Origin of the sequence: Salinadaptatus halalkaliphilus, from assembly GCF_006543045.1 — an archaeon.
Lineage (GTDB): Archaea > Halobacteriota > Halobacteria > Halobacteriales > Natrialbaceae > Salinadaptatus > Salinadaptatus halalkaliphilus.
In genome coordinates this window covers 1-54653 of the sequence record NZ_RBZW01000018.1, presented here as the reverse complement: position 1 = coordinate 54653, position 54653 = coordinate 1, and the positions used below count along the sequence as shown (strand labels likewise).

At 61.5% G+C, this 54653-nt stretch carries 54 protein-coding genes, 2 tRNA genes and 3 pseudogenes; 28 read left to right on the top strand and 31 right to left on the bottom strand.

The features are described 5' to 3' along the window. Positions 1-178: 178 nt before the first annotated feature. A complete protein-coding gene (locus D8Y22_RS06800; RefSeq protein ID WP_141463960.1) occupies positions 179-868 on the top strand; it encodes a YqjF family protein in 690 nt (229 codons plus the stop codon). Positions 869-1291: 423 nt separating this feature from the next. On the opposite strand, the gene D8Y22_RS06795 is transcribed toward D8Y22_RS06800, so the two are convergent. Beyond that, positions 1292-2683 carry an NAD(P)/FAD-dependent oxidoreductase gene (locus D8Y22_RS06795; protein ID WP_141463959.1) on the bottom strand — a complete coding sequence of 464 codons (1392 nt, stop codon included), beginning with the start codon at positions 2681-2683 and terminating at the stop codon, positions 1292-1294. 188 nt (positions 2684-2871) lie between these two features. Here D8Y22_RS06795 and D8Y22_RS06790 point away from each other — a divergent pair, with 188 nt between their 5' ends. Continuing rightward, positions 2872-3867, top strand: coding sequence for a D-2-hydroxyacid dehydrogenase (locus D8Y22_RS06790; RefSeq protein ID WP_141463958.1), 996 nt, complete (start codon positions 2872-2874; stop codon positions 3865-3867). A 259-nt stretch (positions 3868-4126) separates the two neighbouring features. Continuing rightward, positions 4127-4555 (top strand): universal stress protein, encoded by a 429-nt coding sequence (locus D8Y22_RS06785; RefSeq protein WP_141463957.1) that lies wholly within the window; start codon positions 4127-4129, stop codon positions 4553-4555. Here D8Y22_RS06785 and D8Y22_RS06780 read toward each other — a convergent pair whose 3' ends face one another. Both D8Y22_RS06780 and asd read right to left on the bottom strand, forming a co-directional pair. Beyond that, positions 4556-4738 carry a hypothetical protein gene (locus tag D8Y22_RS06780; protein ID WP_141463956.1) on the bottom strand — a complete coding sequence of 61 codons (183 nt, stop codon included), beginning with the start codon at positions 4736-4738 and terminating at the stop codon, positions 4556-4558. 102 nt (positions 4739-4840) lie between these two features. Next, complete coding sequence (asd, locus tag D8Y22_RS06775) at positions 4841-5875, bottom strand: aspartate-semialdehyde dehydrogenase (protein WP_141463955.1); 1035 nt, start codon at positions 5873-5875, stop codon at positions 4841-4843. 191 nt (positions 5876-6066) lie between these two features. Between asd and D8Y22_RS06770 the strand changes: the two genes are divergently transcribed. Next, on the top strand, positions 6067-6324 hold the full coding sequence (locus D8Y22_RS06770) for a DHHC zinc finger domain-containing protein (RefSeq protein ID WP_141463954.1): 258 nt from the start codon (positions 6067-6069) through the stop codon (positions 6322-6324). Positions 6325-6437: 113 nt separating this feature from the next. On the opposite strand, the gene D8Y22_RS06765 is transcribed toward D8Y22_RS06770, so the two are convergent. Continuing rightward, a complete protein-coding gene (locus tag D8Y22_RS06765; protein WP_006184283.1) occupies positions 6438-6629 on the bottom strand; it encodes a 30S ribosomal protein S17e in 192 nt (63 codons plus the stop codon). A gap of 204 nt (positions 6630-6833) precedes the next feature. Here D8Y22_RS06765 and D8Y22_RS06760 point away from each other — a divergent pair, with 204 nt between their 5' ends. Beyond that, positions 6834-7847, top strand: a complete 1014-nt coding sequence (locus D8Y22_RS06760; protein ID WP_141463953.1) for a hypothetical protein — start codon at positions 6834-6836, stop codon at positions 7845-7847. A gap of 113 nt (positions 7848-7960) precedes the next feature. On the opposite strand, the gene D8Y22_RS06755 is transcribed toward D8Y22_RS06760, so the two are convergent. Next, entirely contained in the window at positions 7961-8566 is a 606-nt protein-coding gene (locus D8Y22_RS06755) for a DUF447 domain-containing protein (RefSeq protein WP_141463952.1), read from the bottom strand. After that, positions 8563-9414 (bottom strand): triphosphoribosyl-dephospho-CoA synthase, encoded by an 852-nt coding sequence (locus tag D8Y22_RS06750; protein ID WP_141463951.1) that lies wholly within the window; start codon positions 9412-9414, stop codon positions 8563-8565. The genes D8Y22_RS06755 and D8Y22_RS06750 overlap by 4 nt, the downstream gene beginning before the upstream one ends. A gap of 176 nt (positions 9415-9590) precedes the next feature. On the opposite strand from D8Y22_RS06750, the gene D8Y22_RS06745 reads away from it, so the two are divergent. Together D8Y22_RS06745 and D8Y22_RS06740 are read left to right on the top strand one after the other, a co-directional pair. Continuing rightward, the gene (locus tag D8Y22_RS06745; RefSeq protein ID WP_141463950.1) at positions 9591-10514 is read left to right on the top strand and encodes an HhH-GPD family protein; all 924 of its coding nucleotides are present in this window, start codon (positions 9591-9593) and stop codon (positions 10512-10514) included. A gap of 70 nt (positions 10515-10584) precedes the next feature. Further along, positions 10585-11172, top strand: a complete 588-nt coding sequence (locus D8Y22_RS06740) for an NADPH-dependent FMN reductase (RefSeq protein WP_141463949.1) — start codon at positions 10585-10587, stop codon at positions 11170-11172. A 3-nt stretch (positions 11173-11175) separates the two neighbouring features. Here D8Y22_RS06740 and D8Y22_RS06735 read toward each other — a convergent pair whose 3' ends face one another. Beyond that, positions 11176-11829, bottom strand: a complete 654-nt coding sequence (locus D8Y22_RS06735; RefSeq protein ID WP_141463948.1) for a hypothetical protein — start codon at positions 11827-11829, stop codon at positions 11176-11178. A gap of 234 nt (positions 11830-12063) precedes the next feature. Here D8Y22_RS06735 and D8Y22_RS06730 point away from each other — a divergent pair, with 234 nt between their 5' ends. The 3 genes from D8Y22_RS06730 to D8Y22_RS06720 all read left to right on the top strand — a co-directional run bounded on the left by D8Y22_RS06730 (position 12064) and on the right by D8Y22_RS06720 (position 15602). Further along, positions 12064-12612: a hypothetical protein gene (locus D8Y22_RS06730; RefSeq protein ID WP_141463947.1), complete on the top strand. Its 549-nt coding sequence runs from the start codon at positions 12064-12066 to the stop codon at positions 12610-12612. A gap of 173 nt (positions 12613-12785) precedes the next feature. Next, the gene (locus D8Y22_RS06725; protein ID WP_141463946.1) at positions 12786-13841 is read left to right on the top strand and encodes a DNA-methyltransferase; all 1056 of its coding nucleotides are present in this window, start codon (positions 12786-12788) and stop codon (positions 13839-13841) included. A gap of 93 nt (positions 13842-13934) precedes the next feature. Next, a complete protein-coding gene (locus D8Y22_RS06720; protein ID WP_141463945.1) occupies positions 13935-15602 on the top strand; it encodes a gamma-glutamyltransferase family protein in 1668 nt (555 codons plus the stop codon). 12 nt (positions 15603-15614) lie between these two features. Here the strand turns inward: D8Y22_RS06720 and D8Y22_RS06715 are convergent, their stop codons facing one another. The 3 genes from D8Y22_RS06715 to D8Y22_RS22280 all read right to left on the bottom strand — a co-directional run bounded on the left by D8Y22_RS06715 (position 15615) and on the right by D8Y22_RS22280 (position 17392). Continuing rightward, the gene (locus D8Y22_RS06715) at positions 15615-16004 is read right to left on the bottom strand and encodes a hypothetical protein (RefSeq protein WP_246084369.1); all 390 of its coding nucleotides are present in this window, start codon (positions 16002-16004) and stop codon (positions 15615-15617) included. Between the two features lie 76 nt (positions 16005-16080). After that, positions 16081-17049 carry a transcription initiation factor IIB gene (locus tag D8Y22_RS06710; protein WP_141463943.1) on the bottom strand — a complete coding sequence of 323 codons (969 nt, stop codon included), beginning with the start codon at positions 17047-17049 and terminating at the stop codon, positions 16081-16083. A 191-nt stretch (positions 17050-17240) separates the two neighbouring features. Then, positions 17241-17392: transfer RNA gene (locus D8Y22_RS22280), tRNA-Met, on the bottom strand. Positions 17393-17495: 103 nt separating this feature from the next. Here D8Y22_RS22280 and D8Y22_RS06705 point away from each other — a divergent pair. Continuing rightward, the gene (locus tag D8Y22_RS06705) at positions 17496-18641 is read left to right on the top strand and encodes a DUF7115 domain-containing protein (protein ID WP_141463942.1); all 1146 of its coding nucleotides are present in this window, start codon (positions 17496-17498) and stop codon (positions 18639-18641) included. 24 nt (positions 18642-18665) lie between these two features. On the opposite strand, the gene D8Y22_RS06700 is transcribed toward D8Y22_RS06705, so the two are convergent. Continuing rightward, a complete protein-coding gene (locus tag D8Y22_RS06700; protein ID WP_141463941.1) occupies positions 18666-19049 on the bottom strand; it encodes a DUF5830 family protein in 384 nt (127 codons plus the stop codon). A 97-nt stretch (positions 19050-19146) separates the two neighbouring features. Between D8Y22_RS06700 and D8Y22_RS06695 the strand changes: the two genes are divergently transcribed. Beyond that, positions 19147-19869: a TVP38/TMEM64 family protein gene (locus tag D8Y22_RS06695; RefSeq protein ID WP_141463940.1), complete on the top strand. Its 723-nt coding sequence runs from the start codon at positions 19147-19149 to the stop codon at positions 19867-19869. A gap of 12 nt (positions 19870-19881) precedes the next feature. Here D8Y22_RS06695 and D8Y22_RS06690 read toward each other — a convergent pair whose 3' ends face one another. The 3 genes and pseudogenes from D8Y22_RS06690 to D8Y22_RS06685 form a co-directional block, all read right to left on the bottom strand. After that, positions 19882-20082: an HVO_2523 family zinc finger protein gene (locus D8Y22_RS06690; RefSeq protein WP_141463939.1), complete on the bottom strand. Its 201-nt coding sequence runs from the start codon at positions 20080-20082 to the stop codon at positions 19882-19884. Between the two features lie 94 nt (positions 20083-20176). Beyond that, positions 20177-20692, bottom strand: a pseudogene (locus D8Y22_RS23485) (TSCPD domain-containing protein); the annotation flags it as partial. Between the two features lie 131 nt (positions 20693-20823). After that, positions 20824-25996 (bottom strand): annotated as a pseudogene (locus tag D8Y22_RS06685) (adenosylcobalamin-dependent ribonucleoside-diphosphate reductase); the annotation flags it as partial. Between the two features lie 418 nt (positions 25997-26414). On the opposite strand from D8Y22_RS06685, the gene D8Y22_RS22275 reads away from it, so the two are divergent. Then, a complete protein-coding gene (locus D8Y22_RS22275; RefSeq protein WP_174811791.1) occupies positions 26415-26588 on the top strand; it encodes a hypothetical protein in 174 nt (57 codons plus the stop codon). A gap of 2 nt (positions 26589-26590) precedes the next feature. Here the strand turns inward: D8Y22_RS22275 and trpG are convergent, their stop codons facing one another. Genes trpG through trpD form a run of 4 tightly spaced genes read right to left on the bottom strand, consistent with a single transcriptional unit; the run spans position 26591 to position 30610 of the window. Beyond that, a complete protein-coding gene (trpG, locus tag D8Y22_RS06680; RefSeq protein WP_141463937.1) occupies positions 26591-27232 on the bottom strand; it encodes an anthranilate synthase component II in 642 nt (213 codons plus the stop codon). Next, a complete protein-coding gene (gene trpE / locus D8Y22_RS06675) occupies positions 27229-28929 on the bottom strand; it encodes an anthranilate synthase component I (RefSeq protein WP_141463936.1) in 1701 nt (566 codons plus the stop codon). Before trpE ends, trpG begins: the two co-directional genes overlap by 4 nt. Before the next feature lie 5 nt (positions 28930-28934). After that, positions 28935-29597: a phosphoribosylanthranilate isomerase gene (locus tag D8Y22_RS06670; RefSeq protein ID WP_141463935.1), complete on the bottom strand. Its 663-nt coding sequence runs from the start codon at positions 29595-29597 to the stop codon at positions 28935-28937. Continuing rightward, a complete protein-coding gene (trpD, locus tag D8Y22_RS06665; protein WP_141463934.1) occupies positions 29594-30610 on the bottom strand; it encodes an anthranilate phosphoribosyltransferase in 1017 nt (338 codons plus the stop codon). The genes D8Y22_RS06670 and trpD overlap by 4 nt, the downstream gene beginning before the upstream one ends. Positions 30611-30791: 181 nt before the next feature. Between trpD and D8Y22_RS06660 the strand changes: the two genes are divergently transcribed. Further along, positions 30792-30866: transfer RNA gene (locus D8Y22_RS06660), tRNA-Val, on the top strand. Between the two features lie 149 nt (positions 30867-31015). On the opposite strand, the gene D8Y22_RS06655 is transcribed toward D8Y22_RS06660, so the two are convergent. The 4 genes from D8Y22_RS06655 to D8Y22_RS06640 all read right to left on the bottom strand — a co-directional run bounded on the left by D8Y22_RS06655 (position 31016) and on the right by D8Y22_RS06640 (position 34763). Continuing rightward, on the bottom strand, positions 31016-31954 hold the full coding sequence (locus tag D8Y22_RS06655) for an NAD(P)-dependent oxidoreductase (protein WP_141463933.1): 939 nt from the start codon (positions 31952-31954) through the stop codon (positions 31016-31018). 161 nt (positions 31955-32115) lie between these two features. Then, positions 32116-33582 carry an aldehyde dehydrogenase family protein gene (locus D8Y22_RS06650; RefSeq protein WP_141463932.1) on the bottom strand — a complete coding sequence of 489 codons (1467 nt, stop codon included), beginning with the start codon at positions 33580-33582 and terminating at the stop codon, positions 32116-32118. Between the two features lie 48 nt (positions 33583-33630). Continuing rightward, positions 33631-34587 carry a 3-hydroxyacyl-CoA dehydrogenase family protein gene (locus D8Y22_RS06645; RefSeq protein ID WP_141463931.1) on the bottom strand — a complete coding sequence of 319 codons (957 nt, stop codon included), beginning with the start codon at positions 34585-34587 and terminating at the stop codon, positions 33631-33633. Continuing rightward, complete coding sequence (locus tag D8Y22_RS06640) at positions 34584-34763, bottom strand: hypothetical protein (RefSeq protein WP_141463930.1); 180 nt, start codon at positions 34761-34763, stop codon at positions 34584-34586. The genes D8Y22_RS06645 and D8Y22_RS06640 overlap by 4 nt, the downstream gene beginning before the upstream one ends. A gap of 127 nt (positions 34764-34890) precedes the next feature. Between D8Y22_RS06640 and D8Y22_RS06635 the strand changes: the two genes are divergently transcribed. From D8Y22_RS06635 to D8Y22_RS06610, 6 genes are all read left to right on the top strand, one after another. After that, positions 34891-35661: an HpcH/HpaI aldolase family protein gene (locus D8Y22_RS06635; protein WP_217350864.1), complete on the top strand. Its 771-nt coding sequence runs from the start codon at positions 34891-34893 to the stop codon at positions 35659-35661. A 231-nt stretch (positions 35662-35892) separates the two neighbouring features. After that, positions 35893-36666 carry a cysteine dioxygenase family protein gene (locus D8Y22_RS06630; RefSeq protein WP_141463928.1) on the top strand — a complete coding sequence of 258 codons (774 nt, stop codon included), beginning with the start codon at positions 35893-35895 and terminating at the stop codon, positions 36664-36666. Further along, positions 36620-37558: a CoA transferase subunit A gene (locus D8Y22_RS06625; protein WP_174811790.1), complete on the top strand. Its 939-nt coding sequence runs from the start codon at positions 36620-36622 to the stop codon at positions 37556-37558. Before D8Y22_RS06630 ends, D8Y22_RS06625 begins: the two co-directional genes overlap by 47 nt. Next, the gene (locus D8Y22_RS06620; protein ID WP_141463926.1) at positions 37555-38319 is read left to right on the top strand and encodes a CoA-transferase; all 765 of its coding nucleotides are present in this window, start codon (positions 37555-37557) and stop codon (positions 38317-38319) included. The genes D8Y22_RS06625 and D8Y22_RS06620 overlap by 4 nt, the downstream gene beginning before the upstream one ends. 230 nt (positions 38320-38549) lie before the next feature. Then, the gene (locus D8Y22_RS06615) at positions 38550-39449 is read left to right on the top strand and encodes a polysaccharide deacetylase family protein (protein ID WP_141463925.1); all 900 of its coding nucleotides are present in this window, start codon (positions 38550-38552) and stop codon (positions 39447-39449) included. A 239-nt stretch (positions 39450-39688) separates the two neighbouring features. Next, on the top strand, positions 39689-40285 hold the full coding sequence (locus tag D8Y22_RS06610; RefSeq protein ID WP_141463924.1) for a hypothetical protein: 597 nt from the start codon (positions 39689-39691) through the stop codon (positions 40283-40285). A gap of 114 nt (positions 40286-40399) precedes the next feature. Here D8Y22_RS06610 and D8Y22_RS06605 read toward each other — a convergent pair whose 3' ends face one another. Then, positions 40400-40810, bottom strand: coding sequence for a hypothetical protein (locus tag D8Y22_RS06605; RefSeq protein ID WP_141463923.1), 411 nt, complete (start codon positions 40808-40810; stop codon positions 40400-40402). Positions 40811-40927: 117 nt separating this feature from the next. On the opposite strand from D8Y22_RS06605, the gene dnaJ reads away from it, so the two are divergent. From dnaJ to D8Y22_RS22270, 5 genes are all read left to right on the top strand, one after another. Next, on the top strand, positions 40928-42097 hold the full coding sequence (gene dnaJ, locus D8Y22_RS06600; protein ID WP_141463922.1) for a molecular chaperone DnaJ: 1170 nt from the start codon (positions 40928-40930) through the stop codon (positions 42095-42097). 114 nt (positions 42098-42211) lie between these two features. Then, positions 42212-42970, top strand: a complete 759-nt coding sequence (locus D8Y22_RS06595; RefSeq protein ID WP_141463921.1) for an acyl-CoA synthetase family protein — start codon at positions 42212-42214, stop codon at positions 42968-42970. A gap of 104 nt (positions 42971-43074) precedes the next feature. After that, complete coding sequence (locus D8Y22_RS06590) at positions 43075-43644, top strand: NAD(P)/FAD-dependent oxidoreductase (RefSeq protein ID WP_141463920.1); 570 nt, start codon at positions 43075-43077, stop codon at positions 43642-43644. A gap of 357 nt (positions 43645-44001) precedes the next feature. Further along, positions 44002-45474, top strand: coding sequence for an amidophosphoribosyltransferase (gene purF, locus D8Y22_RS06585; protein WP_141463961.1), 1473 nt, complete (start codon positions 44002-44004; stop codon positions 45472-45474). 72 nt (positions 45475-45546) lie between these two features. Then, entirely contained in the window at positions 45547-45690 is a 144-nt protein-coding gene (locus D8Y22_RS22270; RefSeq protein ID WP_174811789.1) for a hypothetical protein, read from the top strand. 68 nt (positions 45691-45758) lie between these two features. Here the strand turns inward: D8Y22_RS22270 and D8Y22_RS06580 are convergent, their stop codons facing one another. Continuing rightward, on the bottom strand, positions 45759-46145 hold the full coding sequence (locus tag D8Y22_RS06580; RefSeq protein ID WP_141463919.1) for a DUF1707 domain-containing protein: 387 nt from the start codon (positions 46143-46145) through the stop codon (positions 45759-45761). A 199-nt stretch (positions 46146-46344) separates the two neighbouring features. On the opposite strand from D8Y22_RS06580, the pseudogene D8Y22_RS06575 reads away from it, so the two are divergent. After that, positions 46345-46596, top strand: a pseudogene (locus tag D8Y22_RS06575) (hypothetical protein); the annotation flags it as partial. Between the two features lie 31 nt (positions 46597-46627). Here the strand turns inward: D8Y22_RS06575 and D8Y22_RS06570 are convergent. The 7 genes from D8Y22_RS06570 to D8Y22_RS06540 form a co-directional block, all read right to left on the bottom strand. Beyond that, complete coding sequence (locus D8Y22_RS06570; RefSeq protein ID WP_141463918.1) at positions 46628-47083, bottom strand: hypothetical protein; 456 nt, start codon at positions 47081-47083, stop codon at positions 46628-46630. Positions 47084-47433: 350 nt separating this feature from the next. Further along, complete coding sequence (locus tag D8Y22_RS06565; RefSeq protein ID WP_141463917.1) at positions 47434-47862, bottom strand: hypothetical protein; 429 nt, start codon at positions 47860-47862, stop codon at positions 47434-47436. Between the two features lie 10 nt (positions 47863-47872). Then, positions 47873-48508 (bottom strand): hypothetical protein, encoded by a 636-nt coding sequence (locus D8Y22_RS06560; RefSeq protein WP_141463916.1) that lies wholly within the window; start codon positions 48506-48508, stop codon positions 47873-47875. 978 nt (positions 48509-49486) lie between these two features. Continuing rightward, complete coding sequence (locus D8Y22_RS06555) at positions 49487-50074, bottom strand: hypothetical protein (RefSeq protein WP_141463915.1); 588 nt, start codon at positions 50072-50074, stop codon at positions 49487-49489. A 71-nt stretch (positions 50075-50145) separates the two neighbouring features. Beyond that, positions 50146-51666, bottom strand: a complete 1521-nt coding sequence (locus D8Y22_RS06550) for a phage terminase large subunit family protein (RefSeq protein WP_141463914.1) — start codon at positions 51664-51666, stop codon at positions 50146-50148. Then, positions 51663-51941 (bottom strand): hypothetical protein, encoded by a 279-nt coding sequence (locus tag D8Y22_RS06545; protein ID WP_141463913.1) that lies wholly within the window; start codon positions 51939-51941, stop codon positions 51663-51665. Before D8Y22_RS06545 ends, D8Y22_RS06550 begins: the two co-directional genes overlap by 4 nt. A gap of 331 nt (positions 51942-52272) precedes the next feature. Then, on the bottom strand, positions 52273-52896 hold the full coding sequence (locus tag D8Y22_RS06540; protein WP_141463912.1) for a hypothetical protein: 624 nt from the start codon (positions 52894-52896) through the stop codon (positions 52273-52275). A gap of 90 nt (positions 52897-52986) precedes the next feature. Between D8Y22_RS06540 and D8Y22_RS23320 the strand changes: the two genes are divergently transcribed. Next, positions 52987-53124 (top strand): AbrB/MazE/SpoVT family DNA-binding domain-containing protein, encoded by a 138-nt coding sequence (locus D8Y22_RS23320; RefSeq protein ID WP_141463911.1) that lies wholly within the window; start codon positions 52987-52989, stop codon positions 53122-53124. A gap of 325 nt (positions 53125-53449) precedes the next feature. Then, entirely contained in the window at positions 53450-54580 is a 1131-nt protein-coding gene (locus D8Y22_RS06530) for a phage NrS-1 polymerase family protein (RefSeq protein ID WP_141463910.1), read from the top strand. The last annotated feature ends 73 nt before the right edge of the window (positions 54581-54653 follow it).

The window sequence follows — 54653 nt, the reverse complement described above, 5'->3', positions numbered from 1 at the left end:
ACTGGAGTGGGAGACCCTCTGGGAAACCTGGTTCGCCGCCATCCACTCATACTTCATTTCTAAGCCTCACAGCATCCGCTGTGGGGCTTTTTTCATACTGACTGGTATGGGAGGTGTCCTCACACACGGGTGCAGAACGGACGGAAAACTATTGGTAGACAAACACCTACCCATTCGTATGGTCGCCCCGTTGGAGATGGGCTGGCGACAGCTGTTGTTCGAGAACTGGCCAGTCGATCCAGCCGTGATGGATACACACCTTCCCGCCGATCTCGAGCCTGATGTCTACGACGGGTCGGCGTGGCTCTCGATCGTTCCGTTCACGAACGTCGCGGTTCGACCGAAGGGAGTTCCCGAATTACTCGGAGTTCGGTTACCCGAACTCAACATCAGAACGTACGTCACTCACGACGGCGTTCCCAGCGTCTATTTTTTCAGTCTCGACGCACAGGGGCTCTCGAGTGTCCTCGGTGCTCGTCTGTTTCACCATCTCCCATACTACTATGCGCGTATCACGTTGGAGTGGGTAGACGGTCGGGTACAGTTCAGCAGCCGCCGTTGCCATCCCGGAGCACGACCGGCCCACTACGAGGGACGGTACTGGCCGACAGGTGAGCCGTTCTCGGCACCCGACGATCCTTTCGGGACGTTTCTCGTCGAGCGCTATCGGTTCTATACGCAGGCCCAGAACGGATCGATTCGATACACGGATGTCGACCACGACCCCTGGACGCTGTACCCAGCTACTGCCGAGATTACGACGAACACGGTCGTTTCGGCACACGGCTTCGCGAAGCCAGACGCCGAACCGGTGTACTACTACAGTCCGGGCCTCGACGTGGTCGCCTCACGGAGTAAGCGTCTGTAACGGCCAAACCAATCAACGACCCGAGAGACGAGTTCAGTTCGGACTCGAGAGGCCAGTAGCGTATCGACCGTCCGTCGAACTATTCGTTCACCCGAAATGTCACCCGGAACACTAACGTCCAGCCTCATCCCGTGGCGGCATGCCGCGTCGGCTGGCTAACCCTCGTGCCGGGTGGGGAACGCTCGGTGGTTCCCGGAACCTGTTGCGTGCCCGGGTTCGCCGTACTGTCATCGCACCCGAATGGGTACACTCGGACGGGGACTAAAGGCACGCAGTGGTACTAGTCACGTGGCAGGTTTAACTCTTGCAGTCGGGTTGTCTGGGTGTAGGATCGTGGTCGAACGCGGCTCAGGAGCAATGACGTGGGTGTCACCCGAGTCGGGTGGTGTAGAAGCAGAACTGTTGCGGTCTGGGGCACAACCGTCAGTAGAGGTAATCGTCTTCGGCCAGTTGGACATACTTGCCGTCGCGATACATATATTTTCGTTTTTTGTAGGCTGCAAGGATCTTCATGGCGTCGAGGCCGGCGGAGTAGCGATTTGAGATCAAGGCGTTCTCGGTGCTATCACCTTGCATGTCCGCGACGACATCGAAGGCCCAGTCCCAGTCGTCGGGTTTGTACTCTTCGACGATATCCGCAAACGAGATGTTGCGGAGGATCTCGTCACCGATCGCACGCTTCCAGATCTCGTTGTAGTTCTCGAGGGAGTCCGTCGCGGCGAGTCGGCCGGCGATCTTTCCGCTACGGACGGCGACGTGGTAGCCGCCTTCGTGAAACGCGGAGGTGGTACCCATCGCGCCGCCGGCGACGGCGATGTTGGCGCCGACGGGCGAGTCGATCGGTCGCGTCGAAGAGATCGGATAGGTTTCGGTCCCCTTCGATTTGCCCCGGCCCTCGACGATGGGGATGTCCTCCTCGATGTCGTACTCGTCGCCGTACTCGAGTTCGAGCAGGCGGGAGATATACTCGGAGCCGGACGGCAGTTGGTCGTCCGCGGGCTCGAGCAACTTGTAGGAGCCGGGGGTGTCGACATCTGCGAGTTCCATGCCGATCGGCATCGTCAGCCCGACGCGGGCGACTGTGCCGTCGTTGGGGAAGACCCACGGGTAGGCAGTTTCACCGGGCATGTACCCCCACCAGAACTTGAGTCGGTCTTCGAACTCGGCGAACAGTTCGTCGGGAAACTCGCGGTACTCCTGGTAGGCGATGTGGTTTGCGTTCGGCGGCGAGAGGTAGTCCGAAACGCTTCGGCCAGGCGGCGTGAATTGGTCGAGGGCATCGAGCGTAACCCGTCGCTGTGGGCCGTCGGCGAGGACGACGTACTGGGCCTCGAGTTGCTCGCCGCTCGAGAGCGTCAGCGTGTGTGTCGGTCCGTTGGGACTCGAGGCACGAAGGTCGGTCTCGAGGTCGGTGACGCTGGTGCCGACCCGCAGATCCGCGCCGGCGTCGGTGGCGCGTTCGTGGAGCCAGTCGTCCATACGTGCGCGGTGGAACGTATAGCCGAAGTGGGGGTAGCTAGCGTCCATTCCGGTCGTCGTCAACTCCACGGCGGTGTTCGGACCGATGAATTCAGTGCCGGCGAGTTCCCGGTGGATGATGTCGTCGGGAATCTCGCGGTAGTCGAAGTCCATGATGTCGATCCAGTAATCGAGCATTCCGGCGGCGTCGGTCGAGTCGGGGCCGATATCCTCGCGGTCCTCGCGAGGGACTCCCTGCTCGAAGAGGACCGTCTCGGCGCCGTGGGCGCTGGCCCGCTCGGCTGCGGAGGCGCCCGCGGGGCCACCACCGACGATCGCGACGTCAACGCGTTCCATGTTCCAGTTGGAGTCAATGGCCCGTATTAAACTACGTGCATTTCCAATCTACGCAGACGGTCACGATACGGGTACTGTTGGACGGTAACCGACGCAACGCGATCGACGAAACCGTTAGAAAGGACCCGTAAACCGACGGCCTCACCGCGGAACGAACGTTTTTCCACTGGCACGAACGAATGCTGTACATGACAGACGACCCTGGTGGGCCGAGTGATTCGGAACAGACCAACGTGCTCGTACTCCGGAGCGATACCCACGGCATACCGATCGAACAGTACGTCCAGGCACTTCGAAAGCGCCTGCCCGAGCGGACGGTCGAGCTTGCGTCGACGCCGGCTGCCGAACACGAGGCGATCCAAGCGGCGCCGTTCGTAACCGGCATGGCCCTCGAGGAATCGTTACTCGAGGCTGCCGATGCGCTCGACGTGTTCGCGTGTGGATTCGCCGGCACGGATCACCTTCCGCTGGCGGTGCTCGCAGAGCGGAATGTACGGGTGACGAACGCGTCCGGTGTTCACGGACCGAACATCGCCGAGCACGTCCTCGGGGCAATCTTGCGATTTACCCGGCTGTTTCACGTCGGTGATCGGCGACAGCGACGCCGCGAGTGGCGCCATTATCAGACCCACGAACTCCAGGGATCGACCGTCACCGTGGTCGGGCTCGGGGCGATCGGTCAGGCGGTGACCGAGCGCCTCGAGCCCTTCGGTGTGGAGACGATCGGCATCCGATACACGCCCGAAAAGGGCGGGCCGACCGACGAGGTGATCGGTTTCGAGGCGGCAGCCGTCCAGGAGGCGTTCGCTCGAACCGACTATCTGGTACTGGCGTGTCCGCTGACGGAGACGACGCGTGGTCTCGTCGACCGGGAGGCGTTGACGACGCTCGATCCGAACGCGGTGGTGGTCAACGTGGCCCGCGGGCCCGTCGTCGAGACGGACGCGCTCGTCGATGCGCTCCGACGACAGGATATCCGCGGGGCCTCGCTCGACGTGACCGATCCCGAGCCCCTCCCCGAAGACCATCCGCTGTGGGGATTCGACAACGTCCAGATCACACCCCACAACTCCGGACACACGCCCGAGTATTACGAGCGCCTCGCCGACATCGTCGCGGAGAACGTTCGCCGATACGACGAGGACGGACCGGGTGCGACACTCGAGAACCAGGTCGTACCCTGATACGGTTTGCTGTAACGATCTCTCGGTGAAACGAAGTTCGTTTCGGGTGTCGAAAGCGACCGACAGCGTTGCGTGCGAGCCGCGTCGCTACAGGGCGGTCGGTTGGCAAAGCCGTCGCTTGACTGTACCTTTTTCACCGTTGCAGCCAAACGGTGGATATGGAACGACGAGTTACACGTCGACATCGCGAGTCGACACGGGAGGGAGTTGGACCGCTCGAGCGAGTGCTCCAGTCTATGCCGGCCCGTGAGGTGGATCGATGACGCTGACGCTCGAGGGGACAGTGCTCGTCCCGGTTGCGGATCCCGACGACAGCGAGCGGACGGCCGGTGCACTCGAGCCGTATCTCGACGACTCGAGTACGGTCGTGATCGTCAACGTCATCGAGAAGGCCGGTGGCGGAATCGACAAAGCGCCGATGGCACAGCGCGAGGACTACGCCGAGAAGATGTACGAACGGGCAACCGAGGCCCTGTCGGACTCCCTTGCAACCGTCGAGACGGCGACGATCTATGGTACCGATGTCGTCGATCGGATCTTTTCGGAGGCCGAGAATCGAAACGCCGATGTCGTCGCGTTCACGCCGCGTAAGGGGAATCGACTCGCCGAGTTGCTCACCGGCGACATCGCCCGAAAGATGGTGAAGAAAGCCTCGATTCCGGTCGTCGCGCTCCCACAGCAGTCCTGACTACCGTTCTTCCGTCGTCGCTTCCTCGCGAAGTTGGCGTTCGAGATACCGGACGATCGCCTGGCGATACTGATCGGCGAGCACGTCGGCGGCGTCGTATCGGGTGGACGAATCGCCGGTGGTATCGCCGGCTGTGGCGTCGGGAGCGGTCAGCGATTCCGGATCGGAGATGACCGGGAGCATACCCGCCGTTAGAATCGATCAGGTTTGTACCCGATGCCAACACACGATGGGGTCGATCGAGAAATCGGCTAGTATTCGGTTGTTGGCCGTCGAATACGACCGTTACAGGTATCCGTTCTCGAGGAGGAGTTCGCCATTGAGAACGCTCGCGCCAGCGGCACCGCGGATCGTGTTGTGCGCGAGGCAGTTGTACTGGAGTCCAAACGGCGACTGCTGGAGTCCGCCTGCGGCGATAGCCATGCCGTCGCCGAGCGTTCGGTCCATCCGCGGCTGTGGCCGATCCGGCTGGTCGAAGACGTGAATCAGCGGATCGGGGGACGAACGCAGGTCGAGCGAGTCGTAGTCTTCCATCGCCGCCATCGCCGCTTCGGGCGTCACCTCGTCTGCAGTTTCGACCCAGACGTTCTCGAGGTGGCCGTCGATGGTCGGGATGCGGTTACACGAGGCCGAGACATCCACGCTGTTGTGTGATAGTTCGGCACCGTCGAACTCGCCGAGGAGCTTTCGGGATTCGGTCTCGAGTTTGTCCTCCTCGCTGCCGATGTAGGGGATGGCGTTGTCGATGATCTCCATCGAGGAGACGCCGTCGTAGCCGGCACCGGAGACGGCCTGCAGCGTCGCGACGTGGACCTTTTCGAGGCCGTACTCCGCGAGGGCTGCCAGCGTGGGGACGAAGGTAATCGTCGAGCAGTTAGGATTCTTGACCATCGCGCCGTCCCAGCCGCGCTCGTCGCGTTGGACCTCTATCAGATCGAGGTGGTCGGCGTTGACTTCCGGAATCACCAGCGGGATATCGTCGTCCATGCGGCCGTTCGAGGAGTTCGACGAGACGACGTAGCCGTCCTCACAGAAGCCGGGTTCGACCTCGGCCCCGACGCTCGAGGGGAGCGACGAGAAGATGAGGTCGACATCGTCCGGCACCTCGTCGGGATCAGTCGCGGTGACGGTCATATCGGCGACATCGTCGGGGATCGGACTGTCGACGCGCCATTTAGCGGCCTGTCGATAGTCTTTGCCCGCACTCGCTTCGCTCGCTGTCAGTGCAGCGATCTCGAACGCCGGGTGGGGCTCGAGAAGCTGAATGAGTCGTTGTCCGACGGCACCAGTTGCGCCGAGAATGCCTGCTCGTACTGCCATTTTCCGCCACTCGGAGGTGTGTCCGCAAAACGGTTTGGGTTTTCCTCGACGGACCGCGAGTCAGCGAGTCGGTCTGCACCAGTATAGAAGAGATTAAGAAAACGGAGTCTAACCTAGCTACCAATGCATTACGATCGAGAGGCAGTGCGGACATCACGACGACCGGCTACCGACCGACAGGGGTGGGATCGATGACGACGTCGGCTACCAGTTCCGACGGGCTCGGCCTGTTCGACTCGACGTTCAGTATCGTCTCGACGATCGGAGCAGTGCTGTTGGTCGTCATCGGTGTCGTCTCCCTCTGGACGGGCTACCAGGGGTCGACGCTGCCAGTTATCGGAACGGAGTTGACGATCATCACGGGCATCGTCGGCTTCATGTTCGCGGTGTTTTTCGCGATCGGGGCGTTCATCATGGCAGCGTTCATGGAACCCGGTTTCGATCGGTAAGCCAATCGGTTCGGCCCACTGGCGACGCTGTATGGACGATCGACTCACGAGTGACGATCAACTCCGGTACGGAGACGTACGCAGTGTGCGGTTCTCGAGAACGCGACGAACGATTACGCAGGAACTTCGGCGCCTTTCTTCCGGGTCACGTAGCCAGCGATTCGGTTGCGAACGCCTTTCGATTCGACGTTCGTGAGCTTCGTGACGCTTTCTTTGTTCTGTTCGAAGTCGGTCGTGAATGCCTCCGGGTACCGTTCCAGGAGGAGGTTCCCGGTCTTTTTGACGTAGGCCGGTTTGATTGCCATACCGGAACGTTCGTCTAGAGGCTCTTAATCCCTTTCTTGTTGGCGCTGTTCGTGATGCGTCTCTATCTCGAGCGCTCGAGCGATCGTCTCGGGCCTGGGTGTGCGTTCTCGATAGCGTGTCGCGAGTGCCTTTGATCAGCCCGGAGAGTATAATTCGACAGACAAACTAATATTTTAAGTATTAGAAACAGAGCATATATGCGCATGGTGCTACATTTCAGAGAGGCGACGAGTGTCTACAGACAGACGTTGCCGTACGTCCTCTTACAGCTCGCGATCGGGGTGGTGTTTGGCATACTCGGCGTGATTTACCTGAGTCTCGTCGGCTGGCTCGGGTATCGGTTCTTCGTCGGTGGGGGCGGGTGGAGCCTCCTCATCGTCGGCGGTGTCATGCTGGTCGGGCTCGTCTCGTTTGCGCTCGTCTGGCGACTGATCCAAAAGCACTTCCTGTATATGATCAAAACCGGCCACGTCGCCGTTATCGCACATATCGTCGAGGAGGGTGAGGTGCCGGACAATCAGATCAGCTACGGGATGAGACAGGTCAAGGAGTACTTCGTCGAGGCGACTGCGCTGTGGACGGTCAGTATGGTCGTCGATGCCGTTCTCAAACAGTTCAATCGGGCTGTCGCCCGAATTCAGGACATGATTCCGTTGCCGATCCCACCCCAACTACAGACGCTAATCGCGGTCGCCCAGAAGTCGATCGGGCTCGCGGTTCGGTATCTCGACAACGCGATCATCGCCTACATGTTCGTCGATCGCAACGACAACCGCTGGCGATCCGCCCGGGACGGACTGGTTCTGTACGGCAAGACCTGGAAGACGGTGCTTGGCTCGACGCTGCTCATCGTCATCGGGATGTACGTCCTGTCGTTCGTCCTCTTGGCGCTGCTGGCGCCGCTTGCCGTCGCGCTCGATTTCCTCCCGACGTCGCTCGAGCTCGTCTCGTGGCTACTCGTGGGCGGGATGGTCGCTATCGTCCACACCGGCGTCGTCAAACCCTGGGTCAAGACGGTCGTCGTCACGACGTTCCTGATCGAACAGCGCGACGAGGAACCCGATAGCGAGACGATGGAGTGGATCGCGGACCGGTCCGATCGGTTCGGTGAGGTCCTCGAGAAGGCCGACGCCGACGAATCGCTCGTCGACGAACCGTCCGAACCCGAGACCCCCGACACGCCGACCGATCCCGGCAGCGATCCGGCCGACGACTGATGCGGACTGGTGTCGCTCTGTGGCGGCGAGGCTACCGACGGTTGGGGTTCCACCGCCACTGGTCCACAGGCGTCCGTCTACGCAGCCGGTATCGATCGAATCGAACTCCGCAATTACCACGAAGCGTGGGTCCGAACGCGCTCTAAGGCCTCCCGTTCACGCGAGCTACCGGCACGATCGACGATCGATGCACACCACTCGAGGCGCGCTCGAAGCTTGGAGTCGTCGTAGCCACCGACCCCGAGGCGCGAGGCTGCGACGGTCGCTTCGATGACGGCCCCGAAGCCGCGATCGATCGTCGGGACCGTCGTTCGTTCGACGGCGGCCTCGACGGGCTCGAGCGTCCACTGTTCCCACTCGGTGCCGTCGTCGGTGCCGCTGTCTATGGGTTCGACGACAACGCGTGCCCAGGCGGCTGCCGCCTCGAGGACGGGGTCGTCGCGTTCGACGATCGAGAGGGCGGCGTCGGCGAAGACGACTGGATCGTCGACGAACTGGACGTAGCCGCCACCCTGTCGGTGGAAGTTACGTTTGGTTCGAGTGGCCCCCCACGTCGTCGCCGTCACCGGCTCGTCGGCGAACAGGCCGAGGACGGCGACGTTCCAGCGGTCGTTCGGACCGCGGGTCGTGACGACGGTTTCGGTCACACCCGACAACGAGACGGGCCACTCGTCGTCATCGGCTTCTCGGTCGCCCGTCGGCGCGGCGTCGTCGCTCATAGCTCGAGTGTCTCGTGCTCGAGGGCGATGAAGAGTCCGGCGGCGACGATATCTGCCGTCGTTCCCGGGTTGACGCCGCGCTCGACGAGCTCGTCGGCGAAGCGTTCGACGGCGTCGGGATCGGTCCCGAGAGCGTTACTGTCGTGCAGTTCGGCGGCGCGGTCGGTGACCTCGCGAGCGACGGTCTCGCCGTGGCGGTTCGCGACGAGGGTGTCGGGACGCTCGGCGAGCACGGAGAGAAAGACCGACGCGGCGCGATCGGTAGCGGGACCGTCCGCGTTCGCGAGGCGGTGGGCTGCCAGAAACGAGCGGTCGAAGCCGGTGACCCACTCGCGGGCGACGTCGTCGCCGGGAACGCTGTGGTCCATCACGTCGTAGAGGGTCAACCCGCGTTCGAAGAGCGCGGGGACGGCGTCGCTGCCGCGGCGAACGTCGAGGTCGTCCATCGATGCCGGCGGATCGTCGACGAAGACGTCGACGTGATCGAACGCGCGATAGAACCCGGCCGCGTCGGCGACGGTCGTCTCTTCGACGACGGACTCGGCGACGGCTGGCGAGAGCTCCGACCGAGAAGCGCGGACGAGTGGAACGAGCAAGAGCAGCGCGCCGAACTGCGTGTTGTCGCCGCGTTGGGTCGCCATCCCGTCGATCGCTCGCTCGAACGCCGAACCGACCGCGGCGCCGTCTGCGGCCATCTCGAGACCGGACTGTGCGCCGACGGCACCCGCGAGGAAGTGCTCGAAGTGCAGGTCTGGCAGATCCCGCGTTCGGTCGACGTTGCCCGGTTTGGGCGTGCCCGCGACCTCGAGCAGCAGTGCCAGGCGGGCGTTCTGGGCTGGCGTGTACATACGTGAACAGTCGAGCGCCTGCGGCTTGATACGGTCGGTTCCGAGCCACTATTCGCTCGATCGCAATACGGGGGTTCGATCGAGTGGTAACTTGGTCGAACCGACCGTTTGCACACCGGGGCCGTCTTCGAAGCTGGACCATCACGCCTAACCGTTCGCTCTCCTAACCCCCGCCGATGAGTGTCGAGGATGGGGACTGGACGCGCCCCGACGATCTCGAGGGCGTTCGCGAGGCGTTGATCGAGTGGTACGAGGCCGACCATCGCGACTACCCCTGGCGACGAACCGAGGATCCTTACGAGATCCTCGTCAGCGAAGTGATGAGCCAGCAGACCCAACTCGATCGCGTCGTGGAGGCCTGGCAGGACTTTCTCGATCGGTGGCCGACGACCGGAGCCCTCGCCGCGGCCGACCGCGCGGACGTCGTGGGCTTTTGGACCGACCACAGTCTGGGGTACAACAACCGGGCGAAGTACCTCCACGAGGCCGCCCGGCAGGTCGAAGACGAGTACGACGGCGAGTTTCCCGAGACGCCCGACGAACTCGAGGCGCTGATGGGGGTTGGTCCCTACACCGCGAACGCGGTCGCGAGCTTCGCGTTCAACGAGGGCAACGCGGTCGTCGACACGAACGTCAAACGGGTCTGCTATCGCGCGTTCGACGTTCCGGACGACGATTCGACGTTCGAGGCGGCGGCAAACGAACTCATGCCCGCGGGACGTTCCCGCGTCTGGAACAACGCGATCATGGAACTGGGTGGTGTCGCCTGTGAGCAAACGCCAAACTGCGAGGCGGCCGGCTGTCCCTGGCGCGAGTGGTGTAGCGCCTACCAGAGCGGCGACTTTACCGCCCCTGACGTGCCAACCCAGCCGAGCTTCGAGGGGAGCCGCCGACAGTTCCGGGGCCGTGTGATCGCCACCTTGCAGGCGTACGACGAACTCGAGATCGATACGCTCGGTCACCGCATTCGGGTCGATTACGCCCCGGACGGCGAGACCGGTCGCGAGTGGCTCGAGGGGTTACTCGCCGACCTCGAAGACGACGAACTCGTCGAGGTCGAACGGCGAGCGAACGAGACGGTCGCACGCTTGCACCGCTAAGGCGCCGTCTCTCACTCGGACGGCGTCGCCTTCTGCCAGGGTATTTGACGGTCGACCGCTTACTATCGCTATGGCTGACGTTCACGTCGTTGCGCTTTGTGGGAGTCTTCGGGATAGCAGTACGACGCGAGTCGCGCTCGAACGTGTCCTCGCGGCCGCAGAAACGGTCGGCGCTAGTACGGAACTGGTCGATCTCCGGGCATACGAGTTGCCGATGTTCGACGCGGACCGGGATCGGTCGGCGGCCGGCGACGCCGAGGAACTGGCCGCACGGATGCGCGAGGCCGATACGGTCGTGCTCGGATCGCCGATGTATCACGGCTCGTACTCCTCGCCGTTGAAGACCGCCCTCGATTACTGCGGGTTCGACGAATTCGAGGAGACGACCGTCGGACTGCTCGCCGTCTCGGGTGGCTCGTTCCCGGTGCCGGCACTCGAGCACATGCGATCGGTGTGTCGGGCGTTGAACGCGTGGGTGATTCCTCACCAGGTCGCGATTCCGAACGCTCACTCGGCCGTCGAGGACGGGACACTGGCCGACCCGGATCTCGAGAAGCGAGCCGTAACACTCGGCCGTCGAGCCGTCCAGTACGCGACGATCGAGCCAGATCCGGATTCCTTCGAGAGCGATCAGAACGTCGGCGCCGAAGGCAAGTAGCGATCACCGATCGAGAAACCGCTGGAGTCGCCGTTGATGGGCCAAAAACGCACAGCAGCCAAACAGCAGCAGGCCGATCTGGATGGCCTCGATTCGGATGACGACCGTGGTGATCTCGAGCGATAGCGGTGGGGAAACGATCGCCCAGTCGACGAGCCACGTCGCGGCGAGCAAGGCCGATGCGCCGAGACCGAGCAGCGCTGCCGGTACCAGTAGTGATAACACCGGATGTGCGGTGAACAGTCCTGGCCGAAGGTGGAATGCACGTCGCTCGAGGGCCAGTTGACCGGTCAAGAGGCCGACGAGAACGAGGGTCGCGATCACGATGCCGCGGATACCGCCGATCACCTCGGCGAGAAAGAGCCAGACGATCCAGCCGCCCGTCAACGCGAGTGCGGCGCCGAGACGCCGTGGCTGGATGAGATCGCTCACGTCGCTGATCGTCACGCCGAACACGCCGGTTCGAAGGACTGCTCCACAGAAGAGAATGCCGAGTCCAACGAGTGCCGTCGACGTCGTGCGAGCGTCGACCATGAGCCAGAACCAGAGCCCGACTGCGAGCGTCTCGATCGCTGCGGCCGTCAACGCCGCCGTCACGCCCACGAGGCGACGCCGCGTCGTTCGGCCTAACATGCCGGGCTGGCGAATAACGCTCATACCCTGGCTTTGGAGACAGGTGGTTTCGTTATGCAACCCTTTCTCCACCGTGAATGCACGCCGATACTGACTTTATACTTCGTTAACACGACGTTTATCCGGTTGCAGACTGCTCTCGAGGGGGGCCAGTGCGGCGATCCGACGGCGGAAAGTGTTGCCTACTCGGGGCCCAGCAGCTGGTGGCAGTCGGAACGGTGAACAGAACTATATACGGCGCTGCCATCGTGGCGGATTATGCCCGAAACGGACCAACAGGACAAGACGCTGTCCGAACTCGTCGTCAAGGAAGCGGTGGAGAGAGGACTCGAGTCGCCGATGCGTGACTCGATCCTCGAGGCGGTCGACGAAGCCGAGGGATCGTCGAAGCGGCGACAACTGCCACTTGCTGGGGCGGTGTTTGGACTCGGTGCGGCGCTTGGATTTCTGGCGGGCCAACAGTCCAGCGACGCCGAGACGCCGTCGCTCGAGGACGTCGAGGAGCCCGACATCATCGAGGACATCAACGAGAAAGCGACCGAACAGGCGGCGGAGACGGATCTGATCGACGAGCAACCCGACGACGACCAGTCGGGGAGTCGGCTTCCCCGTCTGGTGCTCGCGCTCGGGGTGATCGCTGGCGCCGCCCTCGTCGGTCGTCGATTGCTCGGCGGCGAAGACGAGGAGTGGGAGCCGATCGAGGAGTTCGAGCCGGCGACCGAATCCGACGTTGGCGACGAATCGACCGACGACGAGCCGGACGAAGCTGAGGTTGAGACCGCCGACGAAGACGAAACCGAAGAGTAATCGCACGTCGCATTTTCTTGGAAGGCATTCATACGGACTGGTGTCGTTCTTTACCGGTGATCACTGAATCCGTTCGAGCGATCACCGGGAAAACGCGACACCAATCCGTATCAGTGCCGAGTAGTCATCGCTGACGAAGAAGCTAAGGGGGCAACGCCGACAGTGTGCATGCAATGGAGACGACCCACCGCGTCGTCGTCGATGACGCTCGCGAGCTCGGGGCTATCGACGACGACGCCGTCGACTTGGTCGTTACGTCGCCGCCGTATCCGATGATCGAGATGTGGGACGACCTCTTCACCGAACTCGATCCGGCTATCGGCGACGCACTCGAGGCGGGTGACGGTGCGGCCGCCTTCGAAGCGATGCACGCCCAACTCGATCGCGTCTGGGACGAACTCGAGCGCGTGCTCGTCGACGGCGGAATCGTCTGTCTCAACGTCGGGGATGCGACCCGATCGGTCGACGGCAGTTTTCGCGTGTACCCAAACCATGCACGCGTGACGGAATCGTTCGAATCCCGGGGCTTCGATCCCCTCCCGGATGTCCTCTGGCGAAAGCCGACCAACAGCGCCGCCAAGTTCATGGGCAGCGGGACGTTGCCGCCGAACGCCTACGTCACGCTCGAGCACGAGTACATCCTCGTTTTTCGGAAGGGGTCGGATCGGCGGTCGTTCGAACCGCGCGCGGATCGTCGGTACGAGGCGGCGTACTTCTGGGAGGAGCGCAACACCTGGTTTTCGGACGTCTGGACCGATGTCAAGGGCGAACTACAGGAGCTGGCGTACGACGACACCGACGACCTCCGAGAGCGATCGGCTGCCTACCCGCTCGAGATTCCCTACCGGCTCATCTGTATGTACTCGGTCTACGGCGATACGGTGCTGGATCCATTCTGGGGGACGGGAACAACGTCGCTGGCGGCGATGTGTGCCGGACGGGACTCCGTCGGCTACGAACTCGAAGAAGCGTTTCTCGAGGTGTTCGACGAGCGCGTCGCAGCGGTCCCGGCGCTCTCGCGATCGATCGGCGACGCTCGGCTCGAGCGCCACCGCGAGTTCGTCGCCCAACGCCGCGAGGACGGCGAGACACTCGGATACGAGGCGACTCACTACGAGACGCCCGTCATGACGAAGATGGAACGGGAGATTCGCCTGCGCGAGGTCAGTTCCGTCACGGAGTCTGCGGACGGCTACCGCCTCGAGCACGAACCGCTCGCGGGCGAGTAGTAGCCGTCGACTCGAACACTCGTCGGTTTGGCCAACGCGAAACGTGGTATCGCTACACAAACCTTTTACAGTACCCTCGTGCGTACGGACGGTATGACTGACCACGTCGACCTCGACCGGTTCGACTCGCGGCGCTCGACCGTCTACGGCAACCGCGGGATGGTTGCGACGAGCCAACCGCTTGCGGCACAGGCGGGCATTTCGATCCTGCAGGACGGCGGCAACGCCTTCGACGCGGCCGTCGCGACGGCTGCCGCGCTCAACGTCGTTGAACCGACATCGACGGGACTCGGCGGTGACGTCTTCGCACTCTATCGCACCGCCGACGGGACCGTTGGTGCAATGCGCTCGTGTGGTCCCGCCCCGCAGGAAGCGACCATCGAATCCGTTACCCGCGCCCTCGAGCAAGCGGACGATCCGGGTCAGTACTACCCGGACTCCCGTGGCTACGCCGTCGACAGCGACGCGAGCGCGGACGAACTCGGGATGCCGTTTCTCGGCCCACACGCGGTGACCGTTCCCGGGACAGCTCGAGGCTGGGAGGCAACGGTCCAGAAACTGGGTCGCAAATCGCTCGCCGACGTGCTCGAGCCCGCGATCACCTACGCGACCGAGGGGTATCCCGTCTCGCCGGTCATCGCCCATCACTGGCAGGCCGCCGAGGCGTTGTTCACGGACGAGCACGCACGCGAGGCGTACCTCGTCGACGGCGAGAGTCCGTCGCCGGAACAGACGGTTCGGTTGCCGCGCCTCGGTGCGTCGTTGCGAACGGTCGCCGAGGAGGGTGCTGACGCCGTCTACGAGGGCAACATCGCCGACACGATCGTCGAGGAGATCCGGTCGGCGGGCGGATTCATGACCCGCGAGGATCTCGCCGCGTTCGAGCCCGAATTCGTCGATCCCGTCCAGACGACGTACAACGGCGCCGAGGTCTACGAACTTCCGCCGAACAACCAGGGACTGATCGCCCTCGAGGCGCTGAACATCGCCGAGGAAATCGGTGCCGGCGACTACGCCTACGATTCTCCGGATCGAATTCACGCATTCGCCGAGGCGACGAAACTCGCGTTCGTCGACGGCCACCGCTACGTTACGGACCCGACGTACGAATCGATCCCGCCGCTCTCGTCGAAGTCCTACGCCCGCGAGCGCGCACAGGCGATCGGCGACGAGCCGATACGCGATCCAGCCGTCGGCGTTCCGAACGCCAACGCTGAGGATGCCGATACCGTCCTGTTGACCGTCGGCGACGAAGCCGGCAATCTCGTCTCCTACATCAACTCCCGATTCGCCGGCTTCGGCAGCGGGCTGGTCGCCGGCGACACCGGCATCGCCCTCCAGAACCGCGGGGCGTCGTTCTCGCTGGACCCGGCTCATCCCAACAGCCTCGAGGGTGGAAAGCGACCGTTCCACACGCTCGTTCCGGCGATCGCGAAACTCGACGCCGACGATTGGCTCGCCTTCGGCGTGATGGGTGGGTATATGCAACCCCAGGGACACGTCCAGGTCCTTTCGAACATCGTCGACTACGAGATGGGGCTCCAGGAATCACTTGACGCGCCACGGTGGCGATATCGCGAAGACGGCACGCTCGGCGTCGAAGAACGACTCCCTTCGACGGCGAAACTCGCGCGCCGGGGCCACGACGTTCGGGTCCTCCCGCCGGTCACGTTCGGCGGTGCACAGGTCGTTCGGCATCGCGGTGAGACCCTTTCCGGCGCAACGGAACCTCGGAAAGACGGCGTCGCCATCGGGTACTGATACTCGTCTAACTCACCCGTCGTCGGTATCGGTATCCGTGTCACCGCTATCGGTGTCCGTATCGCTGTTGTCGGTATCCGTACCGTCGTCTGTGTCCGTGTCAGAATCGTCATCACCAGCATCGTCGACGATCCCCTCGCTATCTGAGTGAGTCTCTGCAGCGTCGCTGTCCGCTCGCTTGCCGTTCTCGAGGGCTTGTTCGTCAGCCAAGACGTACAGTACGATGGGTGGGACGAGATACGAGCCGATAGCGACCGCGGCGAAGATCGGATCGACGAAAACGAGGAGGCCGAATATCGCCAGTGCTGCCGCCGAGGCGGTATGTGCTGGGGTATGCGTATACGCTCGATAGTACGACCACAGGCCCCGTACCCATCGCGTTGCTGCGGGTCGTTCCGACACATCGATGGGATACGTTCTCGAGTGAGAAGGCATTTGGCGTGGCTGAGAACACCGTAGTCGAACCGTCAGCACCGCCTTATCGGTCGCCACGTTCGCCGTACACGTCCAGTAGCTCCTGATACCGGTTCCGAACGGTGAACTCGCTTACGCCAGTCCGTTCGTCGACCGTCTCCTGGGTGACGTGTTCGTTGGTAAGCCGCGCTGCAGCGTAGATCGCCGACGCCGCGAGCCCTGCCGGGCTCTTTCCGATGTGAATTTCGTCGTCTTTCGCCGCCTCGAGGATGTCCTGTGCGAGGTGTGTCGCTTCGTCGCTTACCTCCAGGGCGGACGCGAACGGCCGTAAGTGCTGCATCGGATCGGTCGGTGCAATCTCGAGTTCGAGCTCTCTCGAGAGGTACCGATACGCGCGCTGGATGGCTGCGTTGTCGATGCGGCTCACGGACTCGACGGTCGCCGGCGTTCGCGGCGTTCCGTGTTGCCGGGCTGCGATGTAGAGACTCGCCGTCGTCATCGCTTCGATCGATCGGCCGGGTAAGAGCCCTTCATCGACGGCCTGTCGGTAGATCACGGCAGCGGTTTCCCGACACGGCTCGGACAGTCCAAGCGCCGATGCCATCCGCTCGAGTTCGCCAAGCGCTTGCTTGAGATTCCGCTCGCGAGAGTCCGTCGCGGTGAACCGCTGGTTCCAGGTTCGAAGCCGCCGGAGCTGTCGGCGCTTCTGACTCGAGAGTTCGTTGCCGTAGGCGTCGGTCTCTTGCCAGCCGATCGTCGTACTGAGACCCTTGTCGTGGTGTCGACTCGTCACCGGTGCGCCGACTCGCCGACGGTCATCCCCCTCGAACGACCGCCATTCGGGTCCGCGATCGAGTTCGTCCGCGTCGGCGACGAGCCCACAGTCAGTACACACGCGCTCGCCGTGTTGGTCATCGTCGCGAATGCGACCCGCGCACTCCGGACACACAGACCGATTCCCGATCGGTTCCGTCTCGTGTTCGCGCTCCTGTACCGGCTCCTTGCCGGCCGTATCGATGATTGTTCTGGACATACACGTTCGACCCACCATTGAATTCCACGCCGGCTATGTGGTTCTCTCTCATAGATAGCTCGAGCGGACATATAGCGGGTTGGCGGATTCCCAGGCCGTGGGAATGGTATCCGCCCCCGACTCGAATCGAACGCCGCTGGTGACGTGATGACGCTCTCGTTACTCACTGCGTTCGTGACTTCTTCAAAAAGTGCCCGGGGAGGGCTCCGAACCCTCGATCTCCGCATGTCCCAGGTTCGAGGCTCGGCAGTCCTCAGTGGGACAGGCGGGCTTCCAAGGCGAAACCGCACCGAATCTCTGAACCCTATGAGTGCGGCGCTATGTCCAGCTAAGCCACCCGGGCTCACTCGTTGGTAGTAGCGTCCGTTTCTTTAACCTTCCCATTCGTTGCGGGCGTGCAACGGGGACCCACGGATTTATGACATGGTCGTACGAACTACCGCGATATGAGCGTTCCCGGTATCGTCCAATCTACTCTCGAGGACGAGGAGATCGCGGCGCAAGTCTCTCTCGGTGGGGAAGACGAACTTTTCATTACGCCGTCTCGAACTCTCGTCTATCGAGCGGAAGGACTCCTGAGCGACGAATCGATCGAGGACTTTCCCCACGAGGCAGACCGACTCACCCTCTCGGAAGGTCGACGAAAAACCAAATTCTCCCTCGAGTACCCCCTGGAAGGCACCCACGAGTTTACTATCCCGGCGAGCAAGACCGATGCCGCCTTGCATCCGGTGCTTGCAGGCGTCTTGAACGGCAACGGTATCACCGATCCCGGCGAGACGGTCGTCCAAACCTACCGATTTAGTGAACTGACGCTGATCATCACGAGTGACCGACTCGTCAAACACATCGGCAGTGCCGTCTGGGACGAAGACTACGAGGAGTACCACTTCAGCGACGTCACCAACCTCTCGTTCGAAGACGGTAGCGTCGCCACGCAGATCGTCCTCGAAGTCGATGGTCGGCCCCAGCGGATCAAAGCCCCGAACGAAGAGGCAAACGACCTGCGCGAACGACTCAAACGCGCGCTCTTCGAGTATCACGACGTCGACTCGCTGTCGGCACTCAACGATCTGGTCGGTGTCGAATCCGACGCTGCCGAGGCCGACAGCGCATCGATGGACTTCGGCGACGGCGTCGATCCTCTCGATGCCGATCCACCGGAACCTGACGACGTAGATATCGATGATTCGACCGACGAATTCGCTGAGACGACCGCGGGCACTACCGTTGCAGGCGGCGACTCGGCGTCCCCATCGGTCGACTCAAACGGTCAATCGCGGAACGAACAGCCGGCTCAGACACAATCCCAGACACAGCGCCAGACCGGCACACAGCTCGAGACAGACACACACCAACACGAGGAGCGATCGGCGGCAACCGTCGAAACCGCAGACCTCTTCGATGACGATACCGACACGGCCGGCCAACAGACGGACACCGGTTCCGCAGCGACCACCGACGCCGTCGATCCAGCGCTTCTCGAGCGTATCGAGGACCTCGAGGCAGCCGTCGACCACCAGTCCGAACTCATCGAACGCCAACAACAGACCATCGAGCAGTTGATCGCCGAACTGCGACAGGGACGATAGCTCGAATCATCGACCCGACCGCCCTCACTCTCGTCCGGTTACCTTTCGAATGCACGAGGAGCCAAACGGGCCGAGTTCCCCGCCCTCGAGATCGATAAAGTAGCCCGTCGAGAGTCCGGAGCCACAGCGCCGACAGCGAAACTCACCTTCTTTTGTAATCACGTCACGGTCGAAGTTGACGTACTGGCGGCTTTTCGGCCGGATGATGCCATCGTCGCGTTCGATGACCCCTCGTAATTCGGCCTTGTCGAGGATCGTCCGGGTTACCGTCGGATCGCTCGTCACCGTCTCGATGCGATCGACGACATCGGCCAGCGGGAGTGACTCGTGCTCGAGGCGCTCGAGTAACGCCAGCCCGAGTTGGACGCGATCGTCGACAGCGTCGTTGGCTCTCTCCCCGGATCCCATCGGTCTGTGGTCTTCGTTCGGACGGAATAAACGTTGTGCCGCCGGATTGCTGTCCGGAGACACAAGAGATTCAATCCCTGAGTGAAAACTCCGGTCGATGTCGTCGGTGTCGACTCGAGCGATTATTGGCCTCCTCGTCGTCAGTGCGGTCCTCGCAGCCGGGATGCTCGTGTCACCGTCGACGGCGTTCGGGTTTCTGGAGTCGCTCACCGGCGACCCGTATCTGTTCGCCGTGACGATCGCTGGGCTCTACCTCGTTCGGCCGCTGTTCGCTTGGCCGACGACGCCACTTGCGGTCGTCGTCGGCTACGGTTACGGCGTTACGGTCGGCGTGCCAGTCGCGCTCGTCGGCCTCGTCGTGACGGTCGTCCCCGTATTCTTGGTCGCCCGTCGCGTCGTCGCCCGCGAACCGGCCTCCCGTCCGGTCTCTCAGCAGGCCGACGGGCTAGTGGGCGACCTTTTCGAGCGCGCGAGCGACGTGGCTGGCCGCTACTACAATACGGCCGGTCCGATTCGGGGTGTCGCCGTCTCCCGACTCGTCCCAATCCCCTCGGACGTTTCGACGTGTGCTGCCGCAGCGAGCGAGGTCAGACTTCGCCAGTTCGTCCTTGGGACGGTCCTGGGCGAACTCCCCTGGACGATCGCTGCGGTCGTCGTCGGCGCATCGGCGGCGACGCTCGCGGCCGATGGGCTCGGCGAACTCGGTCTCGTGGTGACGGTGGCGTGCTTGCTCGCGGCAGCGATCCTACTCGCTGGTCCAATCTACCGACTCGTTCGAAACCGATCGACTCGAGACACGTCACAACCGCTGGAGTACTAACGTTCTCACCGGTCACAAGAAGGGGTCGCTGCAGTCGATGATGACGCCGTGTTGTGGGCAGACGTACTTGCAGTGGCGTTCGAACATCGGTGCCTCGCAGTGAGGGCAGGTCGGCTCGGTCGAATCGGTATTTCGCCCGCCGTCTATTTCGGTCGTCCGATCGTCGGCGCTCGAGGGCGTCGATCCGGACCGACGATCATCGGCTGGGGCCATACTGGCAGTTCGGACCGGTGCCGCTAAGATCTACTGGTCGACTCGAGTCCGACGATCGATCGCGAAAAAGGACAGTTACTGACGGGTCGCTAGCTCAGCATTCGCTCCAGCCACAGGACTCGCACGTTTTGCAGCCTTCGGAGAAGTACAGCGAGAGCGAGCCACACTCGGGACATTCGGGGGATTCACCGGCATCGATGAGATCCTGTGTCGTGTCGTCGGTATCGCTTGCGGCCGCGGTCGCGCCGCCGTCGGTCTGGCGGTCGACGACACCTGCATCGGCTGATTCCTCGAGGGTCTTTTGCTCGGGGTACGGTTTGTCGATCTCGTTGTCGAGGTAGCGCCGCATCGCGGTGCCGATAGCGTCGGGAATCGACTGGATCTGTTCGCCTTTGTCCCAGGCCACCTTGGGGCTTCGAGTCCCACAGAGTTCGTCGACGATCTCTTCCGGATCGACGCCCGAGCGAAGCGAGGTCGAGATGACCTTCGCGAGCGCTTCGGTGAAGGAGTTCGTGAACCCGCCGGAGTGGCCGATGTTCGCGAACAGTTCGAACGGCTGACCGGTCTCGGGATCCTCGTTGATCGTCACGTAGATCTTCCCGTAGCCGGTGTCGATGCGCTGGCTGACGCCCTGGAGCGCGTCGGGCCGTTCGCGTTTCTCGGTGAAGTCGACGTGGACGGGTTCCGGTTCGGACGCTTCGTCGGGGTCGTCGGCGAGTGCGCCGACATCCGTCTCGAGGATGTCCTGAACGTCCTCGTTCTCGAGGAAGGTCTCGAGACCACCGAAAATATCGTCGATCTGTTCGACGAGCGCCGCCGCGGCCTCGGTCTCGTCGGCGAAGTCGGCGTTGTCGGCGCGGGTCGTCAGCACCTGCTTCGAGCGGGTGCCGTCGCGGTAGTAGGTGACACCCTTGCCGCCGTGCTCGTAGATGTACTCGAAGACGTCTTTGGCGTCCTCGAGCGTGGAATCGTTCGGTGCGTTGACGGTCTTCGAGATGGCGGAGTCGACGCCGGCCTGACAGGCGACCTGCACGCCGGCGTGTGCTTTCGCCGAGAGGTCACCGGTCGTGACGAACAGTTCGCCGATGGCGTCTGGCACCGTCGAGAGTCCTTCGACGCCGTTGAACTGGTTGGTCGCCATCTGTTCTTGGGCCTCCTCTTTGACGGCGTCGACGTCGATGTCGTTGTCCTCGAGCACCCGGAGGAAGTAGTCGTCGAACTCGACGAGCATTTCGTCGCCCTGGACGTCGTCGGAGACGTTCTTGTAGTAGGCGACGTTGTAGATCGGCTCACAGCCACCCGTGGTGTTGCCGACCATCGAAGTGGTGTTGTGTGTCACGAACCCGTTCGCGATGTAGGTGTTGTTCGACGGGACGCTGATATCTTTCGTGTAGGCCTTTGCCTCGGTAACCGAATCGACGGTTGCCACGTAGAAATTGGTCAACCGACGGTGGTCAAGTCGAACGGTCTCGCCCGTCTCGGCTTCGACATCCCTGACGAGTTTCCGGGAGACCGAACCGTTGATAGGCGACTGGTTGACCCGCTTCTTGACGGACTTGCTGACCGAATCGTACCCGTCGACAGTGCGGAGTGCCTCCACGACAGCCGGTGGATAGACATCGTTGCGATACGACTGGGCAGTGAGTTCGACGTCTAGGGACTTGGTGAGGAACCCGATTTCGTCTACGAAGCGCTCGTCCTGGTATTTGTTCGCACCGCGGAGGGCGTGTCGCGTTCGCTCACCGAAGTGATCGTCGCCCAGTTCGTCTGCGTCGTACGCCTCCCGTACGAAGACGCAGCCGAGCGAGAGCAACAACGTTTGTACCTGCTCGGCAAGTGTTTCGGAGACGGTGGACAGCTCCACCTTGCGAGGAGCAGTTCCATCGGCTTCGAACAAGCCCCTGAGGAATGCTCTGGGGACCTTCTCGTCGCTGCTGAGAACTTCTTCGGGGACGAAGGCGCTGGCGGCGCCTTCCCCCTCGTTTCCATCCGCTTTCTCCCAGCCGTTGTCCTCGAAGTATCGTGGGAGATGACGCCCACCGAAACAGAGAACGCGACGCGTGTCACGGTCCTCGACAGTCGGCGACACGCCAAACAGCGATTCGCCGAGCTCGCGGAGGTACGCGTCGAGTTCCTCGGCGTCCGATTCGACGACCAGCTTGACTCCGACCTCGTCGTGGACGTATCCATCGCCCATAAAGTACCCCAGGAACGCCGCGAGCTCCGGAGTCATTTCTGCGGGTAGCTGGAGGTCCTCGTCGGTGTTGTGATAGTAGTTCTCCCGTTCGCTCGTGTCGAGGTCGGCACGGGATCCGCCATCGAAGGTGTTGCGCTGAAGGACGATGTGGTCGCCAGGTTCGAAGTCGTCGGCCTCCTTCCACGCGTACTCGCCGTTCTCGTCGATCGTTCGGAACCGGTGGTTCGGCGTCGAAGCGACGCTGAATCCACCTTCCGTTTCGATCCGTCGCACGTCGGCGAAGCCGTTGTCGTACACAGCTGTCGCAGTCTTCGTTCCGCCGTCGGTGGAAACACCGGCTTCGATCTCGCCCCACTGCTCGAACTCCGCACCGGTGTTGTCCAGATCCTTGATCGGCCGAAGACCCTCGTCGGTCGAGACGAGTGAGTCTTCGTCGACACAACCGGTCGGCGCGATAGTCGTCACGTTGTGGTTACGGATGTGGAAGCCCTCGGCCCAGTCGTCGGCGTCGAGGCCGGTCTGTTTCTCGAACCACTCGCGGTACTCGGTCGGGTTCGCGTACTTGGAGTTGTCCCACTCGTCGAAGCTCCCGCGTTCCTCGGCGAGTTCGTGGGATGTCCACTTCGCGGTGTGGTTGATGTGGGTCATGAGCTGGCGTGCGACCTCGTTGGAGGCCTCGCTGCCGTACTCCATCCCCAGCTGGATGTACAGCTGGGCGAGTCCCATGATGCCTAGCCCGATCTTGCGCATCTCCCGGACCTTCTGCTCGATCTTCTCGACCGGGAAGTCCGACATGGTGACGACGTTCTCCAAAAATCGCGTCCCCATCTCGATGCGGCGATCGAACTCCTCGAAGTCGACTGCCTCCTCGAGGAAGGCGTCGACGGCGTTCTCGAGGTCGTCGTAGTCGTCGCCGTGCTCGTCGTACCAGACGCGCCAGTCTGGAGCCTCGAGATCCGCGAGCGTCGAGAGGTTGATGTGACCGAGGTTACAGGCCTCGTACTCCTCCAACGGCTGTTCTCCGCATGGATTTGTCGCTAATATTCTATGTTCAGGATGTTTATCTATATCGAACGAGTGCTGTTTGTTGACCCGCTCGAGGTAGATCACGCCGGGTTCGCCGTTCTCGTGAGCCCCCTCGACGATGTCGTCCCAGATTTCTTCTGCGGGAATTGACAATTCTTCGCCGACCTCGACGTGGTCGCCGAGACCGAACATCTCGTAGAGCTCTTTGGTCTCTTCGGTCGCGACGTGTGGCTCTTCCGTGCGCGGGTTGGTGAAGGTAAACTCCTCGCCGTTCTGGAGGGCCTCCATGAAGTCGTCGGTGATGCCGACGGAGATGTTGAAGTTCGAGAGGTGGCCCTCGACGGCGTTGCGGAGGTGTTTGGGGACGCGGCCCTCGTCGTCGATGAGTTCGCGGGCCTCCTCGAGAGCAGCCTGGAAGGAGGTGTGGGTGTAGTCGTCGGGGTCGTTCAGACGCAGCGTCTCGGCCAGCGAGACGTCCTTGTTCTTGGCGTGGATGAACTGGATGACATCGGGATGGGAGACGCGCATGACGCCCATCTGCGCGCCGCGGCGCGCGCCACCCTGTGCGATCGTCTCGCACATCTGGTCGTACGTCCGCATGAAGGTGATCGGGCCGCTGGCGATGCCGCCAGTGCTGCCGACCGCGTCGCCGTAGGGGCGGAGTCGCCAGAAGGCATACCCCATTCCGCCGCCGCTATTGTGCGAGACGATCCCGTCGGTCACGTATTCGTGGTTATCCTCGATGGTGATGTCGTAGACGGTCGCGGGTTCGGATTCGGTCACGGCCTCGACCTCGACAGTGTATTCCTCGCCGATAACGTGGGAGTCTCGAGGGGAGATGGAATCGATGTTCGACAGGGCGACTTCGCGCCGTTCGTCGATGAAACCGACCTCGCGGAGGAACGCTTTCCGTCCCTCGCCGGTCGTCGGAACGAGGCCGTAGTACGGATGGGCGTCTTCGTCGCGGATGACGGACTTTTTGACTGGATAGCCAAGCCCCATCATCAGCGTCGCGACGTCGTCGATAGCTCGTTCGGACGAACTGTACAGTTTTGGATACGTGTCGTTGAGCAACGTTCCGTCCGCCGTGAAGTACCCGCGGAGGAACGCTTCGACGACGGTGGCGGGTGCACGCTTTACGACCTGCGGGACGCGAGCGGACTGGGCACCGTCGGCCTTACAATCGAAGTTCGCCTCCCACCAGCGCTTGATCTCGTGACTGTTGATACCGACCTCGTAGCACCCGTCTGCGGCGGAGATAGATGTCGACGTACCGAATAGTTGTTGGGAGAGTTCGTCGATGTACTCGGCGATACTCTCTCGACCAACGTGGAACCGAACCCCGTTCTGGTGCCACGACCCGTCACCGACCCAGAGTCCGACGAGTTCCGCGAGTCCCTCGGTTAACTGCTCCGGTTGGCTGACCGCCTTGACCGGTGTTCCGTTCGGAGTGAGTTGTTCGCGAGCACGGAACTGTCCGACAGTCGCTTGGTGGACGTCTAGTTCGTCGGCAATCTCCGCGTCGGTGTGTCCGTCCCGATACAGTCGGTGGGCCGTCGACTCGTCGAACGACGACGAACCGGGTTTCCGCCCACCGTTTCCGTTCGGCGGGAGATCAAGTTCGTTGCTCCGGCGGCGCTGTACCGTGGACTTCCCGCAGTCGAGACGCTCCGCAATCTCATAATCGCTGAGGTCTTCCCGATACAGCTCGAGAATCTCCGCGTTCTCGACGGTTCTGTTCTCGCTCCACTGAGCGCCGCTCGCTACAGACGTAAGCTCTGGGACCTCACGGTCCGCCTCTCGAAGCCAGCCTAACGCGTAGTGAATCTCCTGGCCGGCCTGGATCTCGTCGAGTCGCGTCCATTCCCCGTCGACCATGAGACGGTGGTTCGGCGTTCCGCGGACGGAAAGTCCGTTCGCGAGGGTAACCGTAAGCGTCTCTGCGTCTTCGTACGTGTGTGTCTCCTCGACGGGTTTGTACTGGAACCCCGAATCGGTCCGCTGTGCGACGCGGTCACCGGCTGCCACGTCGGCGACGCTAATTATTCCTTTCTCCTCGACCATCACCGTCGACTCCTCGGTGAGACACTGGAAGACCTGTGCGGCCTCCTTGGCGGTCTGATGGATGTCGTCGATGTCGTCCTCGGGAGAGTCGACGAAACACGCCGAAAGCTGTTGAAGTTCGTCGCCCGCGTTCATCAGGGTCGGCGAGTTCGGCATGAAATCGAGGTTTGCCATCATGCCCTGGAACTCCGCAGAAACGTCCTCGACGTGGTCGCGGATGTCCTCGGGGAGTTCGGGGACAACGGTGTCGTAGGCGAACTTGTTGACGTTGTAGATAGAGAGGGTCGTCTCGGCGTCGTCCGCCGTACTAGTGCCGGCGCCAAACACGTCCTCGGCGAGTTCGTCACGCCGCGGATGGTCGGGTTTGAGCTGGTCGGGCGTAACTGTAATCTCGATGTCCCGTTTTTCGGCCGCAAAGACGGCCTCTGCGAGCGCGATGTTCTTGCCGACGCGCTCGAAGAGGTCCTCCTGTTGCTCGACGAGGTTCCCGTCGGCGTTCTTGCGCAGATACCGTGCCGGAAGGATGTTGTGGTAGGCGTTACCGGTCAGGCGATCCTCCAGGGTCTCTCCCTCGGTGCGCTTGATCGGTAGCGTCAACTCTTCCGCGGAGAGATCGTGTTGGCTCATGCGTGGGCCACCCCGTCGCTATCCCGCCCTCGCGTCGCAATTCTGGCGCTAATCCGAGTCGTGGCTCTCATCATTCGTGACGAAGGTTCGGTATTCGTGCATCACTCATAAACCTGTCCTATTTTGGTTGCACTAGTTCAATTTGTATTGTGTAGATGGCTCTGCGTGGTTCCAGAGTCCGCGAACGGCGGCCGTCGAGGCGGCCGCGTTGTGGCCTATCAGGGGCTACGGCGTCGATGGCCTTAACGATTTTCAGACCGAAGTGAAAGTGAACGAAATCGGCTGAATACTGCGCTCTCGCTTCGATTCTTCCGGTATCGCGTCACCTATCGAGGCTGGTGTCCGGAACCAACATATACGGCGTCGTTGTTGTCACGATTTCCAGAAAGATTACGTCCCTTCGCTACAGCCACTTCGTATGGTCGACCCACTGTCGGGGACGGTGTTGCTCGCCCTCGCCGCCATCGCCGCAATCGGCGTTGCGATTATCGCAATTCGGATCGCGATCAAACTCGCAATCCGCGTCGGTATCGTCGCGGCGATCGTCCTCGCCGCGCTGTATGCGACTGGTTTCGTCGGGCTCCCGTTCTGAACTCAGGAACGGCCGCGGACGTCCTCGAGGAAGTTCTCGATGACGTCGTGTCCAACGGCTGTTAGTACGCTCTCCGGATGGAACTGTACTGCCTCGAGCGGATACTCCCGATGACGAACGCCCATAACGAGCGTTTCCGTCCCGTGTGCTGCCGTCGCCGTCACCTCGAGACAGTCCGGGATGTCGGTGGCGACCAGCGAGTGATAGCGCCCTGCTCGAAAGCCCTGTTCTAAGCCCGCGAAGACGCCTTGGCTATCGTGATCGACTGCCGATGCCTTCCCGTGGATCGGATCCGGGGCGCGGCCGACGCTGCCGCCGTACTCGTAGACGGCCGCCTCGAGACCGAGGCAGATGCCAAGCGTCGGCACGTCGGGGCTAATTTCTCGGAGCACGTCCATCGTGACGCCGACGTCGCGGTCGTTTTTGGGGTGGCCGGGGCCGGGACTAATAACGATTGCGTCGGGATCGGTGGCCCGAACGTCCGCGAGTGACGCAGTGTTTTTCAGCACCTCGGTCTCGGTTCCGTCCTGCTGGCTAACGTATTCGACGAGGTTGTAGGTGAACGAGTCGTAGTTGTCGATAAACAGTACGGTCGTCGACTCGGGGTCCGTACCGGACTCGGCCTCCCCAGTCGTCGCGCTCATCTGCTTACCTCCGGGGAGATCCCCGTCTCGCGGTCGTCGCTCGAGGGGCGTTCGATCGCCTCGAGTGCGGCCAGTACGCCGCCCATCTTCTTTTCGGTCTCCTCGTACTCGGCGGTGGGATCGCTGTCGGCGACCAGCCCGGCACCGGCCTGGACGGTGATTCGATCCGACGCGTCTTCGGCCGACTCGAGGGATTCGACCGTCGCCGTCCGGATGACGATCGCGAAGTCGGCGTCGCCGGTCCAGGAGTAGTAACCGACGCCGCCGCCGTAGAGACCTCGCGGCTCGGTTTCGAGCGCGTCGATGATCTCCATCGCGCGAACCTTCGGTGCGCCCGAAAGTGTGCCGGCGGGGAAGGCCGCTCGGGTCGCGTCGAAGGCGTCTGCGTCGGCCGCCAGTTGGCCGGTCACGGTCGACTCGATGTGCTGGACGTGGCTGTACTTGAGAACGTTCATGAACTCGTCGACGCGAACGCTGCCGGCTTCGGATACGCGGCGCACGTCGTTTCGCGCCAGATCGACGAGCATCGTGTGTTCGGCTCGCTCTTTCTCGTCGGCGAGCATCTCGCCGGCGAGGCGTCGATCCTCGACCGGACTCGAGCCCCGGTCGCAGGTGCCGGCGATGGGATTCGACATCACCTCGCGGCCGCGCACGGAGATGAGCGTCTCCGGGCTCGCACCGACGACGGTCAGATCGTCGTGCTCGAGGAGGTACATGTACGGCGAGGGGTTCACGTCGCGCATGGCCTCGTAGAAGCCGAGCGGATCGACGTCGCCGTAGAGTTCGCGCGTCCGAGAGATGACGCCCTGATAGATGTCGCCGTCGAGGACGTGCTCTTTGGCGCGTCGTACGTGATCCTCGTAGTCGGCTTTCGGGCCGGCGACCTCGTCGTGGCGAACGAAACCCCCGGTTTCGGGGTGGTCGGCCGTTCGAAGCGTTTCCGCGACGGCGTTCGCTTCCGCACACAGCTCGTCGTAGACGGCGCCCGGGTCGTCCGCGGACGTGAGCATCGGCGTGAAGACCAGCGAGACGGTGCCGTCGCGTTCGTCGAACGCGAGCGTCTTCGTCGTTAGCACGAACTGTGCGTCGGGAAAGCGCGAATCGGGACGCTCGCAGCCGACTTCCTCGAGCCAGAGGTCGTAGACGGCGTCGTAGGCTAGAAAGCCAACGAGCCCGCCCTCCAGATGCTGGCGGTCGTGGTCGGGAAAGTTCTCCAGACGAACGTCGCCCATCGCCGCCCGGAGTTCGTCGACGGTGTCGCCGTTTCTCTCGCCGTCGGTGTCCCGGTCGCCCTCGCTGGCGGTCTCGAGGTGTGCGAGCGGTGCATCGTCGGTCAACGCCTCGACGGTCGTTTCGTCGGGGTCGACCGTCACGACGGCCTCGGGATCGTAGCCGACGTAGGAAAATCGGGCGTGACGATCCGCCGTCGCGGAGCTCGGGCGAAACGCGCCGTCGGGATCGCTCGAAGCGGTCTTCTCGGCGCTCTCGAGCAGGAAGGCGTAGGACGATCGCTCGCGGTCACTCCCGGTAGACCGGCCGGTCAAGGCAGCGTAGGCGGCAAGCGGCGTCGTCTCGGCGTCGAGCGTCGCGACGGTGCGGACGACGGTCGGCTGTGCCGACGCGTCGCGTGCGTGTTCGCCGAAGGAGTCGCGATCGATATCGAACGTCACCCGCTCGTTCGGTTGCGTATCGGTCATGGAAATCACGAAGAGACAGTCGGCTCGGTGGTCTGGCTCGCTCGGTTCGCTCGCTCGACGAAGGCGTAGACCGCATCGTCGTCTTTGTGCCCGCCCTCGTACTCGACGCCGCTTGCCACGTCGACGGCGAACGGTTCGGCGGTTCGAACGGCGTCGGCGACGTTGGCCGGCGTCAAGCCGCCGGCGAGAATTATCGGAGACTCGAGGTCGGCCGTCGCCTCGCGGGTCCGGTCCCAGTCGTGGGTCTCGCCGGTGCCGCCGCCGCCCTCGTCGTCGACGCTATCGACGACGAATCCGTCGACGAGATCGTCGTAGTTCTCGCCAGCGGCGACATCGTCGGCAGCTACGGCGAGCAGGAGGTCGGCCTCGAGGTCGTCACGAAGCGCCGACAGCTCGTCGCGACTAACGTCGCCGTGAAGCTGTACCGCGTCCGGTTCGATCGCGGCGACCAATTCGTTCGTTCGTGTCGGTGCCGTCGCCATCGTGACGAGGACGCTCGTGACGAACGGCGGCGTCGCTGCCGCGAGAGTCCGCGCACGCTCGAGCGAGACCTCGCGAGGCGTCTCCACGGGAACGTCACAGATGATGCCCACCGCGTCGGCGCCGGCGTCGACCGCCGTCTCGAGGTCGCTCTCGGTCGTCAATCCACAGATCTTGACGCGACTCATCGTCCCTCCGGTTCCGGCGTGACTGTACGGAGTTGCTCGAGTTTCGTCCCAGCGTCGCCGTCGTCGATCGCGGCCGCGGCGGCCTCGGCGCCGGCCTCGAGCGAGGGGGCTTCGCCGGCGACGTAGATCGCGGCACCGGCGTTCGCGAGGATGACCGCTCGTTTCGCGCCCGAGACGTCTCCCTCGACGATACCACGCATATCGCGGGCGTTTGCCGCGGGCGAACCGCCGGCGATGTCCTCGATTGCGTGCTCGGTGAGCCCGAGGTCCGCGGGCTCGAGGCTGTAGGTGTCGACCGATTCGCCGTCGACTTCGGCGACGGTGGTCTCGCCGTGGATCGCGATTTCGTCCGTGCCGCTACCGTGGACGACCAGCGCTCGCTCGACATCCATCCGTGCGAGGGCGTCCGCAAGCGTCGGGACGAGGTCGGGATCGTAGACGCCGACGACCTGGGCATCCGCGCCGGCAGGGTTCGTCAACGGTCCGAGCACGTTGAATACCGTTCGCATGCCAAGTTCCTTGCGCGGACCGATGACGGCTTTCATCGCCGGATGAAAGACGGGCGCGAGCATGAAGCCGATGCCGTCGTCTTCGATCGCCGCTTCGACGGCTGGCGGTTCGGCCTCGACGTCGACGCCAACCGCCTCTAAGACATCCGCACTGCCCGAGGACGACGAGACGGAGTAGTTTCCGTGTTTCGCGACGGGGACGCCCGCGCCGGCGGCGACGATCGCGCTCGTCGTCGAGACGTTGATCGTGTTGTAGTCGTCGCCGCCGGTCCCACAGGTGTCGACCAGGGGATCGCGATCGGGCGAAATCGTCCGTGCGGCCTCGCGCATTCCCTGGGCGAAGCCGGCGATTTCGGCTTCCGTTTCGCCTTTCGCCCGTAGCGCTGCGAGCAACGCACCGATCTGTGCCTCCGTCGCCTCCTCGAACACGGCCGTCGAGGCGGCTCGAGCTTCCGATTGTGAGAGATCTTTGCCGTCCGTAACGCGTTCGACGTACTCCTGCATAGTGAACACCAATGTACGTAGTTGTCTTACAATGTCCAAATCAGTACATGGACTTAAGCGTATCGACGCGACCCATGAGTTCCACCCGCGTACGGCAACCGATTCGAAACCTTCAATTACGGTGGCGGGCAAGCACTGAGTGCAGACGAGGTGGCGACAGGCGCCACGAGCGAAACCAGGCGGGTTGGTGGTCTAGTCTGGTTATGACACCTCCTTGACATGGAGGAGGCCGGCAGTTCAAATCTGCCCCAACCCATTTTTGACGGAACAACAACGACGAGCGAAGTGAGTCGTTCGTTCCGTCAAAATTGAAATGCCAATTTGAACCAGACGAGTCGCAGCTCGCGCAGCGACCGCAGGGAGCGAGCAAGAACGTCTCGGCGTGGTTCAAACTGCCGACCGGTTTCACCGAACGTATCCGTCGAACGTTTCGTCGACGTACCGCTCGGATTCGACGGGAACGCCCGTACTCTGCTCGAAGAGTTTGACGACGCTACAGCAGTCTTCGTCCCCGAGTCCTTCCGCGCTCGCTCGCGTATACAGCTGATTGACAAGGGCGGTCAACATCAGCGGCATCTCCTGGTTGTTCCCCATCTCGAGCGCTAAACCCGTGTCTTTTCGGGCGTAGTCGACGGTAAAGCCGGCCTCGAAGTTTCGGTTCAACGCCTTGGGCAGTCGCTTTCGCAGCTGGTTGGACGCGCCACCCGTATTCGTCAGGATGTCCTCGAGCACCTTGCCGTCGACGCCGGCGGCGACGCCGAGCGACGCGGCCTCCATCGCGAGCAGGAGATTCCCCATCGAGAGGACGTTGTTCAACAACTTCACCGTGTGTCCGGCGCCTACTTCGCCCGCGTAGAAGGTTCGGTCGCTGAGACACTCGAGGAGTTCCTGTACCGCATCGAGCTGGTACACGTCCTCGTCCCCGCCGACGATGGTCACGAGCGAGCCGTCGCTGCAGTTGGACGGACCGCCGCTGACGGGTGCGTCGAGGAGTTCGACACCGTCGCTTTTCGCCGCGATGCGGCGCGTCGTGTCCGGCTCTATCGTGCTCATCTCGAGCGCGACGACGCCGTCGCCTCGCGTTGCGCCCGCGTCGATCCCGTCGTCGCCGAGGTAGACGGCCTCGACGACTGCTGGCGTCGGCAGGCTGGTGATGATAACGTCGGCCTCGGCTGCGACGCAGTCGGTCGATTCCCCGCGGCGAACGTCGCCGTCGGTGACGTTCCGGACGGTTTCGTTGTCGGCGTCGTATCCCGTAACCGAGTAGCCCGATGTGGCGAGTCGCGTCGCGATACTGCTACCCATTCGGCCAAGACCGATCACGCCGACGGCAGGTTTCGCCATGCTAGATATAAACAATCATCCAAGAGCAAATAAGTATCGCGTACCCCACAGCACAATACCGCCAGCAATCTCACAGCGACGCTTTCCCCGTTGCCGATCTCGTAGGACACGCTCTCCTCAGTACGTACGCTCACCCTCTCACGGATTTCGCCCGTCGACCGTCACTCCTGGGTGTGGCCGATGTTTACACACACGTTTTTCGTTTCTGCGAACTGCTCGAGTCCTTCCAGTCCCTTTTCGCGTCCGAATCCGCTCTGTCGAGTGCCGCCAAACGGCGTCTCGACGCCGCCCGCGAACCACTCGTTGACGTAGACTTGTCCGGCGACGACGTCTCGAGCGAATCGGTGGGCGCGCCGGAGGTCTTCGGTGAAAATGCCGGCGGTGAGTCCGTACTCCGTATCGTTTGCGATGTCGATCGCTTCGGCCTCGTCGCTGAACGGAATCACCGATAATACCGGTCCGAAAATTTCCTCCTGGCTGATCCGGTGGTCGTTGCTCGCACCGTCGAATATCGTGGGTTCGACGAAGTATCCGGTTTCGGTGTCGTCAGGGACACCACCGACGATCGGTTCACCGACCTCGCTCGTCCCGATCTCGATGTAGTCTTTGACCGTCTTGTACTGGGTTTCGGAGACGAGCGCGCCAACGTCGGGATCGTCGAGACCCGGCCCGACCGTGAGCGTTCGAACCCGTTCGACGAGTCGGTCGACGAATTCGTCGTGGATGTCCTGGTGGACGATCAGCCGATCGCCCGCCGAACAGACCTGTCCCGCATTCCGCGAGAAGATTGAGATGACCGTCTGCTCGAGGGCCTGCTCGAGGTCCGCGTCCGGAAACACCACGTTCGGATTCTTGCCACCGGCCTCGATGTGAACGGGTTTGAGCTGTCGTGCCGCCGTCGCGGCGACTTCCGCCCCTGTCGGGACGGAGCCCGTAAACGCGATCCCGTCGACGTCATCGTGTTCGGTGAGTGCGGCGCCCGCCGTCGTCCCGTCGCCCGGAACCACGTTGATCGCCCCGTCGGGAACGCCCGCCTCGTCGAGCAGTTCGCCGAGAACGACGGCGGTCAGCGGCGTCTGTTCTGCCGGTTTGACGACGGCGGCGTTGCCGACAGCGAGCGCCGGCGCGACGGTTCGGGCAAACAGCGAAGTCGGGAAGTTCCAGGGGACGATATGGCCGGTCACTCCGAGCGGCTCGTGGACCGTATAATCGACGTGCTCGGCTCCCAGCGGGATCGTCTCCCCCTGAAATTTGTCTGTCGCACCAGCGTAGTATTCGAAGTATCTGGCTGCGACCTCGAGTTCGGTCCGGGACTGCGAAATCGGTTTCCCGTTCTCTCGAGTCAAGAGTTGTGCGAGCGCGTCTTTGTTCGCCTCGATACGCTCTCCCGCCCGCCCGAGAATGCGACCGCGTTCTACCGGACTCGTCTCGTGCCAGTCACGCTGTGCATCGCGTGCGGCGTCGACGGCGCGGTCGATATCCGGGTCCGAACCCGCACTGACGGTCGCGACCGGCTCCTCGGTCGCGGAATCCTCGACGACAAGTCGCTCACCCGATGCTGCTGGCGCCGTTTCGCCGTCGATAAACAGGTCGTACTCGTCGTCGGTTGTCGCGTTATTGGGACACATACTCACGAGAACCCTTGCCGAGCGACGGGGATTAACGTTTTGTCACTACTACGAGCCGTCGTTCGGGTCGTCCGATCCCAGCGCTCGACGGATCTCGACGAGTCGTTCGTCTCTTGCCTCGAGGACCGAGGATCGATCCGCGTCGTAGCGCAGAAATCCCGCACCGGCCGAGACTCCGTCACGACCTTGTTGCCGGTGTTGTTCGTACAGGTCGGACGGATCGCTCGCAGTGGACAGCTCCGGGTTGAGTTCCGCGGCGATGCGCTCGAACAGTTCGAGACCGGAGATATCGACCGTTTCGAACGGTCCTACGACCGCAGTCCGCGTCGCGTACCCGTCTCTGACTGCGCGCTCGACGTCTTCGACGGCAGCGATTCCCGATTCGACGATGTGAAGACACTCTCGGAGAACGGCGAACTGAATCCGGTTCCAGACGAACCCTGGCACGTCTTTGTTGACCAGTATCGGATCGCGATCGACGCGCTGGACGAACGCCGCGGTCGCGTCGACGACCCACTCGGCGGTGTCTGTCCCCGGAATCACCTCGACGACCGGGAGCAGATACGGCGGATTCCACCAGTGACAACCGACGACTCTCGCCGCCCCATCAGAGAGGCCCGCTGCGATGTCGGTGATCCGTAGACTCGAGGTGTTCGTCGCCAGGATCGTCGACTCGGTCCCGGCGGCTACGATCCGTTCGAACAGTCGGCGTTTGGCCTCGAGATCCTCGGAGATGGTCTCCAGAACGAAGCGCTCGGTTTCGACGGCGGCTTCGAGGTCGAGCGTCGTCTCGATGCGCTCGAGTGCTGCGGTCGGCTCGCCCAGGAGGTCGTTCGCTTCGAGAAAGTCGGTGACCGTCGCCAGTTCCTCGTCCGCCCGGTCGAGATTCGCCTGCCGATGGTCGACGAGCGTCACCGAGACGCCCGCTCGAGCGAACTGCATCGCTAATCCGACGCCCATCGTCCCCGCGCCGACAACGACGGCGGCGTCGATCGGGTCGGTCATCGTGGGACGTCGTCACCGGTCCGATCGGCGCGTCGGTGCTCGGTGTCTCGGTTGCTCTCGTCGTTCTGTCCGCCAGTATCGATCCGTCTCTCGGACGGCTTGTCGATCGGTGTCGTCCTATCGCCGTCCCTCCCAGCAGGGAATCGATGACGCGATGGCGTGAGTTGGTCGAACATCGGTCTTTTGTCGGCACGAACCGTCTAAAGTCCTCTGGGGCCTCGTGACTCTCGAGTGAGGATTCCATCCTGTTCGGGTGCCGCCAAAGTAACGTATTTACGAATTACGGCCATGGTTGTTCGTGCCGTGACAAATCAACTCATGCAGCGTATAGCGTCCGGACAGCCGGTGTTCGGTGCAGACGCGCGAACGTTTTCGCCGTCGGTCGTCGAGGTGTACGCCTCGCTGGGATTCGACTACGTCTGGCTCGATTTCGAACACGCTGGACCGAATCCCGTCGATAGCCATCTCCTCGAACAGCTCACGAGAGCCGCAGAGAGTTCGGGGATCGAACTGATGGTTCGCGTGCCGTCTACCGACGCCCACATGATTCGAAAGGTGCTGGATACGGGTGTTAAGACGCTCGTCTTGCCGAGAATCAGGTCGGCCGAGGCGGTTCGATCGGCGATCAGTGCGACACAGTTCTCGTACGACGGCGAACCGGGACGACGCGGCGCCGGCATCGCGCGGGCAAACGGCTGGGGCACCGGATCACGACCCGCGGACGACCGGGACGACGATATCTTTGTCGGCGCGATGATCGAAAACGACGATGCGGTCGACGACATCGACGACATACTCTCCGTTCCCGAACTCGGTTTCGTGTTCATGGGGCCGGCCGATCTGTCGGTATCGCTTGGAAAACCGTTCGACAAGACGGCCCCGGCGGTCCAAGATCGAATCGAACGCGTCGTGAACCGGGCGAACGAGGCCGGGGTGCCGGCCGGACAGACGTTCCCGACGGCGGAGTCCGCCGACGATGCCCTCGAGGCCGGCTACGATGTGCTCACCCTCGGCAGCGAACTCTCTGCGGTCGTCGAGACGTACGAGGACCGCCTCGAGTCGCTTCGCGAGTGAGACGGATTGGTAACGATTTACCGGCGCAACCGCCGTCCGGGTCGCGGTTGTGCCGAAAATGACTTACAGTAAACCGTATGAGACGGTTGCTGCACGACATCCCAGCGTGATCGCACGACGGGTCGTCGTCACACCGGAACTGACTGACAGCGGTCCGTACGACGGTTCCGAAACGCGGTTAGCGGAGTAGTGAAGACCTTTATGCGGTGTCAACCCAAACCACACTAACAGATGGCAGCCACAGATAACGATCCAACGCCCGAGTACTTTCACGAGGACGACCGCCTCGAAGAGTTCGTCGAGCTGGTCCACGAGACGGCCGAAGAGTACGAGGACATTCCCGCCCTGTTAGACGCCCTCGAGGACCCCTTCGAGGCGTTGCTTCGAGACGACGACTGGCTCCCCGACTCGTTCTGCGAGCTCCCCGGCGAGGACGAAGAAGGGAAGGGGAACATGGGTGAGGATATCGCCCAGTGGTTGCTCTATCGGTTCGGGAACAAACTCGCGTTGTTCACGCTCGTCCTGCCGCCGGGGGCGTCGACGCCGGTTCACGACCACCTCGCGTGGGGGCTCGTCGGCATCTTCAGCGGCGCCCAGCGCGAGGACTTCTACCGTCGCGTCGACGACGGCGGCCACGAGGGGGACGCCGATCTCGAGAAGCTCCGTTCTGAACGAAACGGTCCCGGCGACTACTACCGGCTGGTGCCGCCGAACAACGACATCCACTCCGTCGAGACCGTCTCCGACGAGCCAAGCGTCAGCGTTCACCTGCTGGGGGCCGACGTCGGCTGTCTCGAGCGCCACGCTTTCGACGTCGACGAGGGTGAAGTCGAACTCTTTCACTCCGGTTACTCGAACGTCGCCTGTGATGTCGTGATGGATCCGCCGTCGGGCGATCGGGTCCACGGGAATGGGCACGACCACGGCGACCACAATCATACCCACGATGGCGACGACAATGAGCACGCCCACGATCACGGCGACCTCCTCGAGCACGATGACTGATGTCGTCAACCTGTCGACGCTCGTCGAGCGCGTCGATGACGGCTCGACCGTCGGATTCGGCGGCAAGACGTTACACCGCGCCCCGATGGCGTTCGTCCGCGAGCTCGTTCGACAGGATGTCTCGAATCTCGTCGCGGTCGGACTGGCCAACTCGATGGACGTCGACCTGCTCGCCGGCACCGACCAGCTCGAGGCGGCGGCCTACGGTTACGTCGGCTTCGAAGCGTACGGGCTCGCGCCGAACGTTCGCCAGGCGATCGAAGCCGGCGAGCTCGAGGCCCGTGAGGGGACCTGCTACACGGTCGCGACCGGGTTGCGAGCCGCGAGCCAGGGCGTGGGCTACCTTCCCGTCGCGGGACTCGCTGGCAGCGACCTGCTCGACGTCGGCAGCGACTACCTCGCCGAGACGACGGATCCGTTCACCGGTGAGTCGACCTATGCGGTGCGTCGGATTCGACCGGACGTCGCCGTCGTCCACGCAACGGAGGCCGATACCAGCGGCAACGTTCGCTTCGACGGCGCGGACCTGACGGAAGAATTGCTCGCGAAGGCCGCACGGCGGACGTTCGTAACGGCAGAACGGATCGTCGAGCCGGACGCGTTCGCGACCGATCCCGGCGCGGTCGACGTTCCGGGGGTGCTCGTCGACGCCGTCGCCGAAGTTCCCTACGGTGGACATCCGTGTAGCTGTCCGGGAGCCTACGAGTACGACCGCGACAACCTCGAGAGCTACCTCGAGCACTCGCGATCGAACGACCTCGAGGACTATCTCGAGGGAGTCCTCGGCGAGGACGAGTCGACGTATCGCGCCGCGTCGATCGACGGTCGCGAGTCAGCCCTCGAGTGGCAGCCGACCACGTCGCTCGACTCGCCGACGGAGGTCTCGTCGTGACCGCACGAGCGACGCACGATCCGGCGCCGGAGACCGAGTGTACGGTCGCGGAGGTGATGACGTGGGCGATCGTTCGCCGACTCGAGGACATCGGGGTCGCGTTTCAGGGCTTCGCCTCGCCGCTGCCAACCGTCGCGCTGCGGGTGGCCCGCGAGCGGACCGGCGTTACGCACCTCAGCGCCTCGGGTGCCGTCGACGGGGAGCCCGCGGCGATGCCGCTCTCGACTGAAGATGCTCACCTCCTCGAGGGCGCGTCGGCGCAGTTCACCTCGCCGGAGGCGTTCGACCTCGCGGCTCGAGGCGGCGTCGACGTGATGTTCGTCGGCGGTGCCCAGATCGACCGTCACGGCCGACTCAACAACACCGTCGCTGGCTCGTGGGCGGAGCCGACAGTCAAGTTCGGCGGCGGTGGCGGCACCGGCTCGCTGCTGGGACTCGTCGAGGAGGCCTGGGCCTGGCGGACCGAACATCGACCGCGCTCGTTGCCGGCGGATGTCGACTTCGTCACGGCGACGGGGAACCTCTCGTATCTGATCACACCGTTGTGCGAATTCGAGCGTCGCAACGGTGAACTGCAGGTCGTGTCGATCCATCCTGGCGTGAGCCGCGAGCGGATCCGTGAGCGGACTGGATGGGACGTACAGTTCGGCCCGATCGAACGGACGCCAATACCGGACGCAGACCAGCGTGCGCTAATAGAGCGAGTCGACCCGAACCGCGTTCGCCGATCGGGGTTCGAGACGCTGTCTGCACTCGAGTGAGGTGGGCCTCGACGAGTCGCGTGCCCGTCATAGCGGTCTGCACACGGTCGATCGATCGAATCGGAGTCGGGCTGTGATACGAATTGGTGTCGCGTTTTACCGGTGAGCGCTCGAGCGGGTTCAGCGATCACCGGTAACGAACGACACCAGTCCGTATGAATCAGTTCGTTCGTGGGACTGTCAGGGCGAGCCCGTCATAGGATTTTGTACCCTCGTGGTGGCGCTGGTGTATGGGTACTATCGATGTCGCGATCGGTGTCGACGCGGATTGTGTCGCCGGCTGGCTCGGCTCCTACGGCGGTGAAGATTCGCCGGCGGATCTCTCACGCGGACTCTCGGCTGGTACCGAAGGCATTCCGCGGATGCTCACGCTGTTCGAGGAGACGGGCATCGACACGAGCTGGTACGTTCCCGGCCATACCATCGAGACGTTTCGAGACGAGATCGAAGCAGTCGCCGCTGCCGGCCACGAACTCGGCGTCCACGGCTACTCCCACGAGAATCCGACCGACTTAGAGCGCGAGCAAGAGGACGCGATCCTCGAGGTCTCGATCGATCTGATCGAGGACGTCACCGGGTCAAAACCGACGGGCCACCGCGCGAGCTGGTGGGAGTTCAGCGAGAACACGCCCGAATTGGTCCAGAAACACGGCTTCGACTACGACAGCAGCCTCATGGAGCGCCAGTTCGAGCCGGGCTGGATGCGCGAGGGCGATAGCTGGGCGAAGATCGACTACGACAAGGATCCCGAGACCTGGATGGAACCCTACCAGTACGGCGAGGAAACCGACGTCGTCGAGATTCCGATTAGCTGGTACCGCGACGACATTCCGCCGATGCTGTTCATCAAGCAACCGATCTATCACGCAGGGTATAAGGACCCAAAGATGATGTATGAGCAGTATTACAAGCGCCAGTTCGACTATCTGGTCGATCGCCGCGGCGCCGGCGTCTACACGTTTACTATCCATCCCGATATCCACGGCCTGCCCCACATGATCCCGATCTTCGAGGAGTTCATCGAGTACGTCCAGGGCCACGACGACGCGGCGTTCGTCACCCTCGAGACGGTCGCCGAAACGTATCGAGACGATCCGTCGGTGTACGAACCGACGGGCGACTACGTGTGAGCATTGGTGGAACGATCCCGCGAGGGTTTCCGATTAGGCGTCCCCTATCGGTTCCAAACGGACGGTAGGGGGCGGATTATCGGATGGATGGTGTTCTGTGATCGGTCTTCGTCTGAACCCGACGTCCGAACCGTTGGTGGCCAAGCGGGTGATCACAAGCGGGTCGAGACGCCAGTAACCGAGGATTGCTCCGTGTTACAGAGAACATTATCTTTAGATACTATTTCATCCGATCGTATATGACTCACAAAGGAAATCTCCTGCTCCTCTTTGCCTGTCTACTCGGGACGATTTCCGTCCAGTTAGTAACGCCGACGGGCGGGCTTGTCTTTGTCGCCGGGAACAGTATGGACCCGGCGATTCCGGCCGGCTGTAACGTCGTCGCTGCCCAATCGTGGGACGGCGAGTCCTCGCTCGAGGGCGAAGTCGTCGCCTTCGATTCCGAACACGTCGAAACCGATATCAACGGATCGTCCACGGTCGAGACCAATCCCTGGATCGCCCACCGCGTCGTCGCGGAGTACGATCCGTACGATATGTCCGAGGCGAACCACTACGCGAAGAAAAACGGGTTGCTCGTCGCCCAACGAGAGAACCGGACGAAGACGCTCGAGTCCCCCCAGCAGTACGCGGACATAAAGGCGATGGAAGGCGACCGCGTCCTCGTTCTCAAAGGTGACAACAACGACGAGATCGACCGCGTGCTCGTCCACGAAGACGAAGTGTTGGGTGTACTCGACGAGCGTGCGTCCGTGACGATTCAAGAGTCCGACTCGTGGCCGTGTTCGGCCGTCGATCCGATGGTCGTCCCACCGGAGACCCCCCACGGCTCGTAGATCCGGTCGTCGATTTCCACTTCGCCGTCGACGAACGAGGCCAAGGCGGGAGGTGCACGCAGGTGCCACCTAGCTGGACGAGCGCGGTCTCGAGCGTGTTGCTCGTCGAACCGGTCATACCGCAATCGAGGACTCCTCGATCAGATACGCCTCGAGGATCGCGGTCTGGACTGTTCGGAGGTCGGTCTCCTGAATCGTTCCCGCGGCCTGGAAACGCTCGCGAAGTGCCGAGACTCGCGTCGGCTCGGCGGCGAGCTGGACCAGCGCGAACGCGTCGGGATCGACCGACCGTGCGCTGTCGAAGGCCGCGGCATCGTAACAGTCGGCGAACGATTCGACCAGGTCGGCGACGAGCGCGTCGGTCGCGTCGGCGCCCGGATCGCCTTCCGAGATCGAATCGGTCGACGCCGCGAAGTACTCCTCGAGCTCGAGGACGCCTGCTTCTTCGTAGAGGTACTCCTCGAGCGCGTCGAAGACGGGTTCGGAGACGTAGACGCCGAATACCTTGTATCGGGCTGCAGTCATAGTCGGCTATCGTACCGCCAGCATAATGAGCGTGATTACCGAGCGCGACTCGCGGTCCGTGCGCTCTCGCGGGAACGTTCGTTTCAAGTGGCTCAACCGAGTATCGGGGCACAACGAATGAGCGAGGATTTCTACGACGTACTCGGCGTGAGTTCCGACGCCTCCGCCGAGGAGATCAAATCGGCCTACCGGGAGAAGGCGACGGAGTATCATCCCGATGTCAGCGACGATCCAAACGCCGAGGAGAAGTTCAAGAAGATCCAGAAGGCAAAGCAGGTACTGACCGACGAGGAGAAGCGCCAAGCTTACGATCGAATGGGCCACGACCGCTACGAGCAGGCCGAAAAGCACGGCTTCGACGCCAGCGAGGGGGGTGCCGGCGGCATGGGCGGTGGCCCCTTCGGTGGAATGGGCGGCGGAGGCGGCATGGGCGGTGGCGGACTCGGCGACATCTTCGAGCAAGTCTTTGGCGGCGGCAGAGGCGGCGGCCGTGGCCGCCAGCGCGCGCGCAAAGGACAGGATCTTCGGACGGAACTCGAGATCGACCTCGAGGAGGCCTTCGAGGGGGCTGAAAAGCAGTTCACGATCGAACGACCCGAGGCCTGCGACGCCTGTGACGGCGAGGGACATCCACCCGACGCGGACGCCCGAACGTGCCCGGAGTGTCAGGGTCGCGGACAGGTCACGCAGGTCCAGCAGACGCCGCTGGGTCGCGTCCAGCAGACGACGACCTGTCAGCGCTGTGAGGGCGAGGGGACGCTCTACTCCGAGACCTGTAGCGAGTGTCGGGGCGAGGGCTACGTCCGCAACGAGGCAACCCTGACCGTCGAAGTGCCGGCCGGCATCCAGACCGGCCAGACCCTGCGGATGGAACGCGAAGGCGCGCCCAGCCCGGAGGGCGGCCCCAGCGGCGACCTGCTGATCGATGTCTCGGTCCGCGAGCACGACGACTTCGAGCGCGAGGACGACGACCTGCGCTACCGGCTCCCGGTCTCGTTCCCGCAGGCGACCTTCGGCGACACCGTCGAAGTCCCCACGCTCGATGGCGCGGTCGAGTTCGACGTTCCCACGGGAACCCAGAGCGGCGAGACGTTCCGCCTCGAGGGGAAGGGGATGCCGCGACTCCGCGGGCGCGGCCGCGGCGATCTCTACGTCCAGATTCAAGTCGTCACCCCGGAGAGTCTAAACGAAGAACAGCGCGACGCCCTCGAGGCCTTCGCCGAGGCCGGCGGCGACGAGATCGAGATCAAGGACGGCTTCTTCGAAAAGATCAAGCGCGCGTTCTGATCTGCGACGAGTTGTCCGCTCGGCCATCGGTCCTTCCTGCATACGGCGGGTCCTAAAACCGGGAGGAAAACGCAATTCGAGGGCCTTTTTTCCGATCGCACGCGAGTACGTGCCATGACTGTGACTACGGTCGACGAGCTCGTCACTCGCGAGTTACGCGACGATCGGACGGCGCTGGTCGACGCGACTGGGCGAGCGTTCGATCGCCACTGGTTCTGTACGAGTTCGTGGCAGGCTGGTAACTTCCTGCGCCACGCCGGCATTCGCGAGGGTGTTACCGTTGGTACCGTGGGCTCGGGTCCGCTCGCGTTGCTCGCCTTCTTCGGGACGACGCTGCTCGAGGGTACGACGCGCTTCGAACCGCCGACGGATCTCGCGGACGCGGACGATTTCCGGGCGCTCGTCGCACCGGTCGCCGACCTCGAGTCGGGACGGTACGACCTCCCGCCAGGTGCTCAACGGGTCGGCTACGGCGACAAACCGACGGAGCCGGACGTTCACCACTTCGACGCCGGCATCTGGACCGAGAACCCGTCCTTTCCGCCGCTCGATATCGATCCCGACACCGCCGTCCTGACAAACGGCTTGGGACCGACCGGTGAACAAACCTGGTCACACACGGCCGTCCTCGAAGCCGCTCGAGAGGTGATCGACGAGTACGGCCTCGAGGAAGACGATCGTGTCGTCGTTCGAGAGTCGGTCGCCGATCCGCGCGTGGTCGTCGCTGGCGTGATCGCGCCGTTGCTCGCCGACGGTGTGATCGTGCTGGCCGGCGACGACGCTGCGGACGAAGCAGGCGAGCGCTCGATCGCCGTCTCGAGCGACCGAGCGCCGGAAGCCGAGCGAATCAATCCCGCGAACGTCGACGGCTGATACGGACCGCTGTCGCTACCGTGAACCCGGTCATCGATCGACAACGGAGACAGTCACGGGCGCGGACGAAATTCCTTATCCCACCGTTCGTGGTGAACAGATACATGCCAGCTGTCGCGATCGTCGGCGGTGGTCCCGCCGGATTGAGTGCAGCACTGTTCACCGCGAAAAACGGCCTCGAGACCGTCGTCTTCGACACCGACGAGACGTGGATGCACAAGGCACACCTGTTCAACTATCCGGGAATCCGGAGTATCAGCGGCGACGAGTTCATGGCAGTGACACGCGGACAGGTCGGCGACAGAGGTGCCGACGTCCGCGTCGGCGAAGAAGCGACCGACGTCGAGGCGGATGGCGACGGCTTCACCGTCGAGACCGAGGACGATACGTACGACGCCGACTACGTCGTCCTCGCGACGGGTGCCGACCGATCGATCGCCGATGATCTCGAGTGTTCGTTCGACGACCAAGGCACCGTCGACGTCGACCTCGACATGGAGACGAGCGTCGACAACCTGTACGCGACCGGCGCGATGGTCCGGGCCGAAGAGTGGCAGGCGGTCATCGCTGCGGGCGACGGCGCCTCGGCGGCCCTGCACATCCTGAGCAAGGAGAAGGGCGAACACTTCCACGACTTCGACGTGCCGGACGACGTTCCCGCTCTCGAGGACTGATACGGTTTACTGTAAGTCGTTACCGCCGAAACCGCGACCCGTCTGCGGTTTCGCCGGTAAATCGGTACAGCAATCCGTATGAGACGGACTGCTATACCGATGTCCCGGCGCACCCGCTCCGGGTCGCGGGTGGGCCGGCAATGACGCACAGTAAATCGGCTACTCGAGGCGGTTTCGACAGCAGCGAGGAACACCTCTCCGAACGGCGGTCTATCGCCCTCGAGAATATGCATATTCGTGGATACTATACAGTTTAGAAGGCCTGAGTGGAGGCACAAACACGGGGATTTTTATCGACTCGGTATCCTACTGACTCCCATGACTGATGGGCGGGGCGAGACTCCCCGGCGAACAGGAATGACCGAAAAGTGCGGCGTCGTCGGCGTCTCACTCGACGGTCGATCGGCGGCACGACCGTTGTACTACGCGTTGTATGCACTCCAGCATCGCGGCCAAGAATCGGCTGGCATCGTCACCCACGACGGCTTCCAGCAACACAGCCACGTCGACATGGGGCTAGTGGGCGAGGTCTTCGAGGAAGACGACTTGGACGTGCTCAACGGCTCGACGGGCATCGGCCACGTCCGGTACCCAACCGCGGGGTCGGTTGACTCCTCCTGTGCACAGCCGTTTTCGGTCTCGTTCAAGAGCGGCTCACTCGGACTCTCGCACAACGGCAACCTCGTCAACGCCGACGAAATCCGTGAAGAATTGGCCGCCGGCGGCCACGCCTTCACCAGCGACGGCGATACCGAGGTCATCGCCCACGACCTCGCGCGAAACCTCCTCGAGGAAGATCTCGTCCGCGCTGTCAAGCGGACGATGGGACGGATCCACGGCTCGTACGCGCTAACGATCAGCCACGACGACACCATCCTCGGCGTGCGCGACCCCCAGGGCAATCGTCCGCTCTGTATCGGCGAACTCGAGGACGGCTACATCCTGGCCTCGGAATCGGCGGCGATCGATACCCTGGACGGTACTCTCGTTCGAGACGTGCGCCCCGGCGAGCTGGTCGTCCTGCAAGACGACGGTCAGGGGTTCGACTCCTACCAACTAATCGACAACGAGAATACGGCCCATTGTTTCTTCGAGCACGTTTACTTCGCGCGCCCGGACAGCGTCATCGACGACACGCTCGTCTACGAAGCACGGCGCAACCTGGGTCGCAAGCTCTGGGCCGAAAGCGGCGTCGAGACCGACGTCGTCATGCCGGTGCCCGACTCCGGGCGGGCGTTCGCCTCGGGCTATGCCGACGCCGCCAGCGAAACCATGGCCGATGGCACCCCTCGAGCGGACGCCGACGAAGGCGTCGAGTTCGCCGAAGGACTGATGAAAAATCGGTACGTCGGCCGGACGTTTATCATGCCCACACAGGACGAACGCGAGCGCGCGGTGCGTCTGAAGCTCAACCCGATCAAATCCACGGTCGAAGGCAAGACCGTCACCGTCATCGACGACAGCATCGTCCGCGGGACAACCTCGACCCAACTCGTCCAACTGCTCAAAGACTGCGGCGCCGAGGAAGTCCACGTCCGAATCGGTGCTCCCGAGATCGTCGCCCCCTGCTACATGGGTATCGACATGGCTACCCGCGAGGAACTGATCGCATCCGACAAGACGACGGCCGAGATTCGCGACGCGATCGACGCCGACAGCCTGGCGTACCTCTCGACGGATGCCGTCGCCGACGTACTCGACATGGAGCGTCTCGATCTCTGCTTGGGTTGTGTCACCGGCGAATATCCATACGACATCGACGGCGAGGAAACCGACCGAGATGTCACACGCCCCAATGTCGGCGAGACGCGGCTTCACGCCGACGATTGAGCGAACTGGTCCCGGCCTGTTGACTGCCGTTCGTACCCAAACGATTGTATTGATTGAGAATATACGGAGCGTATGGAACTCGAGGAATTTCTCGAAGGCGAATCGCTTACCGGACGCCAGGCTGCGTTTATCTTCTTTGGATTTCTCATCCTCATTATCATAGCCGCGCTGTTTTTGATCGTCTTTAGCGACCTCTTTCAGGAACTAATCACGTAATAGCCGGCTCTGATCCGCGCTTGCGTCGTCCGATCAAGTGTGCATTGCTATCCGTCTCGGTCGACTCGTTACCCCGACCGCTCGAGTTCGAGGTCGTCGGTCTCGAGGCCCGCCGCATCGGCGCGTTCGTTCGCGTCGATCAGTCGCTCGAGGCGGCGCTCGAACTCCGACTCCGAGAGGTCGCCGTCTGCGTAACGCTGTTGGAGCCGCGTCACCGGATCCGGGCGTTCGGCCGTCGACTCCGTGGCCCGTTGTGTCGTCGCTTCGTCGTCGCTCGAGCCCTCCATGACGTACCACAGGAAAACGAAACTGAGGACGAACAGCGCGGTAATCGCGACGGCGACCCACGGGCCGGCAAGCAAGAGGGCGACGATGATCACGACGTCGGCGAGCACGAACTTGATCGCGAATATTTCGGTGAGGCTGTAGTCCCTGCTCCCACTCTCACTGCCCATACACGACCGTACAGTCTCGTGGTAAATATACTGTTGGACGGCCGCCATACGGTTTCCTGTCCGTCAGTTCCGGCCCAGCCGCGACCCGGGCGGCGGCTGGGCCGGGACATCGGTACAGGAATCCGTCTCAGTCGAGGGGGCGATAGGCAGCCGTCCACGACGGGGAATTCTTATCCCGCAACCGATCTAACGAACGCGTATGGGACTGGAGGTCGAGCCACCTGCGTCGCCGGAACTGGCGTTCGTCGATCCGAACGAGTACGAGGACGCGACGATCAGCGCCGACGGCACCGATATCGACTATCGCCGAGAGGAGCTACAGGCGTTCCTCGAGGACGGTGCCTGGGCGGAAGCGTTCGCTGAGTGGCGCAGCGAGACGGATCTCGAACGCCGGGAGTTCGACATCGCTCGCGACCTCGAGCTGTTCGCCGACTTCGATTTCTTCTGGGACATGAACAGTACGACTTGCCGGTTATTCTAACTCAGAAATCGGGTAGGTCGTCCGGGGGTTCGTAATCAGATTCCCAGTCAATATAGTTCTCTTTCAGTACCTCGCAGACGATTTGCCCTAGTTCCGTGAGTTCAGCATTGATTGACGAAACCGCCCCCCATGTCTCAAGGTCTGGATGGTATTCGCGTTCCTGCCAGTCTTCGGGAATGCCCGGTGCGTGATAGCCAACCCTATCAGCGAACGAATCCCAAAAGAAATCAAATTCTCGAATAAGGTTCAGATCCTCAACGACCGCATATTCACTCTCGTCTAGGTCTGTGTCTTCAACCCATGTGTTCCACGCTTCTTGCCACGCACCTTCTTGGAGTAGGTCAGATATTTCGTCCCGCTTGTAGTCGGTTTCCCCGACTATCTCCGCATCCTCGTATTCGTTCGGATCAACGTCCCGCAACTCCGGTGGGTCGGGGACTTCAACGTTCAGGCTCATAGCTACGGCTTACGCTCGGGCGAACATAAGCCTGCGTGACTGTAGACAGTCGGCGCTAAGGAACTTGGTTAACGGTCGTATGGGTCGAACGTGACGTTAGGGCCTTCGCGTCGGTACTTCGCATCACAATCGTCGTTCGTACACAGCCACGCAGGGCGATACCCTCCCGGCCCTTGGTGGAACGCGCCGGTATCCGGGTCGAACGCACTTCCGGCTTCGCATTCAGCACCACACTTGTCACAGATACGCCGGTCCGGTAGAATTGAAATACTGTTCTGAACTTTCGCTCGAGTCTTCCGAACCGCCGTTTTCGTATCACCGAATCGGCTTTCAATGTCCGGTATGTCCATCTAATCACCTTGTGGACTCTTACGGCCGACAACAGCCGGGTTCGGTGTTGACTCGTCTGAGTCCGACGTGGCACCACGGGCGAAGTAACCTTTCAATTCGTATTCGCTGTACGATTTCCCTTTGATGGAATCCGTGCCCGTCCGTGCAGCTAGCCGCCGGAGAATGTTCGGGTCCATGTCGTGAAATTCGTTCAATTCGGCAAGCGAAAACACAGGATCGCCGTTATCGCTCGCGTGTTCCGGGTGTAAGTCCGCGAGTATGTCAGGCACGCCTTGGCCGTCCGCGAGATAACACGCACACACAATGCGGATTATCTGGCCGTGTGTGAACTCCTCGCCCGTCCGGGTTTCCATCCGTTCCTTTGCTTTCTCGAAGTGGTCTATCTGTTCGCCGTACAGGTTCAGCACTTTGTGTTCTGTGCCGGTCATGGATTCTCGGTTAGTCGCTTTTGACCCACTTCCAATCAGGTTCATTACGACCGTTCGCCGGTCGAATCTGTGGCATTAGTGGGGCAAACTTTCGGTATGCACGTCTCCAATCTGAACTAGGACCATACCCGTATTTACCGAGTTCTCGCAGGGCAACCCGTCGGCCGTTCTGTTCCCTATGGAGACGACCGATCTTTGTCACAATACGCGCCGTCGGGGTTGCATACTCGTCTACAGCCCGGTCCGGCAAGTGAATAGCTGCTATATCCTTGAGTTCGTGAAACGACGGGTAGCCTTCGGATTCATCAAACCCGATATGGCCGACCCATTCCACGTCCGAGCAGGTCGCAACTGTCGGTCCGACGTACCGCCAATACACAATATCCCGATCTACCGTGTGATCGGTCCCCGACCAACTGAACGGCTTGACGTTATCCTCGAGTTCGTCGTCATAGGCTTCGCCAAGCATTTGGATTTCGTCACGAACCTCCAAAGCCTGCTCGAGGGTTTTCCGCCCGGTGCTTTTCGAAGTAATCCACGGAACGCACGTAAACGGCGTATCTTCAACCCGTCGTTCCGTGGGTTCCTCTTGGAGTTCGTCGTCAGGTTCGTCGGTCGGTTTCGAATCGGGGAGTAGGTCACTCATGTCTCGTATCCTCCTAGCTATCGTTCGTAGTCGATTCATCCACGTACACCCAATCAGGACGGTCGTCAACAGCCGATGGTGGTACAATATCGGGAAACTCCCTCAGATAGTTGACGCACTTTTTCAGGTGTCGCCGCTGAATGTGCATCGTATTCCGCTCTAGTTCTAACGGCGAAACGCCGTGTCGGGAATCGTCCGATTCGTAGGTATTCCGCACCGTTTGGTACATCCCCTTGATAATACGCGGGTAGTACCGCCGTGGGTCGTCTTTGTGATTTTTCTGAATATTGAACCCACTGGCCACGTCCTTCCATTCGTCGTCAGAAAGCGCCCGTTCCGGGTCGAGCTTCCAACAGTCGTTCCACCGGACGTTTGGGTGACTCTCGAGCGTCGGACAAACACGGGTCCAAAAGTACACCTCGTCATGTCCTTCCGAACTGAAAAACGACGGATAGCTAGCCCGTGACGATACTTCTCGAGTTGTAAGTGTCCGTTCTTGCTCAAGATCAGACACAAGGCGCATACAGGAGTTGATAAGCGGTTTCCACGTCTTTGTATGGCTAACCCCAAACAGGTCACTGAACGGCGTTTCGTCTGGTTTAGGTGGCTTCTCAGGTGGGTTACTGAACATGAAATCAGTCATGCAGTCCCCCACCTCGAGCGACGATTTCTAGCGTTTCTGGTAGTGGTCGAATCGCCCTACTGAACATGAATAAATTATGGAACTAACTAGGTATAAGCATTCGGCCATCACAGGATAGCAGTAGGGCGGGACACTCCGAACGACCGCCGTCTTTACCCGACGTGAGTGAGTTGACGACCGCCGGAGCGTCCGAATGTGAGTGACATAACTCCAAATGCAGCAACCGTCCAGTTGCGGAATTCGGTTTGTTACTCACACGTCGGGTAAACCCGTTATGGGCGTTTAGAAGTGTGTGACAGAGTGACTAGTTTGTTTGGCTACCGAATCGACTCGAGTTAGGAACCCGGCATTCTAACGATACTCAGCCGTGGCTTTTCGTGAGGAACCCAGTGGTCCATACGTTCCGGCGTACCACCTTCATCCTGGTACTTTTCAGCTTTCGATTTGAGCAAGTCGTGTAATTCGTCTATCGGCAACGGATCGCCACCCTCAAACGGATTCGTTTCTTCGACCGCTTCTATTTCGACCGGGTGTGATCGGTCGTCCGTAGGAGCCGAAACATAGTACTCCCCATTTAGCCCCATTTCTTCTACTTGGCGTTTATAATCCCCAAAACGTCGGCTCATTTGGATAGAGGTATGTTCATTCTGTACGATTCGTTCCGCGAAGTCGCGGGACAGCCCTACACTTTCCTCAATCTCGTTCCTTATATCGTCAAATGTGAACTTCTCATCGCCGTCAATAGTATTCTTGAGTATATCCGCGATTCGCTGCGCCTGATTACGATCAATCTCGCCATAGTGTTCAGTGATAATCTCGGTTCGCCTTTCTATATTGACCTGCTCATCACTGGTTGACTCACTCGAGTCCGATTCGCTTTCGTCGTCGGAAAGTGCGCCTGTGATCTTGTCTAAGAGTCCCATAGTCCACCCAAGTAAACATCCGACCATCAAATTAGTGGACTGTTCAAACAAAGAGAAGAAAACCGCGTGCTTTATCCTTCGCCTTTCTCGCCACCATAGGGGTCGAACGAATACATCCCTTGTCTCGAGCCACCGCCGCCAAGGTGGATTCCATGCAGGGCGTAATATGCAGCGTCCAACAGGTCGGGGCTTTGGTCGTTACCGAACTCGAGCCACTCACGCACGAACGGCCGAAACCGTGCGTCATACCCAAGGTTCTCGTCGCGTTCTTCATTGAGTAGTACCGCGTCACCGCGTTCGAATACTACGCTCATATCTTGGATTCGTTCGGTCTTACTTTGCGTCGGGTTAACCGCTTGAATCTGACCCGGCACTTTCCGCCGCGCCTCTTGCACAAAGTACGACTGAGCGCCTACGTCCTCGATCTTTACGTGTGGATTCGGGAGTTGATCGGCTATCCGGGCGAGCATTTCGATCTGCTCTTGGAGCGACAAGCCACGTTCACGGGCAAGGTCGAACACATACGCTCGAGCCTTCGACGTGTGTTCAGCAACCACGACAAACGCCGTATAGTCCGAATCGGTGGCTTCCGCTTTCCGCTTATCCGCGACATAGGCTAGGTCAACCCCGACGTGATACCTGCAGGCTCCCCAGTCAACGGCTACGTCGTCCTCGTCAACGAATTTGAGTTGGTCACGCCGTAGGATCTTGCCGCCGCCGTCCGCGAAGCCACCAAAGAGTGCCTGACTCTCACGGCCGGTATTTCCAAACTGTCGCTCGAAACGCTCTTTCTCGCCACTATCCAGATACGGATTCTCGAGGGTTGACGCACGGACGGTTTCAATCTTCAACCCCAGTTCGTTGCCGTCCGAATCAATCCCACGCTCGAGTATGTCGAACGCCGCGTTATACCCGTTCCCGGTGAGTGTCCACAGCTGTGTTTTTGGACCGTCAACACCGCGAAGCCGACTCCCGATCATTTCGAGCAGGTCGTGCAAATCTTCGCCGTAGTGGCTCGGTTCGTCAAGCCACACGCCGCCGTAAGAGTCACCCGCGTATCGGTTCCATCGGTCGGCACTCCCCAGCTTAATCACCGAGTCGTTCACAAGCGTTAGCCGGTGGTTCTGTCGGTTGTAGTCCGTGACGATAGGCGACTGTTCCGGCCCGTTGTAACTCGAGGTGACGATCCCCGTCCGTTCACCCGGCAACTGCTCAAAGAGAACTCGAAAGGTTGCGTCCCGTGCTTTTTGAAAGTCAATCCCCATAGCAAGGAATCGGCTTCCATCATGCTCGAGTGCCTGTTTGATGAGCCACCGAGCGCCGAAGATAGTCTTTCCACTCCCGTAGCCAGCAAGGAACGCCGTAATGTCGTTCTCCCCACTGTCAACCGTCTCGAGTGCGTTCCGTTGTGCGCTCCATAGGTCGTATGTGAGCGCACCCGTCTCTGGTACCCACGTTACCCCGTGCGGCCGTCGTTCCGGGTCTGCAGTCCCCCACAGGACCGTTATTTCGTCCCCAGTAGTTGACTCGAGTTCGTCGGGGATATTCTCGAGTCGGCTGGTAATCTCCCCTTCGGTCGGTATCCTGCTCATAGGTCGATCTCACCCGATTCTTCAAGCTTCTCGAGTTTCCGGCCCATTTCCATCAATCGCTTGTCCTTGACGACCTGGCGCTTCGCTTTCACCGCTTGCTCAACGCGCTTCATGTACTCACACCGTGCCTTGGCCTTCTCGTTATCCCGAATCCGACCGTCACCCGTCAACTTGGACAAGCCGAGTTCGATAATCTCGTCTAGCTGTTCTACCATCTCGTCGTATTCGTCCGGCGTGTCCGGCGCTCCCTGGATCGTCTCTGGTTGCACACTCATGGTCGTATCGCCCCGTTAGCTACCTGCCTATCGTCCGACAAGCACCAAAACGGTTTGCCAACGGACGACCGACTCACTACCACGAGCGTCCGTTTCTCGAGTTGCCACCGCTACGATATACCGGGAGGGTCGGCCACTAGCGGCGTGGCGGCACCTTCTCACCCTACTACCACAGCGGAGAGGGATTCAAATCGCAGGACGTGCAAAGGGTGCAAAGGGTCCCCCCGGGCTGACGTTAATCCCGCGTGCGTGCGTGCGCGGGAAATAAGCCAAATCGCCCCTACCCTCTGTACCCTTTGCACAGCGGACTGTGGAAAAAGAGAGGACGCGGTTAGTCGTCGGGGTCGTCAACCAGATACTTGTTAATGAGTTCGCCAATATCTCTGCCAAGCGTCTCCTCTACTTCGGGGTGTTCACTAACCCGCTTGTGAAGGGTCCGTATATCATCACTGGACAAGCCTAAACCCCGTTCCCACTTCTCAATAGGGTCCATTTCACCCTTGTCGTAATGAACCTCGAGCGTTTTCAGAGTCAAGTCACATTCCACTTGCCCCCGGTCAACATCCTTGTGTTTCGCTTCCCCCTTTTGGATAGACGGTTCAAGGATCTTGTTAACGAACTCATCGGCATCCATGCCATTCGCTCGCATTCCACGGTAAGCGAATTGAATCATGTGACGAACGGGAACGAACTGCCCCGGTACGTTCATCTGTGAGCTGATAGCGGCTTTACTCTCCTCGGTGTCGCTATGCTCAACACCTTTCACTTGGTTGGGAACCTCATATTTGTGGTCGAATATTTGCCTAACGTCCGTTTCCTTAGCGTACTGGTTGAGGTACGTGAAATCATACAATCCATCACGGACCCTTTTCCGTATTTTCGTCCGCCGATCTCTTATCCGGTTGTCGTTCTCTGGTTCAAGTTTCAACAACTCGCGCATATCCTTGGTTAGCAAACTTGGCCCTCGACTGGAGCTATCAACCATATAAATGGGTATGCGGCGCATTTACTTATAATTTGTCCACCCGTACAAATCAGACAGAACATGAGCAAAGCACCAACCCGCGTTCTAAAGCAGGGGCGTGTTACGATACCGGCTGAAGTTCGCCGGGATCTCGGCATTGAACACGGCGATTACGTCGTTATCGACGTGAAGCCACTGGGGGGTGATTCCGATGACTGACGCTATCGCAGAGAACCGGGGCCTGCTCGAGCGTCACGCAGAGAAAGACCTTCCCACGGCGGACGTGGCGAAGGCTCTGCTCGAAATTGAGGGGTCCGACTAACGATGAGTGAAAGCGGTAAGGCCGTAGTGGGATACGGCCCTGAAAGTTGGGTTGAGTTTGACGACGACTGTGAGGTGAGTCGTCTATGAATAGTGTTGTTCGCCGTAGTCTTGAATCTACGGGTGTGTGTCACACGCCTAATTGTTGGTCTACAACTGGCGTGATTGAAACCGGCGGTACCCGACTGTGCCGTGACTGTCGTGAGCTTTTTGAGGTGAATTCATGAGCCAAGCTAATACCCCCAGTGACGATGATGCCGTTTCACTGAAAGAGATAGTGGCCCAGCGGTTAGACGAATCGGGATTACCCACGGACCGGTTCATCAATGTGGAAAACGGTGGTAAGGCCAGTACGAATCACACCCAATCTGAGCCTGCTGTAGTGACCGGAAACTACGGTGTGTATGCTGGCCGTGGTTTGGTCGAAATCGACATTGACGACTACGACGAAAGTCACGACCTTGGTCCCATAAATGGTTTACAGGATACACTCACTATCCAATCAGCTCATGACGCTGAACACCGATACTATCACGTCCCCAACGCCCCAGAAGTAATTAAAGACGCATTCGGTGTTGATAACCCACAACCAGAGTGGGGGGAAGTCCGGGTATCTAACCAGTACGTCGTCGGCCCCGGATCGCAGCTAGACGGCTGTGATAAGGATTGGTGCGACGAGTGTGAGAAGCCCGAAGGTGGACAGTACACCATCCTACACGATAGGCCAATAGCCGAAATCTCCGCTCACGTCCTTGTGGGTGCGATTCGTGCAACCGGCTACGACAAGTCACCCGACGAGAGCGACGAGAAACGGCCACAGGACGGTTTTAACGGGCCAAATGAACCAGTGGGCCTATCCGACAGGGAACTACTCGAGAAGGCTAAGAACGCCGACGACGGCGGGAAGTTCAAACGACTATGGGACGGAGACACGTCGGGCTATCCAAGCCACAGTGAGGCTCGAAATGCCCTTGTGAGTAAGTTAGCGTTTTGGACCGGGAACGACGAGCAACGAACGCGAAAGTTGTTCAAGCAATCCCCTCTAGCCCAGCAAAAACCAGAGGAGTCCATGCGGGACTTTGACGATTACTTGGAGAGCAAAGTGTTCCCTGTCTCAGACACTTACAACCCCGAGGGTTCAACCGGGGAAACCACCAATCCAGAACCCGATACGGACGATTCGGGACTAATTGAATTGTTCCGCCACGCTTCTCGACAGTACCATATTGATCCGAGTCGAGTAGCAACCCGAACAGAGAACGGCGAAAGTATCCCGGTCGGTATCTCGAGTGTCGTCAACACCGAAAGCGTCGGGGACGCGATAATCACCTTGTATGTGTTTAGCCCGGGCTGATTTCGGTACTCTCTCGTAGGAAGCGTTCAACGGACGCGATATGAACAGGCAGCAGACATCGGATACGATTCTC

What these genes read in the sequence shown, in the direction of transcription:
- D8Y22_RS06800 (WP_141463960.1), top strand. Translation starts at nt 179, where the DNA reads ATGGTCGCCCCGTTGGAGATGGGCTGGCGACAGCTGTTGTTCGAGAAC.
- D8Y22_RS06795 (WP_141463959.1), bottom strand. Translation starts at nt 2,683, where the DNA reads ATGGAACGCGTTGACGTCGCGATCGTCGGTGGTGGCCCCGCGGGCGCC.
- D8Y22_RS06790 (WP_141463958.1), top strand. Translation starts at nt 2,872, where the DNA reads ATGACAGACGACCCTGGTGGGCCGAGTGATTCGGAACAGACCAACGTG.
- D8Y22_RS06785 (WP_141463957.1), top strand. Translation starts at nt 4,127, where the DNA reads ATGACGCTGACGCTCGAGGGGACAGTGCTCGTCCCGGTTGCGGATCCC.
- D8Y22_RS06780 (WP_141463956.1), bottom strand. Translation starts at nt 4,738, where the DNA reads ATGCTCCCGGTCATCTCCGATCCGGAATCGCTGACCGCTCCCGACGCC.
- asd (WP_141463955.1), bottom strand. Translation starts at nt 5,875, where the DNA reads ATGGCAGTACGAGCAGGCATTCTCGGCGCAACTGGTGCCGTCGGACAA.
- D8Y22_RS06770 (WP_141463954.1), top strand. Translation starts at nt 6,067, where the DNA reads ATGACGACGTCGGCTACCAGTTCCGACGGGCTCGGCCTGTTCGACTCG.
- D8Y22_RS06765 (WP_006184283.1), bottom strand. Translation starts at nt 6,629, where the DNA reads ATGGCAATCAAACCGGCCTACGTCAAAAAGACCGGGAACCTCCTCCTG.
- D8Y22_RS06760 (WP_141463953.1), top strand. Translation starts at nt 6,834, where the DNA reads ATGGTGCTACATTTCAGAGAGGCGACGAGTGTCTACAGACAGACGTTG.
- D8Y22_RS06755 (WP_141463952.1), bottom strand. Translation starts at nt 8,566, where the DNA reads ATGAGCGACGACGCCGCGCCGACGGGCGACCGAGAAGCCGATGACGAC.
- D8Y22_RS06750 (WP_141463951.1), bottom strand. Translation starts at nt 9,414, where the DNA reads ATGTACACGCCAGCCCAGAACGCCCGCCTGGCACTGCTGCTCGAGGTC.
- D8Y22_RS06745 (WP_141463950.1), top strand. Translation starts at nt 9,591, where the DNA reads ATGAGTGTCGAGGATGGGGACTGGACGCGCCCCGACGATCTCGAGGGC.
- D8Y22_RS06740 (WP_141463949.1), top strand. Translation starts at nt 10,585, where the DNA reads ATGGCTGACGTTCACGTCGTTGCGCTTTGTGGGAGTCTTCGGGATAGC.
- D8Y22_RS06735 (WP_141463948.1), bottom strand. Translation starts at nt 11,829, where the DNA reads ATGAGCGTTATTCGCCAGCCCGGCATGTTAGGCCGAACGACGCGGCGT.
- D8Y22_RS06730 (WP_141463947.1), top strand. Translation starts at nt 12,064, where the DNA reads ATGCCCGAAACGGACCAACAGGACAAGACGCTGTCCGAACTCGTCGTC.
- D8Y22_RS06725 (WP_141463946.1), top strand. Translation starts at nt 12,786, where the DNA reads ATGGAGACGACCCACCGCGTCGTCGTCGATGACGCTCGCGAGCTCGGG.
- D8Y22_RS06720 (WP_141463945.1), top strand. Translation starts at nt 13,935, where the DNA reads ATGACTGACCACGTCGACCTCGACCGGTTCGACTCGCGGCGCTCGACC.
- D8Y22_RS06710 (WP_141463943.1), bottom strand. Translation starts at nt 17,049, where the DNA reads ATGTCCAGAACAATCATCGATACGGCCGGCAAGGAGCCGGTACAGGAG.
- D8Y22_RS06705 (WP_141463942.1), top strand. Translation starts at nt 17,496, where the DNA reads ATGAGCGTTCCCGGTATCGTCCAATCTACTCTCGAGGACGAGGAGATC.
- D8Y22_RS06700 (WP_141463941.1), bottom strand. Translation starts at nt 19,049, where the DNA reads ATGGGATCCGGGGAGAGAGCCAACGACGCTGTCGACGATCGCGTCCAA.
- D8Y22_RS06695 (WP_141463940.1), top strand. Translation starts at nt 19,147, where the DNA reads ATGTCGTCGGTGTCGACTCGAGCGATTATTGGCCTCCTCGTCGTCAGT.
- D8Y22_RS06690 (WP_141463939.1), bottom strand. Translation starts at nt 20,082, where the DNA reads ATGGCCCCAGCCGATGATCGTCGGTCCGGATCGACGCCCTCGAGCGCC.
- D8Y22_RS22275 (WP_174811791.1), top strand. Translation starts at nt 26,415, where the DNA reads ATGGTCGACCCACTGTCGGGGACGGTGTTGCTCGCCCTCGCCGCCATC.
- trpG (WP_141463937.1), bottom strand. Translation starts at nt 27,232, where the DNA reads ATGAGCGCGACGACTGGGGAGGCCGAGTCCGGTACGGACCCCGAGTCG.
- trpE (WP_141463936.1), bottom strand. Translation starts at nt 28,929, where the DNA reads ATGACCGATACGCAACCGAACGAGCGGGTGACGTTCGATATCGATCGC.
- D8Y22_RS06670 (WP_141463935.1), bottom strand. Translation starts at nt 29,597, where the DNA reads ATGAGTCGCGTCAAGATCTGTGGATTGACGACCGAGAGCGACCTCGAG.
- trpD (WP_141463934.1), bottom strand. Translation starts at nt 30,610, where the DNA reads ATGCAGGAGTACGTCGAACGCGTTACGGACGGCAAAGATCTCTCACAA.
- D8Y22_RS06655 (WP_141463933.1), bottom strand. Translation starts at nt 31,954, where the DNA reads ATGGCGAAACCTGCCGTCGGCGTGATCGGTCTTGGCCGAATGGGTAGC.
- D8Y22_RS06650 (WP_141463932.1), bottom strand. Translation starts at nt 33,582, where the DNA reads ATGTGTCCCAATAACGCGACAACCGACGACGAGTACGACCTGTTTATC.
- D8Y22_RS06645 (WP_141463931.1), bottom strand. Translation starts at nt 34,587, where the DNA reads ATGACCGACCCGATCGACGCCGCCGTCGTTGTCGGCGCGGGGACGATG.
- D8Y22_RS06640 (WP_141463930.1), bottom strand. Translation starts at nt 34,763, where the DNA reads ATGTTCGACCAACTCACGCCATCGCGTCATCGATTCCCTGCTGGGAGG.
- D8Y22_RS06630 (WP_141463928.1), top strand. Translation starts at nt 35,893, where the DNA reads ATGGCAGCCACAGATAACGATCCAACGCCCGAGTACTTTCACGAGGAC.
- D8Y22_RS06625 (WP_174811790.1), top strand. Translation starts at nt 36,620, where the DNA reads ATGAGCACGCCCACGATCACGGCGACCTCCTCGAGCACGATGACTGAT.
- D8Y22_RS06615 (WP_141463925.1), top strand. Translation starts at nt 38,550, where the DNA reads ATGGGTACTATCGATGTCGCGATCGGTGTCGACGCGGATTGTGTCGCC.
- D8Y22_RS06610 (WP_141463924.1), top strand. Translation starts at nt 39,689, where the DNA reads ATGACTCACAAAGGAAATCTCCTGCTCCTCTTTGCCTGTCTACTCGGG.
- D8Y22_RS06605 (WP_141463923.1), bottom strand. Translation starts at nt 40,810, where the DNA reads ATGACTGCAGCCCGATACAAGGTATTCGGCGTCTACGTCTCCGAACCC.
- dnaJ (WP_141463922.1), top strand. Translation starts at nt 40,928, where the DNA reads ATGAGCGAGGATTTCTACGACGTACTCGGCGTGAGTTCCGACGCCTCC.
- D8Y22_RS06595 (WP_141463921.1), top strand. Translation starts at nt 42,212, where the DNA reads ATGACTGTGACTACGGTCGACGAGCTCGTCACTCGCGAGTTACGCGAC.
- D8Y22_RS06590 (WP_141463920.1), top strand. Translation starts at nt 43,075, where the DNA reads ATGCCAGCTGTCGCGATCGTCGGCGGTGGTCCCGCCGGATTGAGTGCA.
- purF (WP_141463961.1), top strand. Translation starts at nt 44,002, where the DNA reads ATGACCGAAAAGTGCGGCGTCGTCGGCGTCTCACTCGACGGTCGATCG.
- D8Y22_RS22270 (WP_174811789.1), top strand. Translation starts at nt 45,547, where the DNA reads ATGGAACTCGAGGAATTTCTCGAAGGCGAATCGCTTACCGGACGCCAG.
- D8Y22_RS06580 (WP_141463919.1), bottom strand. Translation starts at nt 46,145, where the DNA reads ATGGGCAGTGAGAGTGGGAGCAGGGACTACAGCCTCACCGAAATATTC.
- D8Y22_RS06570 (WP_141463918.1), bottom strand. Translation starts at nt 47,083, where the DNA reads ATGAGCCTGAACGTTGAAGTCCCCGACCCACCGGAGTTGCGGGACGTT.
- D8Y22_RS06565 (WP_141463917.1), bottom strand. Translation starts at nt 47,862, where the DNA reads ATGACCGGCACAGAACACAAAGTGCTGAACCTGTACGGCGAACAGATA.
- D8Y22_RS06560 (WP_141463916.1), bottom strand. Translation starts at nt 48,508, where the DNA reads ATGAGTGACCTACTCCCCGATTCGAAACCGACCGACGAACCTGACGAC.
- D8Y22_RS06555 (WP_141463915.1), bottom strand. Translation starts at nt 50,074, where the DNA reads ATGGGACTCTTAGACAAGATCACAGGCGCACTTTCCGACGACGAAAGC.
- D8Y22_RS06550 (WP_141463914.1), bottom strand. Translation starts at nt 51,666, where the DNA reads ATGAGCAGGATACCGACCGAAGGGGAGATTACCAGCCGACTCGAGAAT.
- D8Y22_RS06545 (WP_141463913.1), bottom strand. Translation starts at nt 51,941, where the DNA reads ATGAGTGTGCAACCAGAGACGATCCAGGGAGCGCCGGACACGCCGGAC.
- D8Y22_RS23320 (WP_141463911.1), top strand. Translation starts at nt 52,987, where the DNA reads ATGAGCAAAGCACCAACCCGCGTTCTAAAGCAGGGGCGTGTTACGATA.
- D8Y22_RS06530 (WP_141463910.1), top strand. Translation starts at nt 53,450, where the DNA reads ATGAGCCAAGCTAATACCCCCAGTGACGATGATGCCGTTTCACTGAAA.